The sequence below is a fragment of the Candidatus Njordibacter sp. Uisw_002 genome (assembly GCF_047730155.1).
Classification (GTDB): domain Bacteria; phylum Pseudomonadota; class Gammaproteobacteria; order Pseudomonadales; family Balneatricaceae; genus Njordibacter.
The window spans coordinates 830001-887671 of sequence record NZ_CP159832.1; the positions used below are offsets into that span (position 1 = coordinate 830001).

The window sequence follows — 57671 nt, forward strand, 5'->3', positions numbered from 1 at the left end:
GCCACTGAATCAATCTTCGTCTAAACACATACGTCACCAGCGCGTGTGTTTAGGCAAAAAAAACGTTGCAACGTCTTCTAGCGATCACGTTGTAACAAAGTTTAGGTAAATACACGATCATCTGTTAATCAATTTCCAGGTGATCGAATTTGTGTTTTATCGAGTGACTTATCCGAAGGCCCAAGAGATTGGGTTTATCGTAAGCTTGATTGAAAGTAGTTTGTCAGAACTACTGCGACCCTTTTGGGTTATATGGTCAAGTGAATAAGCGTGCACGGTGGATGCCTAGGCAGTCAGAGGCGATGAAGGACGTGGTAACCTGCGAAAAGTTTTGGGGAGGTGGTAAACAACCTATGATCCAGAGATATCCGAATGGGGAAACCCACCCAGTGTAAGCTGGGTACCCTATACTGAATACATAGGTATAGGGGGCGAACCGGGAGAACTGAAACATCTAAGTACCCCGAGGAAAAGAAATCAATTGAGATTCCCCAAGTAGCGGCGAGCGAACGGGGATTAGCCCTTAAGTTTATTATGTTTTAGCGGAAGCAACTGGAAAGTTGCGCCATAGTGGGTGATAGCCCCGTACGCGAAAAGGCATTTTAGATGAAAACGAGTAGGTCGGGACACGAGAAATCTTGACTGAACATGGGGGGACCATCCTCCAAGGCTAAATACTCCTGACTGACCGATAGTGAACCAGTACCGTGAGGGAAAGGCGAAAAGAACCCCTGTGAGGGGAGTGAAATAGATCCTGAAACCGTGTACGTACAAGCAGTGGGAGCGGATTTATTCCGTGACTGCGTACCTTTTGTATAATGGGTCAGCGACTTAATTTTAGTAGCAAGCTTAACCGAATAGGGGAGGCGTAGGGAAACCGAGTCTTAATAGGGCGTATAGTTGCTAGGATTAGACCCGAAACCGGGCGATCTACCCATGGCCAGGTTGAAGGTTGAGTAACATCAACTGGAGGACCGAACCCACGTATGTTGAAAAATGCGGGGATGAGCTGTGGGTCGGAGTGAAAGGCTAATCAAGCCCGGAGATAGCTGGTTCTCCTCGAAAGCTATTTAGGTAGCGCCTCGTGTCTCACCATTGGGGGTAGAGCACTGTTTCGGCTAGGGGGTCATCCCGACTTACCAACCCGATGCAAACTCCGAATACCAATGAGTGCAATCACGGGAGACACACGGCGGGTGCTAACGTCCGTCGTGGAAAGGGAAACAACCCAGACCGTCAGCTAAGGTCCCAAAGTTATAGTTAAGTGGGAAACGATGTGGGAAGGTTTAGACAGCTAGGAGGTTGGCTTAGAAGCAGCCATCCTTTAAAGAAAGCGTAATAGCTCACTAGTCGAATCGGCCTGCGCGGAAGATATAACGGGGCTCAAACTATACACCGAAGCTACGGACGCATGCTTGCATGCGTGGTAGAGGAGCGTTCTGTAGGCCGTTGAAGGGAAAGCTGAGAGGCATCCTGGAGGTATCAGAAGTGCGAATGCTGACATGAGTAACGATAAGGGGAGTGAAAAGCTCCCCCGCCGGAAGACCAAGGTTTCCTATCCAATGCTAATCAGGGTAGGGTGAGTCGGCTCCTAAGGCGAGGCTGAAGAGCGTAGTCGATGGAAAGCAGGTTAATATTCCTGCACCACTCAATATTGCGAAGGAGGGACGGAGAAGGCTAGTCCAGCACGGCGTTGGTTGTCCGTGTTTAAGCGTGTAGGCTGGGAGTTTAGGTAAATCCGGACTCCCTTAAGGCTGAGGCGTGATGACGAGGTCCATTAGGACTGAAGTGGTTGATGCCATGCTTCCAGGAAAATCTTCTAAGCATCAGATATTGAGTGACCGTACCCCAAACCGACACAGGTGGTCAGGTAGAGAATACCAAGGCGCTTGAGAGAACTCGGGTGAAGGAACTAGGCAAAATGGTACCGTAACTTCGGGAGAAGGTACGCCGCTGATGGTGATGGGACTTGCTCCCTAAGCTGTTGGCGGCCGAAGATACCAGGTGGCTGCGACTGTTTATTAAAAACACAGCACTGTGCAAACACGAAAGTGGACGTATACGGTGTGACGCCTGCCCGGTGCCGGAAGGTTAATTGATGGGGTTAGCTTCGGCGAAGCTCTTGATCGAAGCCCCGGTAAACGGCGGCCGTAACTATAACGGTCCTAAGGTAGCGAAATTCCTTGTCGGGTAAGTTCCGACCTGCACGAATGGCGTAACGACGGCCACACTGTCTCCACCCGAGACTCAGTGAAATTGAAATCGCTGTTAAGATGCAGTGTATCCGCGGCTAGACGGAAAGACCCCGTGAACCTTTACTATAGCTTCACAGTGAACTTTGAACCTATTTGTGTAGGATAGGTGGGAGGCTTTGAAGCGGTGACGCCAGTCATCGTGGAGCCAAACTTGAAATACCACCCTGGTATGTTTGAGGTTCTAACTCAGGTCCGTAATCCGGATCGAGGACACTGTGTGGTGGGTAGTTTGACTGGGGCGGTCTCCTCCCAAAGAGTAACGGAGGAGCACGAAGGTATGCTAATCATGGTCGGAAATCATGAGGTTAGTGCAATGGCATAAGCATGCTTAACTGCGAGACAGACACGTCGAGCAGATACGAAAGTAGGTCATAGTGATCCGGTGGTTCTGAATGGAAGGGCCATCGCTCAACGGATAAAAGGTACTCCGGGGATAACAGGCTGATACCGCCCAAGAGTTCACATCGACGGCGGTGTTTGGCACCTCGATGTCGGCTCATCACATCCTGGGGCTGAAGCCGGTCCCAAGGGTATGGCTGTTCGCCATTTAAAGTGGTACGCGAGCTGGGTTTAGAACGTCGTGAGACAGTTCGGTCCCTATCTGCCGTGGACGTTTGAGATTTGAGAAGAGTTGCTCCTAGTACGAGAGGACCGGAGTGAACGAACCTCTGGTGTTCCGGTTGTCACGCCAGTGGCATTGCCGGGTAGCTACGTTCGGACAGGATAACCGCTGAAAGCATCTAAGCGGGAAGCCCCCTTCAAGATGAGATCTCACAGGACTTTAAGTCCCTAAAGAGCCGTTCAAGACTAGGACGTTGATAGGTTGGGTGTGTAAGCACGGTAACGTGTTGAGCTAACCAATACTAATTGCTCGTGAGGCTTGACCATATAACGCCAAAAGCGTTGTACAAGCTAATGGAATCGTATGCAAATGCGGTGACATGAAGTACAAACAATTAAGTTTACGATAGAAGTACGACGGGTAAGCCCTCGGTAAACACATTGTGTATCACCTAAACGAAGACATATCACAAATTCAAGGATGCTGATCGAAAGATTATCATTCAACTTTTTTTGCTTGGCGACCATAGCGAGATGGAACCACCTGACCCCATTCCGAACTCAGAAGTGAAACGTTTTAGCGCCGATGGTAGTGTGGGGTTTCCCCATGTGAGAGTAGGTCATCGCCAAGCACCTCATTCAGTACTAAAAAACCCCTAGCCCAAAAAGCTAGGGGTTTTTTATTGGGCGTAAGAAAGCCTATGGAAGGCAAAAAGCCACTCGGTTGACTTTGCAGAGCGGCTTACGCAAAAATTTAGAGGTAATAACAGGTATCAGACAGTGCCAATAACTTGTACTACTGCACCTTTACCATGGTGTCCTTTACCTTCATGAATATCACGGACGATTTCGTGATTTAGATCAAGGTGTAAAGGACTGAGTTCGCTAATGAGCTGCTTACTTTGCATGGTTAATGCAGCAGTAGGTGGCCCGCCGGTTTTAAACTCAAGTTGTTTTGGCGTATAGGCTTCCAATAACAATACCCCTCCAACAGTTAGTGCAGGATATATTTTCTTATGTAGATCCAAGCGAATGTTGGGAGGTAGGTGGCAAAATATGGATACTATGCCGTCCCATTGCTGGGTACCTAGATCATAAGTTGCCAAATCTGCGTGCACGGTGTTTATTGTTACACCTTTGATTGCAGCAAGTTTTTGAGCCTTTTCTAAACCCACTAAGGAATTATCTACAGCGGTGACATCATAACCAAGGCTTGCTAAATAAACTGAATTTCTCCCTTCGCCATCAGCAAGACATAACACTTTAGATCTGGGTAATAGTGCTACATTTGCAACCAAAAAGTCATTAGCTTGCGTGCCATATATATAGTCTTTACTTGAGTATCGTTGATCCCACATCAATTATTACCCCTGAGCTAAAGCGCAATAGGCCATTTTTCCACCACTAATAAAGGTGGCATTTCTATAACCCATGTCCAGCAGCGATGAGGCAGATAACGCGCCTCTGTTGTTGGCGTTGCAATAACAAATAATAATGGCATTTAAGTCTGAAATTTGGCCTTCAACGTTCATTTCCAGCTTGCCTCGACTGATATTTATAGACCCTGCAATATGAGATTTATCGTGTTCTTCTTTGTCTCGTATATCAAGTAAAATGGCTCCATTGGCAACCAATGCATCTACCTGATTAGGTGTCACTGCCTCGACGCGAGCCATCGCTTGATCTGACATTGTTTGAAATTTTTCTGTGTACGCCATTGTTCGTTCCATATGTTTTAACTAATGCATAATATTAGTTAAAACTAATGGAAATAACAAGTGCATTAATTTATGCAATTTTACTACTTAACTCAACTGGCTATGCCACGCTGGTATACCTTTTGTGCTGCAGCAACTCCAGATCCTAAGACAATGTCATATCCTAGATCTTTCATAACCATTTCAGCCGTGGCTATGCCTGAAAGAGCCATAACGTCTGTCATGGCCCCCAAATGTCCTATGCGGAACAACTTTCCTGCCATTTCACCCAAACCACCACCAAAAGACACTCCATAAGACTCATAGGCATGCTGTGTGATCAGATTTGAATCCTTGCCTTCAGGTACCATAATGGCGGTCACGGTATCAGAATAGAGCTCTGGGCTCTGTGCGCATAACTCTAGGCCCCACGCTTTAACTGCTGCTCTTACGCCTTGCGCAATGCGATGGTGGCGCGCATTTACATTGTCCATACCTTCATCTAGCAATAACTTAACACTTGCTCTTAAGCCGTTAAATAACTGCACAGGTGGAGTGTAAGGATAGCTACCTATTTTATTGGCATTAGCCATGTCATTAAAATCGAAGAAGCAGCGCGGAAGTGTGGCTGTTTTAGTGGCTGCCATAGCTTTTGGGCTTACTCCTACAATGGCAAGACCAGTATTTAACATGAAGCCCTTTTGAGCCCCTGTTATAGCAATGTCTACTCCCCAGCCATCCATTTGAAAATCCATGCTCGCTAATGAACTTACGGCATCTACCATTAATAAAGCCTTATGATTCGAGTTATCCATCGCTTTGCGCACACCAAAAACATCACTTTTTACTGCAGTTGCTGTTTCGTTATGTGTTACTAATACGGCCTTGATTTCACCTTCTATGTCAGCTTTTAAGCGACGGGCAAACTCGTCAACCGGAGCGCCGGTGCCCCACACACATTCAACCACTTCAACATCTAGGCCAAAGCGTTGGCACAAGTCTATCCAACGCTGACTAAACATGCCGTATCGTGCAATAAGAACCTTATCTCCCGCACATAAAGTGTTGCTGATTGCGCCTTCCCAGCCGCCTGTGCCTGTAGCGCTGAAGAGTAACACTTGACCAGTTTGAGTTTTAAATACTTTTTTAAGGTCATTAAGTAGAGGGATATAATCCTGGGCAAAATCGGGTGCTCGATGATCAAAATTGCTAATGTTCATTGCAGCTTTTAAAACATCTGGCGTGTTGGATGGGCCGGGGATAAAAATAGGGTTTTGATGTTTCATGATGGGGATCCTTTCACTATTAATTAGACTCTATTTTGATGCCCTATGGTTGATTAAACAATTTTATTGAAAAAATAATCCATTATCTGTTATTTAATATAAGCTGATGAAATATAACGAAATTAATTATTTCAATTTATATGTTATATTGATAGTGGAAAATTATTTATTTTTATCTAAGATCATGGGTAATGACTTTTATATTAATTGTATTGTGTGCATATGGAGTGAATATGGTCGAAGTTAAGCGTGGTAGAGGCAGACCCAGGTCCTCAACACTGCAACCCAATGTGTCAACGGTTCAAGCCTTAGATAGGGGGGTATTGCTACTGCAAGCTTTAGCACAGCATAATGCCGCAAGTCTGAGCGATTTGGCGATGCAAGTGGGCATGCCTGCTTCTAGCGCTCATCGTTTACTGATGACACTTCAACAACATGACTTCGTAGATTTTGATGAGAATACCCAGTTGTGGCAAATAGGTATTGAAGCCTTTCGTGTAGGTAGTGCTTATTTGACGCGCACTAATTTTATTGATGCCGCGCGTCAACCCCTGCGCAGTCTAATGGAGCTTACGGGTGAGACAGCCAACCTAGCAGTAATGGACACTACAGAAGTGGTGTTTGTTGCCCAGGTAGAAACCACTAACCCGGTTCGTGCTTTTTTTAGCGCGGGCACACGAGCGCTTATGCACTCTTCTGGTATAGGCAAGGCGCTATTATCCCAAATGCCAAAAAGACAGCTTGAAACCTTATTACACACCGCAGGCCTGCCCCAATATACCTCCCAAACCTTATCAAGCCCTGCAGCACTTTATGAAAATTTAAAGGTGACTGCCCACAGAGGGTGGTCTTTTGACCAAGAAGAACGTTATGAAGGTATGAGTTGTGTGGGCGCAGCCATACGCAATGCACAAGGAAACCTTGTAGGAGGGCTCTCTGTATCTGGCCCAAGTGTAAGGTTTGACCCCTTACAAGTGGCCGATATTGGGCTTAAAGTGAAGGCAGCTGCGGACCAAGTCACGTTAACCTTAGGGGGTAAGGTTTAGCGTGTTTAGGTGCTAGCTACAGTGGTTAGCAGTGGCCAACTCTTGCTGTACTAAGGTGACCCAAAAACCAGTACCAGTCTCTAAAATGTCGTCATTAAAGTCATAATGAGGGTTGTGCAACATGCAGCCACCTACACTATCAATACCATTGCCCAAAAACACATAGCATCCATCTTTAACTCTTAACATACTAGAAAAATCTTCAGAGATGGTTTTAGGGCGACAAGCTATATCTACTTGCCCTTCACCTAACATGGCAATAGCTGCTTGGCCTGCAGCATGAGTTTCTTTTACGCTATTAATAGTGGCCCAAAATACACGCTCATAAGTATATTCATGTTCTGCGCCATGTGCAGCACAGATGCCAGATACAAGCTGACCCATACGGGCTTCAATAATATCTTGTACTTCTTCAGAAAAACTACGGCAATCACCCGTAATAGTGACTGTGCTTGGTATCACATTTACCGCGCCATCGGTGATAAATTCAGTGGCAGAAACCACAGCTTGTTGTTCTGGATTAATACTACGAGACACAATGGTTTGTAATCCTAGTAGTATTTCTGCGCCAATCACTAATGGATCAATGTGGTGATGTGGTTGTGAAGCATGTCCACCACGACCTTTGATGACAATTTTAAAATTGTCTTCACTTGCCATCACGCCACCTGAGTTCATAGACATGTGGCCCGCTTTCATGCCGGGCATGTTATGCAGGCCATATACGGCTTGCATAGGAAAACGCTCAAATAAGCCATCATCTATCATGGCTTGGGCGCCAGCGCCATGTTCTTCATCAGGTTGAAAAATAAAATACACCGTGCCATCAAACTCACCGTGCTCGGCTAGTTCTTGGGCAGCACCTAATAACATGCTGGTATGGCCGTCATGGCCACAGGCATGCATATGGCCTTCATTTAAAGATTTATGGGCAAAATCGTTAAGCTCTTGGATAGCTAAGGCGTCCATATCGGCCCTTAAGCCAATGGCCTTGGTGGATGTGCCTTTAGTTAATTGTCCAACAATGCCTATACGTCCAATCCCTTCATGCACAACAAGACCAAACTCAGTAAGCTTTTGTATCACAAAAGCTGCAGTATCAAACACATCAAACTCAGTTTCTGGGTGTTGATGAAGGTGACGACGCCATCCTTGCATTTGATCTTTTGAAGCTGTAAGTAGTGTCGTCATGAGGATATTTTTGTTGGAAAAAGATGTTGCTATGATGGCATATTTAACCGTTAGCCACTAGACCCACAGACTCGATTCCTGCGACGCCAGCGGCTAAATCATTGATTGACGTATCACCAGTTACACCAAGGGCTCCCAGAGTTTCTCCTAACGCATTTTGAATTAACACGCCACCAGGTACAGGCATTAACTTACCATCTAATGCAGCATTTGCAGTAATGGAAAAATAAGGTTGTGCTTCAGCCCTAGCCATTTGGGCGGTTCCAGAAATGCCTAACATGACAGACCCATAGGCTTTCGCTTGGGCAATAGCAAAGCGGCCTGGTGATGCACCATCTTGGCGTTCAAAAGCCTTTACATGACCTCCTGTGTCCAACACCACTACTGATAACGGATTCAAGCCAAGCGCATTACCTTCAACTATCGTGGCGTCAATAATGCGCTTTGAACAACTTAATGATAACTCAGTCATAACAGACTCCATATAATTGATTTATAAAGCGCATCATAGTTCAGTTTTTTTGTAGCTATTAGTCAGCAATCGACTAACTATGCTGTGAACCGTCGTGTTTTTTCATGCACACATTTTATTGGTCACGAATTTGGTCTAAAGTTTGATTAGGTGTCATGGCTTGTGGGTCTAGCTTTATGTGGATCAATGCTGGTTTTTTGGCTGCAATAGCGTCCGCCAATGCTTCAGAGAATTGATCACTATGAGTGACCTGAGTGGCAAACGCATTGTAGGCTTTGGCTAGGGCGCAAAAGTCTGGATTGACTAGGTCTGTGGTGCTTACACGGCTGGGAAAGTGACGCTCTTGGTGCATGCGAATGGTGCCATACATTCCATTGTCAATGACGAGCACGATCACCGCTGCATTGGCTTGCACTGCAGTGCCAAATTCTTGCATGGTCATTTGGAAGCATCCGTCGCCAGCAAAAGCCACCACAGTTTTTTGTGGAAAGGCTATTTTAGCGGCAACAGCAGCCGGTAAGCCGTAGCCCATAGAGCCACTTGTAGGCGCCAGTTGTGTGCCATATTCAGCAAACTTCCAAAAGCGGTGAATCCAGGTGGCATAATTTCCAGCACCATTGGTAATAATGGCGTCTAGGGGCAAGGTGGCTGCAAGGTGTGTGATGATGACTGGCATTTGCACATGCCCAGGGTGGGCTTTATCTGACACCCTAGACCAATGCTGGTAGTGAGTATGACATTGAGCAATGTGTTCTATACGCTGATGGGATATTTTAGCAGTTGGCGTCAATTCAGACAGGCCTTGTGATAATGCTTTGGGACTAGCGTGAATAGCTAAATCTGCTCGATATACTCGACCTAACTCCTCTGCAGAGGCATGAATATGAATGAGCTTTTGCTTGGCGTCGTGCACGCCTAATAGCTCATAGTTTTGTGAGGGTACTTCTGAAAAGCGACCACCCATTAAAATCACTAGATCGGCGTTGGCTATGGTTGATTTTAATTGAGGATTTATACCCAAACCTACATCTCCAGCATAGTGAGGATGCCCATGATTAAATAACATTTGTCGCCTGAACGAACAGGCCACAGGAAGGTTAAAGCCTTCAGCAAAAGCTTCTATCTGGGATACTGAATCTTTACACCAACGGCTACCACCCAAAATGAGAATGGGCTTTTTTGCACTTTCAATCATCGTGGCCATTTGCTGTAAATCAGCTTGGCTAGGGTAGGTTTCTAAGACGTTAAAAGGCTTGATTTTAGTGCTCACAGCCGTGCCTGATAAAGTGTCTTCTGGTAACACTAATACCACAGGGCCAGGGCGGCCACTGGTAGCGACAGACCATGCTCGACTCACCATTTCAGTGATGCGCTCTGGGGAATCAATCTCTGCAACCCATTTAGCCATGGAGCCTAAATATTGGCCATAATCGACCTCTTGAAACGCTTCTCGATGACGTAGCTTGCTGTTTATTTGACCAATAAACAAAATCATTGGGGTAGAATCTTGCTGCGCCACATGAATACCAGCGCTCGCATTGGTAGCCCCAGGGCCTCGAGTTACAAAACAAATACCAGGGGTGCCATGAAGCTTACCCCAAGCTTCAGCCATCATTGCAGCCCCACCTTCTTGACGCGCACTAGTGGCATTAATGGAACTGTCGTGCAAAGCGTCAAGTACTTCTAAATAGCTTTCTCCTGGCACACAGAATAACTGCGTTACACCAAAGGCCTCTAGAGCATCAACTACCAGCTCACCACCAGATTTAATACATTGTGTCATAAAGATTGCCTTTTAAGGTTACAAACGCTGTAACGTTTTGTAATAAGCTTTTACTGCTACCAATCGACATAGCTGTTCATCTTGAAGTTGAAGAGCTTGTGCAGTTTCATGGGTAATTATAGCCTTGTTATTATCGTCAAATGAGACTGATGCTATAGTGCAGCGAAAATTTTCTAATTGTGTATTACTGATTAAAAATAATTCAGCATTGTCTTTAGTTTGGGCAATTTTAGTGTGAAATACAGCACTATTTTTCACGGAGCTCACATGGTTTAGTTGAGATTCAACCGTGGGGCCTGCATCAAAAATATCCACATAACCCATGTCTTGAAACCCTTCTTTCTCTAATAAGCGAAGTGCTGGGCGGGTTTTTTCATGAACATGACTAATAACAGCCTGAGCCTCTGGACTAAGCAGGTTCACATAAAGTGGGTATTTTGGCATCAACTCTGCAATGAATACTTTGTTGCCTAAGCCCACTAAATAGTCTGCTTGCTTAAACTCCATGGAGAAAAAATGCGTCCCTAACCAATGCCAAAAAGGGGAGTTACCGCTAGCATCATTTACCCCACGCATTTCTGCGATAACCTTGTTACCAAATCGTTGCGCAAACTGCGCCATAAACAAAAACCGACTCTTAGATAAAAGGCGTCCGTTAGTGCCACAACGATGGGCTTCTTGTAAAAATAAGGTACACACCTCAGCAGAGCCAGTGTAATGGTTGCACAAGGTGAGCACTTCCATTTTGTTGTGAACTTCTAAAGTAGGCGAGGCATGAACTACAGTTTGCCGATGGTAGTGATAAAGTGGCGCCCGCGTGCCCACACTCGCTTCAACAGCGGTGGTGCCAATCACTTCGCCAGTGAGCGTGTCTTCAAGCACAAACAAATACCCTTCGTCATAGGGCTGGGTAACCGCTTTTGAAAAAGAGGCAACAGAACGTGCAATTTTGGCATTGAGCACATCGCGATTAATGGGTAAGGAGGTAAAGCCTACACCAGAATCCACTGCTATTTGATACAAAGCGTCTTGGTCTTGCGGACCAATGGGACGAACAACCAACATAACGGTTTAGCCATCTGTAAGGAGTAATAGCCTATTATAAAGCGAGTAACCTATTCAAAGACAAGGTTTAACTTGCACATATGCGCCGTAAATCTTCGCAAACTTGTTTGTGTCCAGCGCAAGGTAAATAATAAAGCGCACCTTGGGCAATAATGTAGCCATTAATAGATTCAATTTCTGTGGCACAACCGGCTTGAACGTCTTGTAGCATGGATGATTTATTGAGTGCTGTTTGCTGCAAAATTCGCACTGCTGTATTTAATAAACCTTGGCCCATGGGCTCTATACCAAGGCGAGACATGACGTCTTGGGTTTCTAAGCATAACTGTTGAAGGCGAGGGCGACCTTGAGGATGATTCACTAATTCACCGTTAGTGCATTGGTAAATAGCTGTTAGGGCGTTAATAACGCTGTTAATGGCGAGTTTGTGCCACATGGGCGTGCGAATGTCTGTGTGCCACACCAAATCAACACTAGGTATGCTAGCTTGTGCTGGGTTGTTCTGGCAGGTTAATAAGCTTTGAATAGGCGAGGGTATTTGTGTGCTCAGTAAGTGTTCGCTAAAGCACCCTATTAATGTGTCGCCAAAACCTGCCCGCACAACATCAAATGGCCCTTTTCGCCAGGCCCCATCGGTACTGATTGCGCAGTAGATATTTGCTTTGGGAAGCCTGCGTTGTAGAGCTTGAGCACTACCCATACCATTTTGCAACAATATAATGATGGCATCATCTGCTATAATTTTGCGCCAAGGCAGTATAGCCGCTAAGGTGTCTTGGGCTTTGCAGCAAACCAACAGATGTTTTATTTTTGTAAGATTAGAGTTGCTTGGGGTAAGGTTACTTGGGATAAAGGCCACAGGTTGAGTGTGCGTATTACATTCTTGATCCCACACATTAATGCCACCTGCGCCAGTATATTGCTCAAGCTGAACTGTGTCTTTTAATAATAAAGTAACGGGCACGCCGCGCTCTATTAAAGCGCTAGCCCAAAGGCTGCCAATGGCACCGACACCACAAATGTGCCAAGGGTAGGATGATAGATGGGTCATGGGTTACAATATTACCATTAAGAGTTATCCCGTATATTAACAAAGGAATTTACTAATGCCATCATTTGATGTGGTTTCTGAGCTTGATAGTCATGAAGTGTCTAATGCCTTAGACCAAGCCAACCGTGAAGTGACTACGCGTTTCGACTTTAAGGGCACTAATGCTCGTTTTGAACAAGGTGAAGACCTTGTCACCATGTTTGCAGATGTAGAGTTTCAGTTGCAGCAAATGTTACCTATTTTGCATGAAAAACTCATTAAACGTGGTGTAGATATCCGATGTTTAGAAGCTAAAGATCCAGAAACCACTAATATGAAAAGTCGCCAGATCATATTAATGCGCACAGGTTTGGACAAAGAATTAGCTAAAAAAGTAGTGAAGTTTTTAAAAGAGAAAAAAATTAAAGTGCAAAGCCAAGTGCAAGGCGACCAAGTGCGAGTGACAGGTAAAAAGCGTGACGACTTGCAAGAAGCCATAGCTTGCCTGCGCGAAGGTGAGTTTGATTTGCCTTTGCAGTTTAATAACTTTAGGGACTAATCCTTCATGAAGGCTGGGGCTATCTTTACCTGGCCTTCACATTTGCCTACCTAGCCAAATAACACCATGAGCTAATGAAATATGTCTAAACCTGTCAAGCTACTTAGTGTAGTAGTTGTTTGTGCTTGTGTATTGCTGGCAATAAATTTTGGTATGCGCGCATCCTTTGGCTTTTTTATGGGGCCTATCTCTAGCCACTTTGGTTATGGGCGTGAAGTTTTTGCTTTTTCCTTAGCTTTGCAAAATCTATGTTGGGGCTTGTTTGCACCTGCTGCTGGCGCTGTTGCTGATCGTTTTGGCACTACTAAAACCATCTATATAGGCTCAGTAGCTTATGCCTTGGGCTTGTATGTTACGGCAACAGCTGAAAACTATTGGGGGCTAAATATAGGTGCTGGAGTGCTAGTAGGCATGGGTATTGCTGGCACTGGTTTTGGTGTGGTTTTACCCGCTTTAGCTAGAATGGTGAGCGAAGAAAACAGAGGCTTGGCGTTAGGTTTAGGCACTGCTGCAGGTTCGGTTGGCCAGTTATTAGTGATCCCCCTTGCTCAAGAATTTATCACAGGCTACGGCTGGCAAATCACCTTAATGATATTGGCCGCAGGGTCTTTGTGTATGGTGTTGCTGTCTAGACCTTTCAAAGGTGATATAAGTCCTCCTGCAGTCAATGCTAATGCAAAAGATCAAACGATGTTGGAAGCGGTTAAAGAAGCCAGCGGACACTTGCATTACTGGTTATTGATCGCAGGGTTTTTTGTGTGTGGTTTTCAGTTAGCTTTTATTACTGTGCATATGCCTGCCTATTTGTCTGACCATGGTTTTGATACTCAAGTGGCCGTAATCAGTTTGTCACTCATAGGTTTGTTTAATATTTTTGGGTGTCTATTATTTGGCTCTTGGTCGGGTAAGTATTCTAAAAAAAATCTGCTAGGTATCATCTACTTATTTCGAGCGATAGCCATTGCTGCTTTTATGCTAGCCCCTATCACCACCACAACGGTATATTTGTTTTCTATAGTGACAGGCTTTTTGTGGCTAGCAACTGTGCCACCTACGTCTGGCCTTGTGGCGCAAATGTTTGGCTTAAAACACATGGGCACCTTGTACGGCATCGTCTTCTTAAATCACCAGCTGGGGTCTTTTTTAGGGGTCTGGATAGGCGGTTACTTGTATGACACCACAGGCAGCTATGACAATGTTTGGTGGTCAGCTGCGGCCATTGCCTTAGTGACTGCAGCTATTCATGTGGTCATAGATGAAAGGCCTGTAAAGCGCTTGAGGAACGTTAATACACCAAGCCCAGTAACGCCTTAATTACTGATCTCGTTGTATTTTCTTTTGTTGGGCCTTAGCTTCGCGACGGGCAGCAATGGTGTCTATGGCATCCGCACCCATATGGGCTTCACCGCGCTGTTTGGCTAGTTGCATCTGGTGTTGACGTTCTTTAAAACGTTCTCTTTGCTGGGGGGTATGTTGGTCAAAACAGTGTGGGCAGCTAATGCCTTCTATATACTTATCGCTGGCTTGCTCTTCTTTAGTGATGGGCAGCCTGCAAGCATGACACTGGTCGTATTGACCTTTTTCTAGCTGGTGGTTTACCGTCACCCGGTCATCAAAGACAAAACATTCACCTTGCCAAAGTGTCTGCTCTTCTGGCACTTCTTCTAAGTATTTTAAAATGCCACCTTGTAAGTGATATACCTCATCAAACCCTTGTTCCTTTAAGTAGGCTGTTGATTTTTCACAACGAATACCGCCGGTGCAAAACATGGCCACTTTTTTGTTAGCTTTAGGGTCTAAGTTGTCACTGACATACTGTGGAAATTCACGAAAATTAGTGGTGTTTGGGTTTAATGCGCCTTTAAAAGTGCCCACTTTTACTTCGTAATCATTGCGTGTGTCTACTAACACGACATCTGGGTCTGATATAAGGGCGTTCCAGTCTTGGGGCTTCACGTAAGTACCCACCACTTGCTTAGGGTCTATGCCTTCCACACCCATGGTGACGATTTCTTTTTTTAGTTTTACTTTAATACGATTAAACGGATTACTTGTTTCAAAGGACTCTTTGGTAACAATATGGCCAAGACGGCTATCTTTTGCTAACCAAGCCATTAATGCATCAATACCTTTGCGGTTAGCGGCTACAGTGCCATTAATGCCTTCTGAGGCCAAAAGTAAAGTGCCACGGATATTGTTGTATTCCATTACTTTTAGTAAGGGTTGGCGCAGGTCTTGAAATTTTTCTAGGGTGACAAATTTATAAAGTGCACAAACAACAATTTGAGAGGGGTCTTGGGTCATGGAAAATCCTTAGCGAGCCGAAACGTAAATCCGGAGCTTTAGAAGCATTTGCATCTGTATTGCAAAAACCTCAGTTTAAGTAAAGGCGCCATTTTACTTGATAAGTAGGGTGTCTTTCAAATGTTAACAACCAAATATTAAAAGCTGGTTAGTGAATGACGGCGTTGTTTTTAGGCTGTACTAGCGCCAAGCCCGTCAACATGAAGCCAAGGGCCAGCCATATCAGAGGACCATGCCTTTCACCAAGAATGATAATACCCAAAAATACACCTGATAAGGTCACAATATAAGCCACTTGGCTAGCAAACACTGCACCTGTTCTGCCTACTAACCAAATGTAGCCGGTATAAGTGATGACGTGTAGCAGGCTATTCACCAAAATAGCCCACTCTACAGAAGTCCATGTTTGAGTTAAATCCACCCATGAGCCGGTGGCCAAAGTGATAGGGGTGCAGATGATTAAACCAATAATAGACGCCCCTTGTAGCGTGGTTAGCGCATCAATTTTTGGTGGGGTATTGTGGGCAAGGTAACTGCCTTCTACGCCATAAAAAAACGGCGCTACCAAAGCTAAGAGCATAAAAAAGCCAACACCTTGATGAGTAAAGTCTGCTTTTGGCCCAAGCACTAACATGATGGCTATGGCACCCAAACCTATACCTATCATGCGAATGCCGTTGAAACGCTCACTTTTAATCACTAAAGCAACTATTAGAGCAAACATAGGCACCGTAGCGATGCCTATGGACAACAACCCTGCGGGCAAATGCGCAGCAGCGATATAGGTGAAAGTGTTAGGCACTAGGGTGCCTATTAAAGCCACTACGGTGTAAAAACGTATATGCAACCAACTCATAGGTAAGGGCGCACGTTTGAAGCGAGCCACAAAACTAAGTAACACTGCACCTAATAACAATTGCCAAAAAATAAGGCCTAACGCCTGATGTCCAGTGGAAACCACATGTTTAGTAATAACAATGGTGCTGCCCCATACAGTGCCTAATAGTAAGAGACAGGTTAAGGAAAGGTAACGGGTCATTAAATTTGCTCAGTTAGAGATTGTTTTAAGTATCCTACTTTCCATGGTTCTTTAGTTCGGGATCAATTAAACAATATTTAATTTAGTTTTAACAGGACATTTAATTATACTACTATCTGTAGTTTTTTATGCATATACAATGCTCACATCAATAAATGTCAATGCCCAGTGAAACGCAATACTCATACTCATAAGCGTTATTTTTTTGAAAACTATTTTACGGCTGCCACTGGTAGTGTTTCATAGTAACTTTATCATTATTTAGCCGCACGCCTTCTTTTTCAAGCGCTTCACGCTGCCTTTGGAAGCCTGCTGTTGCTGGTGGAAAGGGCAGTTTACCATTGGCGGTGATGACTCTATGCCAAGGCAAGCTTGAGTCATTAGGAAGATTGCGCAAACACCAGCCCACCCATCTTGCAGCGCCTGTTTGCCCTGCAAGGGCTGCTAACTGTCCATAACTTGCTACCTTGCCATAGGGTATGGCGGCAATAGTTTGGTATAGTTGCTGGCGTGCCACTAGCTTTTGTTCTTTAGCTTGTGCGCGCGGCGTAGTATAGGTCGATGTATAAGGGGCTTTCATTTTAGTAAGATGACCACATATATATTGCACAGTTAACTTAACAAAGATTACATCATTATGCGTTTTATTTTTGCTCTATTTATTGCAGTGCCTGTGCTTGAAATGTGGGTGCTAATACAAGTGGGTCAGCAAATTGGTGCCTTATGGACCATTGCCTTAGTTTTAAGCACCGCTTTTATAGGCATTAACCTTTTGCGTCACCAAGGTTTGGCTACGCTTACCAGTGCCAATTGGCGCATTCAGGCAGGCCAACTGCCTGCCCAAGAAATATTAGAAGGCATTATGCTTGCAGTAGGTGGTGCTTTATTGCTTACTCCAGGTTTTATAACTGATACCTTTGGTTTTCTTTTACTCTTGCCTTTTAGCCGTAGGCTTTTTGCTGCTCGTTTAATGGGTCGTTTTAAAGCTTTTACTACTGCAAATGTTGCAGGAGGAGGCTTTGGCCCTAAAGGCTTTGGAGCGCGGTTTAACACCGACGAAAGTATTATAGATGGAGAGGTTGAAACCCCCCAAGATACGGTGCAACGGGATAAGATTAATTAAATGTTACTAATGTAATGTTTTTTTTGTATTTGCTATTGAAAAGTACACTTAACCCCATATCTATGAGTTCGATATCAACAATAATTCTGGCTTAGTCAGAGATACAAATAATTTAGGAGTGCAAACGTAATGAGCATCCGCCCTTTACAAGATCGTGTTGTAATTCGTCGTCAAGAAGAAGAAGCAACTAGTGCCGGTGGCATCGTACTACCTGGTAGTGCTGCAGAAAAGCCAAACCAAGGTGTAGTATTGGCAGTAGGCCCTGGTCGCGTTAGTGTTAACGGCGATTTGATCGCTATGAACGTTAAAGTCGGCGACATGGTATTGTTTGGACCATACGCAGGTAACAGTACAGCTAAGATCGACGGTGAAGAAGTGCTTATCGTTAGCGAAAGCGAAATTTTCGGCGTTCTTGAAGCATAACTTAACTCTATTTTGATACAGGATTTTTTCACATGGCAGCTAAAGAAGTAAGATTTGGTGATTCGGCTCGTAGCCGTATGGTAAACGGCGTAAACATTTTAGCCGATGCTGTAAAAGTAACCTTAGGCCCTAAAGGCCGTAACGTAGTTTTAGACAAAGCCTTTGGCTCTCCAACCATCACTAAAGATGGCGTGTCTGTAGCTAAAGAAATCGAATTGGCAGACAAATTCGAAAACATGGGCGCACAAATGGTGAAGGAAGTTGCTTCACAAGCCAACGATGTAGCTGGTGACGGCACCACTACTGCTACTGTTTTGGCTCAAGCGATCCTAAACGAAGGCCTTAAAGCTGTTGCAGCGGGCATGAACCCAATGGATCTTAAGCGCGGCATCGACAAAGCTTCTGCTGCTGTTGTAGCGCAAATCGAAGCCATGGCTACGCCTTGTGCAGACACCAACGCTATCGCTCAAGTAGGCACTATTTCTGCTAACTCTGACGCCACTGTGGGTATGATCATTGCTGAAGCGATGGAAAAAGTAGGCAAAGAAGGCGTGATCACAGTAGAAGAAGGCACTTCTCTACAAGACGAGCTAGATGTTGTAGAAGGCATGCAGTTTGACCGTGGTTACTTGTCTCCTTACTTTGTAAACAACCAAGACAACATGACTGCTGAATTGGAAACACCTTTCCTTTTGTTAGTAGATAAGAAGATTTCAAACATTCGTGACTTGCTACCTATTTTGGAAGCCGTTGCAAAATCTGGTCGTCCACTATTGATCGTGGCTGAAGATGTTGAAGGCGAAGCCTTGGCTACTTTGGTAGTAAACAACATGCGCGGCATTGTTAAAGTATGTGCTGTTAAGGCACCAGGCTTTGGCGATCGTCGTAAAGCGATGCTAGAAGATATCGCTGTATTGACTGGCGGTACTGTAATTTCTGAAGAAATTGGTTTGTCTCTAGAAACTGCTACTCTAGAGCAGCTTGGTCAAGCTAAGCGTGTGACTATGTCTAAAGAAAACACCATCATCATCGACGGTATCGGTGAAGCTGCTGCAATCGAAGGCCGTGTAAACGCTATTCGTGCACAAATTGGTGATACTTCTTCAGATTACGATCGTGAGAAGCTACAAGAGCGTGTTGCTAAGCTTGCAGGCGGCGTTGCCGTAATCAAGGTTGGTGCTGCTACTGAAGTAGAAATGAAAGAGAAGAAAGCTCGCGTAGAAGACGCATTGCACTCTACTCGTGCTGCTGTTGAAGAAGGCGTAGTACCAGGAGGCGGTGTTGCTCTAGTACGTGCTCTTCAAGGTATTCAAGACCTAGAAGGTGCTAACCCAGATCAAACTGTAGGTATTAAAGTTGCCCTTAAGGCAATGGAAGCTCCTATGCGTCAAATTGCAACTAACTCAGGTGATGAAGCCTCTGTAGTGGTAGACAAGGTTAAGTCTGGTTCTGGTAACTATGGCTACAACGCTAGCACTGGTGACTACGGCGACATGATCGAAATGGGTATCCTAGATCCAGCCAAAGTAACTCGTACTGCGCTTCAAGCTGCAGCTTCTGTAGCTGGCATGATGCTAACCACAGAATGCATGATTGCTGATGCACCTTCAGAAGAAGGCGCTGGTGGCGGTATGCCTGATATGGGCGGCATGGGCGGTGGCATGGGCGGCATGATGTAAATCATCCCCTAAGCTATTTATGCTTATTAAAAAACCGGCTCTTGTAGCCGGTTTTTTATTGGCTAAAATTAAGTGAAGCCGTTATATTAATGCCCACTAAAACGAATCTTTATAGGATATTCAAAAATGATTCAAATCACCAACTTGCGTAAACAATATGCCAGCGGTTTTGTTGCCTTAGATGACATCAATTTAACCGTAAAAAAAGGTGAGATTTTAGCCTTACTTGGCCCCAATGGCGCAGGCAAAACGACTTTAATCTCCACCATTTGTGGCATTGTTAATCCTACTTCTGGCACTGTTAGCGTAGATGGTTTTGACATTATTAAAGACTACCGTAAAACCCGCAGTTTGATTGGTTTAGTGCCTCAAGAGCTGACAACGGATGCTTTTGAAACACCGTTTAATAGCCTTACTTTTTCGCGTGGTTTATTTGGCTTGCCTAAAAATCCAGAAAAGGTTGAGCAGGTATTGAAATCTTTATCCCTTTGGGACAAAAAAGATGATCGTATTATGACCCTCTCTGGCGGTATGAAGCGTCGCTTGTTGATTGCCAAAGCATTAGTGCATGAGCCTCAGGTGTTGTTTCTAGATGAACCCACAGCAGGGGTAGATGTGGCACTTCGCCAAGACATGTGGCGTATGGTAGATGGGCTTCGTAGTGAAGGCGTTACCATTGTGTTAACTACACACTATATTGAAGAAGCCGAAGCGATTGCGGATCGCATTGGTGTGATCAATGGCGGCAAATTATTGTTAGTTGAAGATAAAGATTTGTTAATGGCTCGCATGGGTCAAAAGCAGCTTAAAATCGAATTAACACAAGCGCTTGATACCTTGCCGGCACAGCTAGCACAGCAAGGCTTTGTGGTTGCAGATGATAAGCAAAGCATTATTTACCACTATGATAAAGACGCCCCAGAAGTAGACATTGCAGCTCTATTGCAAGTGGTATCTAGTGCTGGACTGGGTTTTAAAGACATACATACTCAACAAAGTAGTTTGGAAGAAATATTTGTTGATTTAGTGGAGCGTGCAGCATGAATTTAAGAGGCATCTGGGCTATTTATACTTTTGAAATGTCGCGTACCAAACGCACTATCACACAAAGTATTGTTTCTCCTGTTCTTTCTACAGTGCTTTATTTTGTAGTGTTTGGTGGTGCGATTGGCTCACGCATAGAGTCTGTGGGCGGCATTAGTTACGGTGCGTTTATTGTGCCCGGTTTGATCATGTTATCTATCATGACACAAAGCCTTTCCAACGCGTCATTTGGTATCTATTTTCCACGTTTTTCTGGCACTATTTACGAGGTGCTTTCATCACCCATGTCCTTTTGGGAAGCGACCATGGGATACGTGGGCGCAGCAGCCACTAAGGCGATGATTATTGGCTTGATAACACTGGCTACAGCAGGGTTTTTTGTGCCTATTGAAATTGCTCACCCAGTTTGGATGCTCACCTTTCTAATACTCACCACGATTACTTTTAGTCTGTTTGGTTTTCTTATCGGTATTTGGGCTGATGGCTTTGAAAAGTTGCAGCTTATCCCGTTGCTGGTAATCACCCCTATGGTTTTTTTAGGCGGTGCTTTCTATTCTATCGATATGCTGCCAAGCGCTTGGCAAACAGTCACTCTATTTAACCCTGTAGTGTATTTGATTAGTGGCTTTCGTTGGAGCTTTTACGGCATTTCTGATGTGAGTGTGGCGGTCAGCGTAGGTATGATCATGCTGTTTATGGGCCTTTGTTTGGCACTGATTGCGTGGATATTTAAAACTGGCTATCGATTAAAGCAGTAGCTGCACCTACAGACGTAATCATCTATTTTAATGTCGTCTAAACAAGCCTAATTATATGCAATGTCATAGTTAGGCTTTTTTTTGCCTAAACTTTGGCCAATCTGTTTAAAAATATTTCTTAAACAATGTGGAATAAATTTTTTGCACTAAGCTTATTGGTACACAATAATTTAGAAACCTAGTTTATGCAAAATTTCAAACGATATAGCTGGCAGTCCTTAGCGTTTTTTTATGCCCATTGGAAAGGTGTGTTGGTACTGGCCTACTTACCTAACCTATTACCAGAGATTTATTACTTAATAGGCAGTGAGCAAAGAGACAACTGGGCATTGTCTTTGATGATATTCCCTTTCTACATTATGTTCAGTGTGGCTTTTATTTTTTATATTGATGGCCAGTCAAGATTTAGGCAAAATAGTGGACCACAGCTTCACAAGCTAGCGCTTAAATTTTTAGCACCTTACTTTTTTGTGATAATCATAGCTACTTTAGCTGTGCTTTTTTCATCATTAGCCCTCATCATTCCAGGAATATATGTGCTTGTGAAATATTCCTTTATTACCTTTAACTTACTATTAGATGAAACCGGTATCAACGGCGCATTTAGGTTGAGCTGGAAACAAACCAAAGGCTATTTTTGGTTGCTATTTAGTGCTTTTTTTATCTATGTTTTAGTGCCTGGTTTACCTGGTTTCATTGCACAAATTGTTCCACAAGAATTCAATTTTTCACAAGCTGCGAATCACTCGCAAGCAATTGAATCATCAAATATAATTTATTTGACTGTGGGCACATTGGGCTATATTTTTTACACACTATTCACATATCAAGTGTATAAAGAAGTATCAAAAAAATGGTTGGATGATACGCCCACTAAAGTGATTGATACGCCCTCTGAAATCATCCAATAAAGTGCTTGACTTGGGTGCGAGTCATTCATGTTCATACAGCCATTTCATGGTACTCTAGGCCGCTTTCACCTTGCTCGTGATTTACTAGAGTGTAATTATATTGAACAACGCTACCAACAACAAAAAAGGCATCTTTTTAATGCTCGCCGCTATGGCGGGTTTTACTATTGAAGATGCTTTTATCAAACAGCTCTCCAGCACCTTATCTATTGGCCAAATACTTATGGTCGTTGGTTTGTGTAGCTCGGTATTTTTTGCATTGCTGGCGCTTAAAAGTGGACGTAATATTTTTTCTCGTCACCTTTGGACTAAAGCAACTTTAGCGCGAATGGGTGCAGAAGCCGTGGCTGCGGTAGCGTTTATAGCCTCTTTGTCTTTGGTACCGCTATCTACCGTTGCAGCGGTGTTTCAGGTGACGCCATTAACCATTACTATGGGTGCAGCTTTATTTTTGGGTGAGCGGGTGGGGTGGCGCCGTTGGGCTGCTGTTTGTGTAGGTTTTATCGGTGTTTTATTGATCATCCGGCCAGGCTTTGGTGGGTTTAATCCATCAGTATTGTGGGTGCTAGTGGCTGTTTTGGGTGTAGCGGTTAGAGATTTGGTTACCCGCGTGATTCCGTCTAGTGTGGGCTCTTCCATTATTTCTTTTCAAGCTTTTGCATCACTTATTGTTGCTGGGGGGCTTTGTATGCTCATTAGCCCTCAAACCATTGCGCCTATTACCAGTGAAGAAATGGTCTATTTTGGTTACACCATTATTTTTAGTATTTCAGGCTATTACGCTATTGTATTAGCAATGCGGGTGGGAAATGCGTCTATTGTGGCCTCTTTTAGATACTCAAGGTTGTTGTTTTCGCTGTTAGTAGGGGTTTTTATATTTAATGAAAGCGTTGATATGCTTACTCTCATTGGCTCTGTGATCATTATCGCTACGGGCTTATATACATTTTTAAGAGAGCACAAGGCAGGCTTAGCTCATAGCAAAAATGCTGGGGTAGTCTTGTAGCAGCTACTTGTTAGCCCTTGTTACTGCTGGCTACTCGGGCATAAGTAGTTCATGCCCAACCACTTCATCCATAATGCCATAGGGCACTCTAAAGGTTTTGCCCTCTAGTTTGATCACAGCATAGTCTTTACACATTTTTATGATGGTGCAATTAATAATGTTGCCCTTGTTACTCACTCTCACAATGTTGTAGTTGTGCAGCGCTATAGCCATTTTAGAGATCCCTATAGTGTATTTAGAGTGGTAAGTTTTGCTGACATAATATCTGGAATAACACAGCTTCTACCCTGCTTAAAATCATAATACACGCCCATCCCGGTGCCTTGTGCCACTATGCAATTTTGTTGCTTGCTCCATATTTTATGTTCAAACTCTACTTTTTTTGGTCCTGTTTGTTTGGCATTACTAAATACTATGAGGGTGTCTGGGTAAGTGACAGGGGCTAGATAATCACACTGTATAGAGGCCAGTACAGGGCCTATGTTAGTGGCTTTCATGTCGTCGCTCATGCCTAGTTTTTCTAGAAGGTCTATGCGGCCATCTTCGATGTAACGTATATAAACGGTATTATTAAGGTGTTGAAAAGCATCCATTTCGCCCCACTTCACTTTAATTTCGGTACTTTGAGTGTATTGCGCTGAAAGTGCTGCTAAATCAGTCATCTTGTTTCCTAGTTAACTTCAAATCCGTGGGCGTATGGGTCCTTGGAATCTACGATAATGGTGTTATAACCTGTAACTTTGGCCCAGCCTTGTATGCTTGTCATAATGCCAGTAATTTTATTTTTGCCTAAGCCAGAACCAATGGTAGTGGTAGATTCCACCTTACCAATAAATTGGCTACCAATAATACTTTCGTGAATAAATGCCTCACCTTGTTGTAGTAAACCTTTGGCATGCAGCTGTGCCATCCGTGCGCTGGTGCCAGTGCCACAAGGGGATCGGTCTATAGCGCCACTGCCATAAAACACTGCGTTAGATGCGCTAGAATCTGGTTTTTTGGGTTTGCCTGTCCACATTACATGCCTGATGCCATTTACACTTGCATCTTCTGGGTGCACGCAAGTCGCTATTTTATTGATGGCCTCTCTTACCAGTGGGCTAAACTTAAGCACTTGGGCGGCAGAAAAATGCTCTAGGCCTGCAAAGTTTTTTTGTGGTTCGATAATAGCGTAATAGTTGCCGCCATAAGCGACATCTATGACTAATTCACCTAATTCAGGGCAGTTGATCACTAAGCCTTCATAGGCCAAATAGCTGGCTACATTAAATAGTCGCACGTCGGTTACTAAGCCATCTTCATCTTGTTGGTATTCAATTTTTATCGCCCCTGCAGGCACTTCTAAAGTCAGCTGACCTTTAACTTTTGGTGTCCATAGGCCTTCTTGTAATGCAATAGTTACGGTGCCTATAGTGCCGTGGCCACACATAGGCAAACAACCACTTGTCTCTATAAATAAGATAGCCCCATCGTGGTTTGGATTAGTAGGTTTATACAATATAGAGCCAGACATCATGGCGTGGCCACGAGGTTCAAACATTAGTGCAGTGCGAACCCAGTCGTGGTGTTGTAAAAAATCTTGGCGTTTATCGCTCATAGTATTACCCACAAGCTTTGGGCCACCTTTAGCAACTAAGCGCACAGGGTTACCGCAGGTGTGTGCGTCAATGCAATTAAATGTATGTATTGTCATAAGTTATAAGCTATGTAACGTGGGAACTGGGTATTACTGCATGGTACAATGATCCAGCTTAATTAACCTAACATTCTATACACTTTGGCTTATAAGTTACCAAGCTTAAGTAGAATAAAGAGTCCTTTGATATATGAAAATGCTCATTGATTTTTTACCCATTGTCATCTTTTTTATAGTCTATAAATTAACTGATGATTTGATTCTAGCTACTGCCGTTCTGATTCCAGCGACCATGTTACAAATGGCTTACACTTGGTTTACCACCAAAAAAGTGGAAAAAATGCAGCTTGTTACCCTAGTATTGGTAGTGGTATTAGGTGGCCTTACAGTGGCTTTGCAAGATGGTCAGTTTATTAAGTGGAAGCCTACCATTGTAAACTGGTTATTTAGTTTGGCTTTTTTGGGCAGTCAGTTTATTGGTCAAAAGCCTATCGTCCAGCGGCTGATGGGTAAAAGTGTGGAGTTGCCTAGTCAAGTGTGGCGCAAACTTAATGTGGCGTGGGTCGTATTTTTTGCCGCTATGGGAGGCATCAATTTATACGTAGCCTTTAATTACAGTGAATCCACTTGGGTTGATTTCAAACTCTTTGGTATGTTGGGCCTTACTTTTGTATTTATTATTGCTCAAGGCCTATATATGTCGCGCTTTATGCCCAAAGATATGGAAAAAGAGGACTAAAAAATGTTATTTGCTATTATTTCCCAAGATGTACAAAACAGTTTAGCGCAGCGTATGGCAGCAAGGCCTGCCCATTTAGAGCGTCTTAAAGCCCTAGATACACAGCAACGTTTAACACTAGCAGGGCCTCATCCACACACCCAAGAAGAAGGTTTTACAGGTAGTTTGGTAGTGGCTGATTTTGCTGATCTTGCCGCTGCTCAAGCATGGGCCGACCAAGATCCATACGTCGCTGCCGGTGTTTATGCTGAAGTAAAAGTTAAACCATTTAAACAAGTCTTTCCAACACAAGAGTAAACCCATGAAAAAGTTTTTTAGCGTGTTAAAGAAATCCACAGTTATAGCAATAGCTGCTCTAAGTTTAAGCTTTTCTGTGTGGGCACAAAACCCACAAATTACATTGGCAACAAGCCTTGGCGACATCGTTGTTGAGTTAGATGCAACGGCTGCACCTGTTAGCACAGACAACTTTTTACACTACGTAAATAGTGGTTATTATAACAGCACTATTTTTCATCGGGTCATTCCAGGATTTATGGTTCAAGGTGGTGGCTTTGGCGCAAATGAAAAAGACAAATCTGGCACTATCGCTCCTATTGTTAATGAAGCTGCTAATGGCTTGTCTAACCTTCGGGGCACTATTGCTATGGCTAGAACCTCTAACCCCAACAGTGCTACCGCGCAGTTTTTTATCAACCTAAAAGACAATCTATTTTTAGATAAAAGTAGCTCTAGTGATGGCTATGCAGTGTTTGGAAAAGTAGTAGAAGGCATGGATGTAATTGATCGTATCGCCAAAGTACCCACCATGAACAAAGGCGGGCATCGTGATTGGCCATCAAAAACGATTTATCTTAATTCAGCTCAAAAGCGTTAGATATCAATTAAAGGTATGAAAGCTAGCCACACCCATAAGGCCTTTTCAGACCCTCAAAGCTTAGCTGTAACCCCCAAGGTTGCAGCGGTTTTAATCGCCAAATTACAAAAAACACCTCTTCAGTTAGACCAGCGACATCAAGAGCTAGCTGCAAATTTTTTTGATTATGAAGCCTTAAAGTCGAAACCTGTCACCTCAACAATGAGCGTGTTGGATGCTAATTTTGGTGTAGGTTTAGATTTTTTAATCATTTGGAAACTTTGGCTGGAGTCTAGAGACACTGGCCACCATACTTCTTTGCTAAATTATGTAGCCGTTTGCGAGCAGCCACTTTGTTTGGCAGATGTTAAGGTGTTGCACCAAAGCTTACCCCAATTAAATGCGTTGAGTGTGCAGTTTCAGGAGCAGTACCCAGAGCTTATAAAAGGCTTCCATCAGCTTGATTTTGGCAAGGTAAAATTAACCTTAGTTTATGCAGAGCCTACCCAAGCATTAGCACAAATTTGTGGTGAGTTTGATGTCTGTCTTGATGCTATAGACCCTATAGCGGCTGCAGATGAAGTTAAAAAGAAAGCTTATATCCCTCCATGGCAGCGGCCACATTCAGGCCTTGCTCACAAGAGCAAGGTAGCCATCATAGGCGCAGGTATCTGTGGCACGGCCACTGCCTTGAGCTTATCTGAGCGTGGTTTTGATGTCACCTTGATTGAAAAGGGCCCGGAGCTTGCTAGCGGAGCTTCAGGCAACCGCCAAGGCATGCTCTACGCCAAACTGCCAGATAGTGCCACCATAGCTGGACAGTTTCACCAGCAAGGTTTGCAGCACACTATGGCGGCACTAAAACGGCATTTAAGTAGCAAGCACTGGCAAGCTTGTGGCTTAATGCAGGTAGCCACTAATGATAAACAAGCCATACAAATGCAAGCCGTGCTCAAACGCGAGTATCCATCATCTTGGTTGCAATGGTTGAGCCAAACCCAAGCTCAGCAGTTAGCCAAACAACCTGTCAGTGCAGGGGGCTTATATTTCCCCAACAGTGGATGGGTATCACCTAAGCATTGGTGTGAAGCTTTGTACACAAGAAGTGGTGCAGATCTATGGCTTAATACCACTGTGCTGAGTATGCAACAAACCGCGAAGCAGGGCTGGAAGTTAAGTTTAAGCGGGGCCTATGATGGCGAATATGAGTTTGATGCGGTAGTTATTGCCAATGCAAATAGTGCCAAAAATCTGTTGGTGCAGCAAAACCTTGCGTTAAAGGCTATTCGTGGTCAAGTAAGCTATGTAGACACACAACAAAGCCCAGCGCTTGTGGTATGTGGGCAAGGCTACGTAACCCCTAGCCAGCAAGGCATTTTATCAGTGGGGGCAAGCTATAACCTGCACACGCTTGATACGCAGTTGTCAGACAAAGACCATATTGATAATTTAGGGCGCCTAAGTGATGTATTGCCTAATCAAAAAACATTGGATGTAGGGGATGTTGTAGGCGGCTGGGTGGGCTTTCGAGCAGTAACTCCTGACTACCTACCTATGGTAGGGCAGCTAGCTGATGAGGCTGCGGTGATTGGGGCCTTTGCCAAATTACGCCAAGATGCTAATTATAAATTTATTCAAGACATGCCTTACCTACCCGGGCTATACATAAATGCAGGCCATGGCTCTAAAGGTTTTGTTAGCGCCCCTTTAAGTGCGCAAATATTAGCTTGTCAGATGGCTAACCAAAGCCTGCCTGTGGCACAATGTGTGGCTTGGGGATTAGATCCCAACCGTTTTATTATTCGCGACTTAATACGCCGCAAACGCTAACCGAGATTTATGCCGTGAACCCTACTAAGATTAAGCTTCATAAAAAAAGCAACACGTTAGAACTTAGCTATTTAGAAGCTGGAGCAACACAAGAGGTAAGCTACACCTTATCTGCTGAATACCTACGTATTTCTTCACCTAGTGCAGAAGTGCGAGGGCATAGCCCAGATCAAGCTGTGCTGCAGGTAGGAAAGAGCCGAGTTAAGCTAACGGGCGTAGAAGGTGTGGGTTATTACGCTTTAAAGCTTGAATTTGATGATGGCCATGATTCTGGCTTATACACCTGGGATTATTTGTATGATCTTAGTGTTAATCATCAAAAACATTGGGCGTATTACTTAGAACAACTAAACCAAGCCAAACAAAGCCGAGACCCACACACAAGCATTGTTCAGTTTGTTTAGTTTAAAACTTAGCTGTTAAGTTTAAGAGCGATAGCACAAGCTTCGTGAACATGGTGAATGCAGGCTTTTCTAGCAGCTTCACTGTCACGTATGGTGATCGCTTGCATGATAGTTTGCATCTCTAAAAGGCTGTGTTTCCAGCGTCCTGCTTGGTTAATAGTGCCAGCGCGTAATACCATAATACGAGCCAAAAGGCGGTTAAGGCTGGCATCAAGTTCAGCATTAGCGCTGCCTTCAAGTAATTGATCATAAAAGGCTTTAGTGCAGGCTAATATTTGCTCTACTTCAGATTGATCAAAGGCCTTTTTTAATGCATTTGTGGTGTCTTGTAGGGCGCTAATTTGTTCATCACTAGCGCGTTCACAAAATAGCTGTCCAGCCAAACCCTCCAGTGCTGCACGCAGTTCGTAAATATTTTTTACATCCTGCGTGTTAAGTACGCTCACACTTGGGCCACGTTGGCCTGCAAATTGCACCAAACCTTCTGATTCTAAATGCCTTAGGGCTTCACGCACAGACGTGCGGCTTACATCTAAAGCTTCGCACAATTCTCTTTCTACCAACCGTTGGCCTGGCTTTAATTGGGTGCTAATAATAGCATCGCGCAGTTTATCCAAAACCATCTGACGCAACGTAATAGTGTTGCGAGTGACTTTAAGGTCTGCAAGTTGGTTGGGCATAGATTAAGATTCCGCAGCCATTTCCGCTAACACTTCTTTAGCACAACGAAAGGCGTCGATAGATGCAGGCACACCGCAATAAATAGCACTTTGTAACAACACTTCTCGTATTTCTTCTTTAGTGCAGCCATTATTAAAGGCGCCACGAATGTGCAGTTTGAGCTCATGAGGGCGGTTTAAAGCAGTGATCATGCCTAAATTTACTAAGCTTCGGGTTTTGTGGGGTAGCCCATCACGGTTCCAAATGCTGTCCCAGCAATACTCTGTAACTAGCTCTTGTAACGGCCATGTGAAGTCGTCTGCTGCTGCAATGGATGCATCTACATAAGCATCGCCAAGCACTGCCTTGCGGGTTTTTAAGCCCGCTTCAAATTTTTCTGATCTATTTTTTTCAGAATGAGGTTTAGAATCTGACATAAGTGTGTCCTTGTGTAAGGTTGGGGTTAATTACAAACCACCCATTAACATATATTTGATTTCAAGGAAGTCTTCAATACCATAATGAGACCCTTCACGACCCATTCCAGACTCTTTTACGCCACCAAAAGGTGCAACTTCTGTGGAGATAATGCCTTCGTTGATACCTACCATGCCATACTCTAAGCCTTCGCCAACACGCCAAACACGGCCAATATCACGGGTGTAAAAATAAGCAGCTAAACCAAATTCGGTATCATTAGCCATAGCAATGGCTTGCGCTTCATCCTTAAATTTAAAGATAGGTGCTACTGGGCCAAAGGTTTCTTCTGTGGCCATTTTCATGTCGGTAGTGGCATTGCCTATAATTGTAGGGGTGAAGAAACTGCCGCCAAGTGTGTGGCTTTGGCCGCCACATATAAGCTTGCCACCTTTACTTAAAGCATCTTCAATGTGATCTTTTACTTTATCAATAGCGCCTTGGTTAATCATTGGCCCTTGAGTGACGCCTTCATCCATGCCGTTACCCACTTGAAGCTGAGCCACCTTCTCTGCAAACTTAGCAACAAAAGCGTCATACACACCTTCTTGCACAATAAATCGGTTCACACACACGCAGGTTTGGCCTGCATTTCGATACTTACCAGCCACAGCGCCTGCTACAGCAGAATCAAGGTCAGCATCATCAAACACGATAAACGGTGCGTTGCCACCTAGCTCCAAAGAGACCTTCTTCAAAGTAGGTGCGCATTGTTGCATCAGTAGCTTGCCTACAGGCGTAGAGCCGGTAAAGGTAAGCTTACGTACAGTAGGGTTGCTAGTAAGCTCTGCGCCAATGGGGCGAGATTGCCCTGTAATCACGTTAAATAATCCAGCTGGAATACCCGCTTCTTCTGCCAATACAGCCAGTGCAAGGGCTGAAAAAGGCGTTTCTGATGCTGGGCGCACTACAAACCCACAGCCAGCTGCTAATGCAGGGCCACACTTGCGGGTAATCATTGCCGTTGGAAAGTTCCAAGGTGTAATAGCAGCCACTACTCCAATGGGCTCTTTAGTCACCACAATGCGAGCATCGGCTTTATGGGTAGGAATAATATCACCATAAATGCGCTTGCCTTCTTCGGCAAACCAATCAATAAAACTTGCAGCGTAACCAATTTCGCCTTTAGCTTCGGCTAAGGGCTTGCCTTGTTCTAAAGTCATTATTTTACCAAGGTCATCTTGGTTGGCCATGATAAGGTCAAACCAAACACGCATGATAGCAGCGCGCTGTTTGGCTGTTTGTTTGCGCCAACTAATCATAGCCACTCTAGCTGCTTCAATGGCGCGAGCAGTTTCTACTCCAGTTAAGTCAGGTATGCTTCCAATCACTTCATCATTGGCAGGATTAGTCACTTCCATAGTGGCTTTTGAGTCGGCATCTAACCAAGTGCCATTAATATAAGCTTGTTGGCGAAAAAGTGCTGGGTTGTTCAGTTGCATGGTATGAATCCTATTATTAGTCATTGCACGGTGTTGGGTGTGCTAGTTGTACTTAATTTTATATCAAAACGTTCATAATATTAAACATTTTTAGAGTATTAGCGCATTACAAAGGGGTCGGCCATAGGCTCGCTTGAGGTATTGATCCAAACGGTTTTTAGTTGGGTGTAATCTTTTACTGCATCAATGCCACTTTCTCTACCATAGCCACTGGCTTTAAAGCCGCCAATGGCGCCCATGGGCGAAACGGCACGGTAGGTGTTCACCCAGATAATGCCAGCTTGCACGGCTTTGCTCATGCGGTGCACGCGACCATTGTCACGGGTCCAAATGCCAGTGGCTAAGCCAAATTGGCTATCGTTGGCTAAAGCTAAAGCATGGGCTTCATCTGTAAAGCGCATGATACTGGCCACAGGGCCAAATACTTCATCTTGCATGATGCTGCACTGGTTATTGTCTACTGCCAAGATAGTAGGATGGTAATACCAGCCATTACTGTGAATGTTATTAGAGGGTGAAACGCGCTTGCCACCATGCACAAGTGTTGCGCCTTGCTCCAGTGCTTGTGCAACCATACGCTCCACCAAAGCCAGTTGAGCTTGAGTAGCCATAGGGCCCATCTCAGACTTGGCATTCATAGGCTCACCAATAATAATGCGTTCAACACGTGATTTTAGGGCTGTTAAAAATTCGTCATACACGCTGTCTTGCACCAATAAACGGCTTCCAGCGACACAGCTTTGGCCACTAGCGGCAAAAATACCTGCCACTACACCATTTACAGCACTGCTAATATTAGCGTCTGCAAAGATAATGTTAGGTGACTTGCCACCAAGCTCTAGACTTATTTGGGCTAGGTTTTGCGCACTATTTTTAACCACAGCTTTAGCACCAGCGCCACCTCCAGTAAAAGCAATACGTCGCACTAGTGGGTGTTTAGTTAACGCCGCCCCAGTGTCGGCGCCAAACCCTGTCACTACGTTGACAACTCCATCTGGAAAGCCTGCTTCTTTAACTAAATGCATTAGTTCCACTATAGTGGCGCTGGCATGTTCAGAAGGTTTAAGCACCACGGTATTGCCAGCAGCTAATGCTGGAGCAAGTTTTACCGCGGTTAAATACATGGGCGAGTTCCAAGGAATAATTGCTGCCACTACGCCCAAAGGCTCGTGAGTGGTATAGGCAAACATGTCCGCTTTGTCTAAAGGTAACGTTTGGCCTTCAAGCTTGTCAGCTTGGCCTGCGTAGTAATAGAAAAATTCTGGCATGTAGCCAATTTGGCCCATTGTTTCACGAATCAGTTTGCCGTTATCGTTGGTTTCTAATTGTGCCAAGTGCTCTTTATTGGCAGCGATTAAGTCGCCTAATTTTCGTAACAATTTGCCCCTAGCTGTGGCATGTAGGTTGCGCCAGCTTGAATCTTCAAATGCATTTTGGGCGGCTTGTACCGCAGCATCTACATCTGCTTCTTGAGCGTGAGAAAAGCTAGCCCATGGCTGTGCATTGGCCGGGTTTAAGCTGTCAAAACGACCACCGTCTTTTGCATCTACCCATTGGCCGTTAATAAATAGCTGATATTGGCTAAGTGCCATAGCGTGCTCCTTTTGTTACAGCACTCACTAATAGATCATGAATGAATGCTAATAAATTGGTGTAATAGCTGATTGACTTCATGTGCATTTTCAACAGGCATCATGTGCCTAGCATTAGGTAAAATAGACACGGTTGCAAAAGGCAGTTTTGCCGCTAAGGCATAGCTCATAGCGGGAGTTGAGCCTGGATCTAGCTCGCCAGTGGTCACTAAAGTAGGGCAGCGAATGCCACTTAAGTGATCTTTCATTACATTATCACCCTCACCAAACAAGCGATAACAAAGGCGATAACTTGCACTATGATTAGCCAATACTTTAGCTTTTAACTGAGCGATGTAATGTGGGTTTTCTTGAGTATAGTTGCGGCTAAACCATCGGGCTAGGGCCTGATCTATATTAGCACTAGGGCCACTCTTATCAACTTCATTTACCCGGTTTAATATGCCTTGGCGTAAGTCTTCGCTACGATCAAATACGCTGTTCATTATGCTTAGGCTATGCAGTTTTTGGGGGTATTTAATGGCGAAAACACGGGCGACCAGACCGCCTAACGAAAAACCAACTAAAGTTATTTTTTCAAGCTGTAAATGTTCAATAAGTCTATGTAGTTGTTGGGCAAGCGTCTCAAGTGTAATGTTTGCCGGAGCATTTAGGCTTAAACCGTGGCCCATCATGTCATAGGTGATCACTTGATGGGTGCTTTTAAAGGCGTTAACTTGGCGCTCCCATAGGCTTAAATCTAAACCCACACCATGAATAAATACCAGTGTGGGGCTATCAGACTGTCTCTCACCAAAGCTTTGATAATGAGTGCCATATGGGCAGAAAAGTTTCATTAAGATTAGGCTTGTGCGTCTGCTTTTTCTGCAGCAATTTCTTCCATATCCATATAACGGTTACCGATACGTGGGTGCGCTCGGCCACCATCAGATCCACCTAACACTACAATGATCTCATCAGCTGCTGGAGCATCTTCAATGTGCATTTCTAAAGTGATGTAATGGGAGCGAAACCCAGCGTCATCTTTATGCATCATAGGCACTTGAATAGAAGTGCCAGCTGGGCCACGTTTATTGGTAAAGCTTAAAAAGCTTTTTGCATTGACTGCATCTCGGTAGTGGTTGCCAAAACGCAAGGTATGGATAATGCCAGAGGCGTGCTCGATTTCCCCATTTAGCCCAATAACAGCAGCTTTACCATAAGCTTCAATAGCATCGCCACTAGGGAAATGAGACAGTACAGCCGCTACCATTTCTTCACCTAGCTGCGAGCAACCTGCAGTGATTTGTGGGCGAAGGTTCTCTACAAACCCTTGGCCTGCCCATGGGTTTTTAATAATATAGGCCACACCCACCATTTTAATGGGAGTAGCAGCAGCTTTGCCGCCTTCAATACGAATCTCTTCTATGGAGGTAACTACTTTACGAACTTCAAAATGCATGCTTTTTCCTACTAATAATGTATTAATATTTCTTGGTTTCAAGTGATAAGGATTAACTACTTAGTTAAAGTTGGGCATCACTTGATCGATAAACAATTGGAGCGACTTTTTCTTTTGTGCATGGGGTAGGCCGTTATCACTCCAAAAACTAAATTGTGTCACACCCAAAGATTCATAGTGTTTAATACGCTTAGTGACTTCTTTTGGCGTGCCTATAAGCAGGTTTTTATGTAAATCATCCAAACCAAAGCCTGGCATTTCATTCATTTGTGCATCGGTGAGTGGTTTTACAAACCCGTTGACAGGCTCTTGATCATTTTTGAACCATGCATAAAAATACCCATACCAATCACGCAGGGCTTGCGCACCTTTGCGCCAATCTTCACCTTCTTCGTGCACCCAAGTGTGGCGCAGGGCAAGTAATTGAGGTGCTGGTTTTTCGGGGTGGTTAACACAGGCTTGTTTGAAACGCTCACAAGCCAGTTCAATGCTTTGATCACCCGCAATAAGTGGTGTGATCATTACATTGCAATCACTCTTTAAAGCATAGTCGTGAGACTCTTGTTCTCTAGCAGCGACCCACATAGGTGGAAAAGGCTTTTGGGTAACACTAGGCACAGCAGTAGAGGTAGGAAAAGAGTAATGTTCCCCATCGTGGGCGTAGTCACCGGCCCACAGTTTTTGTAATACAGGAATCATCTCCCGTAAAGGCCCGCCGCCATCTTTGGCTGCCATGTTGTCAGTCATGCGGTCAAATTCAGATTGATAGGCACCACGGGCAATACCAAAATCAAGTCGGCCATTGCTCATCATATCCACAAGCGCTGTTTCACTAGCAAGGCGAACAGGGTTCCAAAATGGCGCCACAATAGTGCCCAAACCTAAACGAATCGTTTTAGTAAGAGGTGCTAAATAAGCCATAAAATTGAGTGGGTTGGGGCAGATGGTAAATTCCATCATGTGATGCTCACCAATCCATACGGTTTCAAAACCCGCTTTTTCTGCCATAAGTGTAAGCTCTACTAGCTCATCTAATAGCTCTTTGTGGGGTTTGTTTGGATCTGAGCGCTCCATGTGGACAAACAAAGAAAATTTCATAGCAACAACTCCTCACCAATATATTCATGACCAATTGCGGTTGTATTATGGTATACCAAAATAATAGGGGCATCTTTTCACTGAATGAATATCATGTCAATATTTTTTTATAGGTAGATATTTTTAAGATAATTGTCTAAATTGGTAACCTCATTCATATAATAATTCAACTCTGAATAGGCGAATCCTATGTTCCAATCTTTTTTTCCTAGTCCCAAGTGGTTTTTTATTAGCCTCATTGTGTGGGCAAGCGTATGCATTGGTGTTTGGTATGGCTTTGGTGATCAGTTGGGCACTTTTATAGGCTTTGAGTTACCAGCAGAAGATGCCGAACCTGTGCTTGGTTTGGGGCACTTTATTAGCCCAGATTTTCTCTGGTTTTACCTCTACTATTTTGTCACCTTAATGATGTTTGGATTAACATGGGTGAAACTTCATCCGCACCAGTGGCAGTTATGGTCTATCTTTGGTAGTGCGCTCATTTTGTTTAGCACCTATTTTTCTGTGCAAGTGTCTGTAGCCATTAACACCTGGAGGCGTCCATTTTTCGATAGTATTCAAGGGGCGCTGTCAGAGCCAGGCAGTATTACTGCAGTGCAGCTGTATGATTTGATTATTATCTTTGGCCAAATCGCATTTTTGGCAGTGATTGTTTTTGTGATGACACGATTTTTTGTGAGCCATTATATTTTTCGCTGGCGCACGGCTATGAACAATTATTATGCCTCTAAGTGGCCACAGCTAAGAACAGTAGAAGGTGCAGCCCAACGAGTGCAAGAAGACACCATGCGTTTTTCTAGCATAATGGAAGGTTTGGGTGTGTCGTTAGTGGATGCGTTTATGACCTTGGTGGCTTTTTTGCCGGTGCTTTGGTCGCTATCGCAATATGTTACAGAGTTGCCTGTGGTGGGGGTTATTGCTACGCCACTTTTTTATGCGGCCATTTTTTGGTCTATATTTGGCACGATGCTCATGGCGCTTGTGGGTATAAAGTTACCAGGATTAGAGTTTAAAAACCAACGGGTAGAGGCGGCTTATCGTAAAGAGCTGGTTTATGGCGAAGATTATGAAGACCGTGCTGAGCCACAAACACTAAGTGAGCTATTTGGTAATGTACGTAAAAATTATTTTAAGCTTTATTTTCACTACATGTACTTTAACGTAGCACGTAGCTTCTATTTGCAGGCAGACAACCTGTTTGCTTACATCATACTCATCCCTACCATCGTTGCAGGTACTATTACCTTTGGTATTTTGCAGCAGATCTTGACTGCATTTGGGCAAGTGAGTAGTTCCTTCCAATACCTGATCAATGTGTGGCCAACGGTTGTGGAACTGTTATCTGTGCATAAGCGTTTGCAATCGTTTGAACAAGTGCTACATGAAAAGCCACTGGTAAAACTTGATCAACAATACATGGCAGAAGGTGAAGACACCTAGCAGCTTGCATTACTAAAGCGCTAAATGCTCAAGGACGAGCGTTTAGCGTATCCCACAGCCTTTAAGAATTATGTGCTTAATAGAGTCTGAAGCTTCTAGAAAGGCCTGTTCCGATAAATTTTTAGTATCGGTTGCTATAAGGATTTGTGGTTCGAAGTCTGCGTAATACTGGGTGCTTGCCCAGATCATAAAAATCACGTGGGCAGGGTCTACATTATCCATTTTTCCCTGTGCAATCCAACTTTCAAAAATACCCATGCGTTGCTTGAACCATAGCCGGTAATCTTGTTGCAGGTATGCGCTTAGGTGGGGCGCACCACTAATCATTTCCTTGGCAAACAAACGTGAAGCTTTAGGGTGAGTGCGAGAAAAATCCATTTTTGCATCTATATAACGGCTTAGTACATCAAATGGTTCATCATGGTCTGAAATTTCATTAAAGACTGTGTCCCATAGGTTCAGAGTATTTTCTAATACCGCACCATAAAGGCCTAGTTTGTTAGAAAAATAATAATGAATGTTGGCTTTGGGCACTTTTGCAGATTCAGCAATGCGTTGCATGGTGGCGCCACGAAACCCATGGCAGGCAAATTCTGCCTCAGCAGCTTGTAAGATTAAATCTCTACTTTGTGCTCTTATGCGGCCTGGTTTATAGGGGCCTCTAACAATGTTTGTACTCATGGGTTGTGGCCTTTTTTGCTAGCTGCTGCTGTTTTGCGATGCGTAATTTATCGCTAATGTATATTAAGCATTATATTGGGTCAAATGAAAAGTTGACTATATAGACAACTATTGAGAAGATAATACTCTAACTAATTAGAGTACAGCAAATGCGCGTGTTATTGAATCAAACAGCGACTCAAATAATTGAACCAGCTGCAGACATTACCTTATTACAATGGTTAAGAGAGTCTGCGCACTTAAGTGCCACTAAAGAGGGCTGCGCAGTAGGTGACTGTGGGGCTTGCACTGTAATAGTGGGTCGCATTCAACAAGGGGTTATTGCCTATCAAAGTGTCAATGCCTGCATTGCTTTATTAGGTAGCCTTGATGGCGCACATGTGATCACCTTAGACGGTTTACAGGCGCAACAATTACACCCAGTGCAACAAGCCTTGATAGATTGCCACGCTAGCCAATGTGGTTTTTGCACCCCGGGGTTTGTCATGTCTTTGGTCGTATGGTGGCTCAATACGAAGCCAAGTGTATTATCTAGTCCAGAAGCCTTTGCAAAGCACCGCCATGGTGTTGAGTTAGCTTTATCAGGCAACCTATGCCGCTGCACTGGTTACCAGCCTATTCTTTTAGCAGCAGACCAATTAGCACCCATGGATAGAAGTAAAGACCCTCTGTTTGAGTTAATGGGTGGGTATGACCGTTGTTTTAAACAGCTGCAAACCATGCAGGCGAAAACCGCCGACTCTTTAAGCTCCAAAGATTTTCAGACACCAGCATATCAAACACCTAGTAGCTTAGAAGAGCTTGCTTTAGCTTATGAGGCCGCACCCAATATAAGGCTTGTGGCAGGGTCTACAGATTTGGCGTTAGATATTACCCAAGGCCTTAAATCCATGGATAGCTTGATCGATGTGTCTGGTGTAGCCCAGCTCCAGCAAATACAAGTGTGTGATAACCAAATGCATATAGGTGCTGGTGTAAGCCTGAGCGAAGTAGAAGCCTTTTGTGGGCAAAGGTTGCCTGTAATGACTCATTTACTAGCTCGCTTTGCTTCACGACAAGTGCGTAATAGAGCGACCTTGGTGGGGAATATTGCTAACAGCTCACCCATTGCGGACACGCCACCACTATTGCTTGTGTTGGAAGCTAAGTTGTTGCTGCAACAAGGTATGAATCAGCGCACTATTGCATTAAAAGATTTTTATTTAGGTTATAAGCAAAATGCCTTGGCTAGTGGTGAATTTATTCATAGCCTTATTATACCTTTACCGTCAAAGGCGATGCAGGTATCTGTAGAAAAAGTAAGTAAGCGCGCCGAAGATGACATATCAGCTACTTGTGTAGCGATGAGTGTCACTTTACAGCAAGACATTATTACCCAGATTAGTATTGCCTGTGGTGGTATGGCAGCTATCCCTAAAATGGCTACCAATACCCAAGGTCAGCTTTTGGGCAAACAATTAACCCCCAAACTTTTGAGCCAAGTGCCATCGATGCTAGCCCAAGATTACCAGCCAATAGATGACATGAGAGCCAGTGCAGCCTATCGCCAACAGGTGACAGCTAATCTCATACAAGGTTTCTTACAGGAGGCTTTTGCATGAGAAAATTACCAGAACTTAACCCTAAAACAGTAACCCTTGCGCCCACTGAAAAATCACATATGTTGGGTAAAGCTACGCCCCATGAAAGTGCCAAGCTGCATCTCACTGGCAAAGCCCTTTATATCGATGACATTGCAGCGCCTCAGGGCTGCTTACACGCTTATGTGGGTATGGCTAATGTAGCGTCTGGCCTACTAAAGAGCCAAGACTTAACAAATGTCGCTAATGCTTTGGGCGTGGTGGATGTGATCACTGTAAAAGATATACCGGGCCAAACGGACATAGGCCCAGTGTTCAGTGGTGATGCGTTATTGGTGGATGAGCGTATAGACTACTTTGGCCAGCCTTTGTTTGCCGTAGCGGCAACTACACGTGATGCAGCTCGTAAAGCAGCGCGATTAGGCCAAGCAGAAATTGAATCTACAAACCCCATCTTAACCTTAGCAGATGCAAAGTTAAGCAATAAACAGGTTCGGCCCAGTCACAGCCTTATAAAAGGCGACAGTAAAGAGGCCTTAAAGCAATCTATTAACACCCTTAACATCGACCAAAAGGTAGGCGGGCAAGAGCACTTTTACCTTGAAGGACAAGTGTCTTTGGCAATTCCACAAGACAATGGCGGTGTATTGGTGCACTGCTCTAGCCAGCACCCTAGTGAAGTGCAAAAGCTGGTTGCGCAGGTGTTAAACCTGCCTATGCACAAAGTAGTGGTAGATATGCGTCGCATGGGTGGTGGGTTTGGTGGTAAAGAAACCCAAGCTGCACAATGGGCCTGCCTTGCTGCGTTGCTTGCAGTGCGCAATCAAAAGGCGGTTAAATTACGTTTAGCTCGTAGTGATGATATGGCTCTTACAGGGAAACGCCACCCTTTTGTAAACCAAGCCCAAGTGGGTTTTGATAATGCTGGACGTATTACGGCACTAGATGCACAGCTAAATGGTTTATGTGGCTGTAGCCCAGACTTATCTGATGCCATCGTCGATAGAGCGATGTTTCACACAGATAATGCCTATTACATTCCAGCAGCTACTATTACGGGCCATCGTTGGTTTCAAAATACCGTTTCAAATACAGCATTTAGAGGCTTTGGTGGGCCACAAGGCATGATGCTAGCAGAACAAATGTTGGATGATATTGCACGCAGCCTTGGCAAAGACCCTTTGTTAATACGACAGATCAATTTATATGGTGAAGATGAGCGTAATACCACCCCCTATCACCAGACGGTAACGGATGTGGATTTGCCTCGAATTATTGACGAATTAGTGGAATCTAGTGATTATTGGGGCCGCAGAGAAGCTATACGCAGCCACAATCAAGCCGCAGTTAAAACCGGTGGTCGTTATATTAAAGGCTTAGCCTTAACACCAGTAAAGTTTGGTATTTCTTTCACCGCTATGTTCCTTAATCAAGCAGGAGCATTAGTGCACATTTACACCGATGGCACAGTGCAAGTAAGCCATGGTGGCACAGAAATGGGCCAAGGTTTATATACTAAAATTGCTCAAATAGTGGCTGCGCAGCTAGGCTTGCCCTTGGCCCATATAGAAGTGACGTCCACCCGCACCGATAAAGTGCCAAACACCTCACCTACAGCGGCTTCAAGTGGTACAGACCTTAATGGCCAAGCCGCGCGCAACGCAGCATTGACCATTAAACAACGCTTAGTAGATTACCTAGTAGAAACCTACCAAGTGGATGCGCAAGATATAGAATTTAGCCAAGGTAATGTGTCTTGGCCCAAGCATCAAATATCGTTTGCACAGCTCACACAAGAAGCCTATTTAGCGCGCATTTCCATGTCTGCCACAGGCTACTATCGCACACCAAAAATTCATTATGATCGTGAACAAGCAAAAGGCAGGCCATTTTTCTATTATTCTTGTGGCGCCTCTGTAAGTGAAGTAGAAGTAGATACGTACACAGGCACTTACACTGTGTCCCAAGTGGATATATTGCATGATGTGGGTGAAAGCATTAACCCCGCCATTGATTTGGGACAAGTAGAAGGGGGCTTTATTCAGGGCATGGGTTGGCTTACTACTGAAGAGCTTGTGTGGGGCCAAGATGGCCGCCTGCAAACTAACGCGGGTGCTAGCTATAAAATCCCTGCAGTAGGTGATACACCTAAGCAGTTTAATGTGGCCTTGCTACAAAATAGCAAAAACCATGAAGCTACTATTTACCATTCTAAAGCCGTGGGAGAACCGCCATTTATGCATGGTATTTCGGTGTGGAGCGCACTGCGCGATGCTATATGGGCTTTTGGAGGCGAAAAAGCCAACCCTCAGCTTGATGCGCCAGCCACACCAGAGCGTGTGCTGTGGGCACTGCAAGAGGCCAAAGAACAGGCTGAAAAAACTACAAGAGGCGCATCATGAAAGCTTGGCTTAAAGCCCAATGGCAATGCGAGCAGCAAAACCAAAGCTATGCGCTGGTGAGCATTGTGGCTTTGCAAGGCTCATCTCCAAGAGGTGTAGGCAGTAAAATATTAGTCACTAAAAAGCAGCAGTTTGATACGATTGGTGGTGGGCACTTAGAGTATAAAGCTGTGGCCCACGCCCGTGAAATGTTAGCTGATGTGCTAATCAATAGACCAGCCAATAAAGCTGCCGCAAAAGGCTCAACCCAACTAGTTGATTACCCCCTTGGAGCTAGCTTGGGCCAATGCTGCGGTGGCAAGGTGAGCTTAATGTATGAAGTGTTTAGTGCCAACAAAATGCCAGTAGTGGTGTTTGGTGCAGGCCATGTAGGTAGGGCCTTGGTACCATTGTTAGCTCAATTACCCGTGCAAGTAACATGGGTAGATAGCCGCTATGACATGCTGCCTAAACAATTGCCAGAAGGGGTGAAGGGCGTGCATGAAGAGCACCCCCAAGACCATGTGGCAGATTGTATGCCAAACAGCTGTTATTTAATAATGACCCATCACCATGGGGTCGACTTAGCGCTCACTCAAGCGGTACTTGATAGAGATGATAGCAGCTACTTAGGCGTGATTGGCTCGGTGACTAAAGGGCGTAAGTTTGCCCAAAGGCTTGCAGTAAAAGGCTATGCGCAAACTACTATTGAACATTTGCATTGTCCCATGGGCAAAGCTGGAATAAGTGGCAAGCACCCTATGGAAGTCGCCATTGCTATAGCAGCCCAAGTGATGGAGTTATATCAAAACGCGCAAGGCGTTACCCAGCAAGCTACCAAAGTAAATATTAATATAGCAAATACATCGACAAAAGAGGCGTTACATCATGTCTGAGCGTTTGCTAAGAGGACCACTATTACACTGCCTAGGTGAACCAGACAAAGATGCTAACGCAGTGGAGTATCACGCAGATGCGTTGCTATGGGTAAAACATGGTTTAGTGCATAAAATGGGCCCTTATGAGTCTTTAGAGCATGAACTAACCCCTGAGCAATCCACTAAAATAGAAGACTGTAGCCAGTATCTTTTAGTGCCAGGGTTTGTGGATTGCCATATTCATTATCCGCAAACACAAATGATAGCAGCTCATGGCACACAGCTTTTAGATTGGTTAACCACCTATACCTTTCCAGTGGAAGCAAGTTTTAAAGACCCAGAAAAAGCGGCCGCGGTGTCTAAGGTCTTTATTAACCAACTATTACAAAATGGCACCACTACAGCCTTGGTATTTTGTTCTGTGCATAGCGACTCTGTAGATGCACTATTTAGCGAAGCACAAGCACACAACATGCGCATTATTGCGGGTAAAGTGATGATGGATCGCAACGCGCCAGATAATGTGCTGGACACTGCCCAATCTAGTTACGACCAAAGCAAGCAGCTTATCCAACGATGGCACGGGGTAGATCGTTTACAATATGCTATTACACCAAGGTTTGCGCCTACCTCAACAGATGAGCAGCTAAAAGCTGCAGGTCGCTTATTAGCCGAACATGAAGGGGTGTATATGCACACCCATTTATCTGAAAATGTAGATGAAATAGAGTGGGTGAAAGAGCTCTTTCCTAAGGCAAAAAACTATCTAGACGTCTATGACCAAGCAGGATTGCTGGGCAAGCGCAGCGTATTTGCTCACGGCATTCACTTATGTGATGAAGAGTGTGACAGGCTGGTAAAAACAGACAGCGCCATTGCCCATTGCCCTACCTCTAACTTGTTTATTGGCTCAGGGCTATTCCCTATGAAAAAGCTGCAAGATTATGGCATCAAAATAGGCATGGGTACTGATGTGGGAGGTGGCACTAGCTTTAGCATGCTGCATACCCTAGCAGATGGTTATAAAATGCAGCAATTAAAAGGCCATAACATTAGCCCAGAACAAAGCCTCTATCTTGCTACTTTAGGCGGCGCTAAAGCCCTTGATCTAGATGATAAAATTGGTAGTTTTTGTGTCGGCAAAGAAGCCGATTTTTTGTTGTTAGATCCAAACGCTACAGATTTGTTGAAATTTAGAACTAGCCACTGTAAGGGCTGGCGAGACCTATGGTTTGTATTACAAACTATAGGTGATGACAGAGTCATCGCTGAGACTAATGTGATGGGTGTGGTGAGTTAACTTGGCGCTTGTTGCACACTGGCTTAAAACGCGCTTTACAAAGCACTGCTAAGCCTAGAAACTAGGCCTGGTATTTTATGTTAGTGCTTTTTAAAGGAGCTACACCATGGCCAACCACACACGACTACTTGCCAACCAAAGCGTATCTGCAGTGAGTTTGGGCTGTATGAGCCTATCTCACGGCTACGGTGAAAAAAGTAGCGATACTCATTGCAAAACCTTTCTTCACAAAGCATTAGATCTAGGCTACACCATGCTAGATACAGCAGCAGTGTATGGTCATGGACACAACGAGACCATGCTAGGCCAATTTCTTAACGCGCGGCGTAGTGAGTTTTTTTTGGCAAGTAAATGTGGCTTTGGTCAAACACCTGACAGTAAACCCCATGTGAATGGCAGGCCTGAGTATATAAGACAAACTTGTGAAGCCAGCCTAAAACGCTTACAAACTGATCATATAGACCTGTATTATTTACACAGGCGTGACTTCACAGTGCCTATTGAAGACAGCATAGGCACCTTGGGCGACTTAGCGCGCGAAGGTAAAATAGGCGCAGTGGGGGTGTCTGAAATCAGCGCAAACGATCTGTATAAAGCCCATGCAGAGCACCCCATTAGTGCTATTCAGTCAGAATATTCTTTGTGGACACGTAATGCAGAAATAGAAGTGCTTAAAGCCAGCCAACAAATTGGTGCCGCTTATGTGGCTTTCAGCCCTTTAGGCAGGGGTTTTTTAACTAATAAATTACATGACACCACGTTGTTTAGTGAGCAAGATTTGCGCCAAAGCATGCCGCGCTTCGATGCCCACCACTACCCCAAAAACTTGTCTTTATTACCTGCTTATTTTAATTTGGCTAAACGCCAAGGTTGCACTCCTGCGCAGCTTGCATTGGCATGGGTGATTGCCCAAGGTAAAAACGTCATCGCTATTCCAGGCACCCAAAATTTAGAGCACCTAGAAGAAAATATAGGCGCCAATAACCTATTGCTAGATGATGAAGTGATGGGCCAACTAAACAAGCTGATCAATCAACACACAGTAAGTGGTGCTAGATATAGCGATAGGGCCCAAGCTAGCGTGACTACAGAACAGTTTGACTGTGAGCTACAATCTTTATGAAGCATCTGGTTTTAGTAGGCGGTGGGCACGCCCATGTGATCATGCTTGAGCAGCTCATCAATAAACCTTGTCCAAGTTTAAAAATCAGCTTGATATCACCCACTAAAAAACAGGCTTATTCTGGCATGTTGCCTGGCTGGATCAACAATACCTATGCGCTGGAAACCTGCCAGATAGATTTGCAAAATTTGTGTTCAAGGGCAGGGGTGACTTTTATTCTTGGAAAACTTGCCCATTTCAATGCGCAACAGCAGCAGCTGGTTTTGCATGATGAAAGTGCCCTTGATTACGATCTTTTGTCTCTTGCCATAGGTAGCCAGCCCAACTTGGTTGGCAATATTGCAGCGCTTAATGAGTGGGTTGCAGTAAAGCCTTTTGATGCCTTTACACAAACGTGGCAAACGTGGCAGCAGCAACTAAACCTCAAACTTCCTGCCACGCTTACCATAGCTGGTGGCGGCGCTGGTGCTGTAGAAATTGCGCTTGCTGCGCGTCACATGATGCCTTATAGAGCTAAGCTGGAACATAAGATTATTATTTATGCAGGCCCAAATGGTGTGATGAGCAGTTTTAACAGCAAGGTGCGCCATTTGATAATGCGCCAGCTAAAAAAAGCCCACATTACCTTGGTGTATGAATACATAGATTTTTCACAAGCCATGTCTGCTAACGTAGCCAAACCCAGTATGCAAAACTTCCACCTGCGTGTAAGCACTGCAAAACCAGCTCTATCTTTTGGGGACTCTGGGTTAGCTTTGGATGCTGAGGGCTTTGTACTGGTGGATGAGTTTCAGCGCAGTGTTTCTCATCCTAATGTATTTGCCGCTGGAGATATTTGCAGCAGGCCCACCACACACTTACAGCGCTCTGGAGTGCACGCTATTCGAGCAGGTAAGCAACTGGCCTATAATCTTCTAGCCACTAATAACTCAGCCACTTTGCGAGCCTATTGGCCGCGGCACAACAATTTATATTTAATATCCTGTGCAGACCAAAGTGCTATCGCCAGCTATGGCTTTAATTTGGGGCCTTTTAAGATGAATGTTGCGCTGCATGGGCGTTGGGTTTGGCGGTTGAAAAACCACATTGATATTAGCTTTATGAATCGCTTTAAAGCCAAATAGGCTTGGTATGCAGTGGTCAAAAAAAGTTGGCCACTGCATAGGAAATACTGCTATTGAAAACCTATTGGTTAGCATCCGCTATAACCATAGCCGCGGCCTTCTCCCCTATCATTACACAGGCGGCATTGGTGTTGCCGCTTATAAGGTTAGGCATGATGGATGCGTCGGCAATACGTAGATTTTTAATGCCATACACACGCAATGCTGCATCCACCACAGCCATTTCGCTTTGGCCCATGGCGCAGGTGCCTACGGGGTGATATTCCGTTTCTGCTGTGGCTTTTATGTAGTTGCATATTTGTGCATCTGACAGCACTTCATTACCTGGGGCATATTCATTGCGTATAAGCTGCGCAAAGGGGCCGCTGTTAAGTATGTCTCTGCACATATACACACTTTCACGCATGCGATCTATGTTGCCTCGAGTTTGTAAAAAACGCTGGTCAATAATGGGTGCGTCTTTAGGTTTGTCGCTAGCTAGGGTGACTTGTCCGGCATCTGTGGGGCGCAAATTGCAGGCATGAATAGTGACACCATGCTGTTTAATTTCAGGTACAGGTTTGGGGAATATCATTAAAGGGATAAAATGTAGCTGAATATCTGGTCGATTAGGGCTAAACGAAGAGCTGGCAAAAGCGCCGCTTTCAGCCGCATTGCTGCCTCCTGGGCCTGATTTGTTCCAAAAATAGCGCAAGCCTGTGGTGATAGCGCCCATACCTTTGTTGATGCCATAAAGGCTATCTGCACCTTTGGTGCGAGCCAACACTGACACGTTCAGGTGGTCTTGCAGATTTTTACCCACCCCTGGCAAATGTGCATGCATTTTAATGTTGTGCTTGGCCAGCTCGTCTGCAGGGCCTATGCCTGAAAGCATCAATAATTGAGGTGAGCCGATGGCACCTGCACTGAGGATAACTTCTTGGCTGGCAAAGGCATGGTTTACTCTATTATCTACTTGATAACTTACGCCTAGAGCTTTGCCTTCTTTTATAATAATACGCCTAACATGGGCGCCTGTGATGATTTTTAGATTAGGTCGGTCTGCAATAGGATGTAAAAAGGCAGTTGCGGCACTGCACCGTTTAGATTTTTTTTGCGCCACTTGGTAGCGACCCACCCCCGCTTGATTTTGCCCATTAAAATCATGGTTATGTGTCATGCCTGTAGCCACGGCAGAGGCTACAAATTGATCGCTTAAAGGATGAGTGTAAGATCGATCACTGATGATCAAAGGGCCATTGCTACCATGAAATCCTGGGTCTATATTGGCGCCTAGGTTTGTTTCAGATTGACGAAAAAAAGGCAACACATCATCATAGCTCCAGCCTGCATTGCCTAAAGCATGCCATGCGTCGTAATCTTCTTTTTGGCCACGTATGTGCACCATGGCATTGATCGCGCTAGAGCCGCCTAAAGTTTTGCCTCTTGGTATAGGGATTTGGCGCTGATTCATAGCCTCTTGGGGGGCCGATTGGTAGCGCCAACTGAGCTTTTTATGATCAAGCAAAAAAGCGATGCCTGCAGGCATATGGATCAATGGGTTTGTATCTTTTGGGCCTGCTTCTAGTAATAACACTTCACAATTTAGGTTTGCACTTAAACGGTTTGCTAATACGCATCCAGAGGAGCCTGCGCCGATAATAATGTAGTCGTAATAATGATCTGCCATGGTGTGCCTTATTGTTATTATTTAGAGACTAGGTGGTTACTATTTCCACACAGGGCTGGCTTGCATCGACTCAGGTATAGGGATGCCCATGCGCTGCAATATGCTTGGGGCAAGGGCAGTTTGAGCAATCACATGGTTGGTTGATGGCCCTTGAATAGGGTTGTGGGGGTTGGCAAAGTAGTAAATGGGGATGTCACGCATGATCGCTTCGGTGCCACCGTGGTGCCCGCGTGCACTTTGGCCATGGTCTGCGGTTACTATCACGTCATAGCCTTGCTCTTGCCAGCGCGGTATAAAGTCGCCTAAGGCAGCATCAATGGTATAGCAGTTTTTGTCTATTTCTATAGAGTCAAACCCATAGTGATGGCCTAAGCTGTCTAGGGTGCTGGAGTGGAATAAAAAGTAATCTGGCTGGTGGCGCTGAATAAGCAAACTCATTTGCCAAAAAAGATCGATGTCTGATGGCGTGGCTGGTTGTGCTTTGTTTTCTCCAGCCATGGTATAAAAGCGCGCATGCTGAATGGGGCGGTTTATATCGTCTACTTCCATGTCTCGTAAATGGTTGAAGGGGCTGGCCTGAAAATAGTCTGAAAAAAACGAATGTGCCACGGCTGCTGTGGTGCCACCTGCTGACTTCACGGCGCTAAAAATGTCGGCATCTTCTAGCTTGCCCTGGTGGTAGTTGCTGGTAACACCATGGTCTTGTGGGGTAAGCCCTGTATGGATGCTGGCATAACATGGGCCAGACACGGAAGGCAACACAGATTGGCCTTTCCATAGTTGTGCTTCACCAGAATCTACCCAGCCTTCTAAGTTACCCATGAGTTTGCGTGCATAGGAATAACCTAAACCGTCAAGAATGAGTAAAATTACTTTATTTTTCATAACTATATAGGTCCCATTATTAGTATTTTTAAGTTCTTGTGTTACTCTATATCATAGCTTGCAGTGTGGCATTTAGGCCCTGCGCAATGCAAGTCAATCCAACACAATAGTTACCTTTATCAGAGGCGCATATCGACCCCGTATCAGACACCAGTATTACCCAGCTGCTCATTGGTTTAGCAGGCGGGGTAGCCTTGCTTATTTGGGGCTTAAAACGGGTGCAGCAGGGTATGAAACGAGCCTTTGGTGGGCGCTTAGCCTACCTTATTCGTGACCGTTTTGCCGGCGTATGGTCGGCATTAGGTTTGGGCATGGTGCTCACGCTAATTCTTCAAAGTAGCACCGCATCTGCCTTGCTTGCTGCATCTTTAGGTATTCAAGGTGAAGCTGGATTAGCCCTTTTATTAGGCGCTGATGTAGGCACTACCATAGTAGCTCTTGTGCTTTCTTTTGACCTAAGTGCGCTAAGCCCATTACTGATAGCTATTGGCGTGTTTATGGAGTTGCGTGCCAAGGATAAGCGCCAGCACGGTATTGGCGAAGCACTTATGGGCTTGGGCCTTATGCTACTTGCCTTAGGGCTATTGCGCCAACAAGCGGTGCCGTTGCAAGGCTCACAGTTGTTTAGTGATATGTTACGCAGCCTTATAGAAGAGCCTTGGTTGGCTATGCTGTTTGCCGCTTTACTCACTTTTTTATTACATTCAAGCCTAGTTATGGTGCTGCTATTGGCAGGCCTTGTGGGGGCGGGTGTTATAGGTGTGGAGCCAGGCTTGTTGCTGATATTAGGTGTGAATATTGGTAGTGCTTTTATTCCTGTGTATTTATCTCGCAAATCTAGCAACGCTAAGCGAGTAGCGCCTTTAGGTAACTTAATATTACGTACTATCGGCGCTATGGCGTTTGCGCCATGGGTGAGTGAAGTGCATTTAGTGCTTAACTTTGTAAGTGTAGACCCTGCTTGGCAGCTGGTATTGATGCATTGTTTGTTTAATGTCACCGTTGCTGCCTTTGGTATGTTGATAGTAAGTAAGCTTGCAGGCTGGATAGACACACGCTTGCCAAGAGAAACCTTAGCGCCTTTACCTAGCCCCAAATACCTTAAAGACGTGCAAGATACTGCGCCCTCTGCTGCGCTTGCTAACGTGGTGCGAGACACTCTCACCATGGGTGAGTTGTTAGAAGACATGTTGCGTGAAGTGCACTTGGGTATGACTCAAAGATACGATGCTCTAGAGAAAAAAATACATCAAAGCGATGACATTATTGACGATTTTCACCAACAAATTAATGCGTATTTGCTAGAGTTAGGTGGCCAAGACCTCACTGAAGAAGAGCGCTATCGTTGCCAAGATTTATTATTATTTATTACCAATATAGAGCACGCTGGTGACACCTTAGAGCGCAGCATGACTTCGCTTTTGAAAAAGAAAAATAACCTGCATATAGATTTTACTGAATACGAAAATGAGGCCTTGGATGCCAGCATGAAGGCTATCTTTAAAGTGATGCCCATGTCATTTCAGGTGATGATGAGTGAAGACGTGGGCAGTGCCCGTGGCCTTATTCAAGCCAAGCATGAATTTAATACCAGCCATCAAACCTTTTTAGATGGTCAGCAACAGCGCACCATGCAAGCAGACAAAACTAATCCAATATCACACTCGTTATTTACTGACCTAATGCGTGATGTTAAGCGCCTTCATTCGCATTTCACAGCCATTGCTTATCCAGTGCTTAACCGTGAAGGTGAACTAAGATCTAGCCGCTGGCGCGGTTATAACGAAACAAGCCCAGCAGCAAGCGTGGCGCAAGATGATCATGCAGAAACTAACGTCGAGGTTAAGCCTTAATGAGCATCACCAAGCGACCCGTAGATTTTAGCCAAATAAAAGGCATCGTGTTTGATAAAGACGGCACACTATTAAATTTTCATGACACTTGGGTGCCAAGAGCTAGCGCTGCAGTGCTAAAAGTGGCTGATGGTAACCAGGCTTTAGCTCAAACCATGCTGCAAGCCACAGGCTTTGACTTAAAAACCCAGCGTGTATTGGGCGGCTCTATTTTAGCTGCAGGCAATAACCGAGATATCAGTTTGGTGTGGGCGCGGTTAGCTAATAAACCCATAGATGAAGTAGAAGCTTTGTTGAACAATATGTTTGCAGCCTCTACTCATGGCAGCAGTGTGGCTGTTGAAGGCCTTGTGCCGTGCTTAACTGCTTTATTTGATAAGGGTTTAGCATTGGGTGTGGCTACCATGGACAGTGAGGCAGGCATTCAAGCCACTCTTGGGCATTTTGGATGTTTGCATCTGTTTGACTATCTTGTAGGTTATGATTCTGGTTTTGGTAGTAAGCCGGGGCCAGGTATGGTGTTGGGCTTTTGCCAGCACACAGGTTTAAGGCCTGAACAAGTAATGGTGGTGGGTGACAATACCCATGACCTACACATGGGCCAAAGTGCTGAAGCGGGCTGCAATGTTGGCGTGCTCACAGGCACTAGTGTGCGGGCTGAGCTAGAATTTGACGCAGACCTAGTGTTAGATTCTATTGCTGATCTGCCGTGTTTATTTGTTTAAGTCCTGCTATTATCCAGCATGTTTTTTAATTCATTTTTAAGGTGTCTTTTCCATGGCTAAAACTATTATTTCAACCAACAAAGCCCCAGCGGCTATCGGTACTTATTCTCAAGCGGTTAAGGTAGGTAATACGGTTTATATTTCTGGTCAAATCCCATTAGACCCAGAGACTATGGAAGTGTGTAGCCAAGATTTTTCTGCCCAAGCGATACAAGTGTTTGAAAATCTAAAAGCGGTAGCACAAGCCAGTGGCGGTAGTTTGGCAGACGCGGTAAAGCTTAATATATCCATGACAGACTTATCTAATTTCCCCACCATCAATGAAATTATGGCCACTTATATTGCACAGCCTTACCCAGCTCGTGCTGCTGTAGGTGTTGCTGCTTTGCCTAAAGGTGTGCAGGTGGAAATTGAAGCTATTTTGCACATAGACTCTTGAAAACTAGCGCTAAACAAGGCTACGGCCAGCATCAAGTAAAGGAATTAAAAGAGCTTGAATTAATGGTTCTGTTAAAATCCTTGTGGCCCTATCTTATGATTCATAAGGCCAGAGTGATTATCGCTATGGCTTTATTGGTGAGCGCCAAAGGAGTGGCGTTGGTCATCCCTTGGGTCTTCAAACATATCGTTGATGCCCTAGATAGTGACACTCCAGAGCAATTGCTGGTTATCCCCTTAGGTTTTGTCCTGTTGTACGGTGGCATGCGCTTTGGTGCCGTATTTTTAGGAGAGCTACGTGACGCGGTGTTTAGCCGAGTCACTGAAAGTGCCATGAGTAAAGTGGGCTTAGAAGTGTTTGCGCACTTACATCAGTTGGAGCTTGATTTTCACCTAGGCCGCCAAACCGGTGGTATATCCCGGGACATAGATCGGGGCACCAACGGCATTAACTTTATGATGCGCTTTATGGTGTTTAACATTTTACCCACCATTATCGAACTCATCGTAGTGATGCTGATTTTGCTATTTGCTTTTGATGTGTGGTTTTCGGCTGTAACTTTGGTGTGTGTGGTGGTTTATGTGGTGTTTAGTATTAAGACTACAGAATGGCGCACACGCTTTGTAAAAGAAGCGAATCGTTTAGACAGCAAATCTAGCACTCGCGCTGTAGATAGCTTACTCAACTTTGAAACCGTAAAGTATTTTAATAATGAGAGCTTTGAGACCAAACAATACAGTGCCAATTTAAGCGCTTGGGAACAAGCAAGAGTAGATAATCGTTTATCTTTAGCGCTACTTAACTCGGGGCAAGCGTTAATTATTGGCTTAGGAGTTACAGCTTTAATGTATCTTGCAGCTAAAGGCGTGGCCGAAGGTACCATGACCATTGGTGATTTGGTGATGGTTAACTTGTATCTACTACAGTTGTTTGTGCCACTTAATGCCTTGGGCTTTATTTACCGTGAAATTCGCAGAGCTTTGTCTGATATAGAAAACATGTTTGGTTTATTAAAGCGCCAGTCTACTGTGCAGGATAAGGCGCAAGCCACGGTATTAAAAGTTGATCATGCAGCCATCGAATTTGAAGCGGTAGATTTTGGGTATCAAAAGCAGCGTCAAATTTTAAAAAATCTTAGCTTTAGTGTGGCTCCTGGTGAAAAAGTGGCTATTGTAGGCCCTAGCGGCTCTGGCAAGTCTACCATTGGGCGTTTGTTGTTTAGATTTTACGATGTGAATGCTGGCACTATCAGGATTGATGGCCAAGATGTGAAAGACGTGCAACAACTAAGCCTAAGGCAAGCCATCGGTGTGGTACCTCAAGACACGGTGCTGTTTAACGACACTATCTGGAATAATGTGGCTTATGGCTGCACGGATGCTAGTGACGAGGATATTTGGAATGCCATAGATATGGCGTCGCTGCGCACCTTTGTAGAGTCTATACCAGAGGGTGTGCAAACCATTGTAGGTGAGCGTGGCCTTAAGGTGTCTGGTGGTGAAAAGCAGCGTATTGCTATTGCTAGGGTGTTGCTTAAAAACCCCTCTATTTTACTTTTTGATGAGGCGACCTCAGCGCTAGATTCAGAGTCTGAAAACAGTATTCTTAAAGCGTTGGCAAAAATATCATCTAATAAAACGACAATAGCTATAGCACATCGACTATCTACCATTGTTGATTCTGATCGTATTTTGGTGGTTGCTGATGGTCAGGTGGTAGAGCAAGGCAGCCACCAAGAGCTGCTTGCTCTTGATGGTCAGTATGCGTTGTTGTGGAAGATGCAGCAGTCACCTAATGATTAAAGAACACCGCTAACCTTTCACAGGCTTGCTGCAATAGGCTCAAGTGTGTGGCGTAAGATAAGCGAAAGTGCTCTGGCAGGCCAAACGCACTGCCAGGCACCAGTGCCACACCAGTGCGCTTTAATATGTTCTCAACAAGATCGATGTCATCTTCATAACCCAGTGCAGCCATGGCTGCGCTAGCGTTTATAAAGCTGTAAAAGGTGCCTTGGTTGGGTAGGGCTGCAAGCCCAGACATAGCATTAAGTTGTGCTACTACAAAATCATGCCGCAGCTTATAGGCATGCAGCATTGTGCTTAATGAGTCTTGTGGGCCATTGAGTGCTGCTTGTGCACCGGCTTGGCTGATACTGCTAGCGCATGAGCTAGATTCTGTCTGCACTTTTTTCATGGCCTCTATAATAAGCTGTGGCCCTACTGCATAACCTATACGCCATCCGGTCATGGCGTAAGCTTTAGACACCCCATTCACCAACACGCATCGATCCATTAAGTGAGGGCATACATTAAGCAGATTATATAATGGCGCCTCACCCCAATAGATGTGTTCGTAGATGTCATCACTGACCACCATCACCTTTGGATGCAAACGCAGCACTTCACCCATAGCAAACAATTCATCATAGCTATAAGCTTGGCCGCTGGGGTTGCTTGGGCTATTTAGCATGAGTAATTTGGTAGTAGGGGTAATGGCATCTGCAAGCTGTGTAGCGGTCATTTTGAAGGCTTGGGATGCGTTACAGGTAATGATGACAGGCTCGGCCCCTGCCATAGTCACCATGGCAGCATAAGACACCCAAAAAGGTGCAGGTATAATCACCTGATCACCTGCTTCTAATAAGGCGACGCTTAGGTTGTAGATGCTTTGTTTAGCCCCATTACTCACCAACACTTGGTTAGCTTGATAGTGCAGATTGTTTTCTCGCAGGTATTTGTCACAGATCGCTTGGCGCAACAATATGGTGCCAGAGACGTTAGTGTAGCGGGTTTGGCCTGCTGCCATAGCTTTGCTTGCAGCGTCGATAATGTGCCTAGGGGTGTCAAAATCTGGCTCACCCATAGCTAGGTTTATCACGTCTTTACCTTCAGCTTGCATTTGGGCAGCTAGGTTACTTATATTCACTGTAGCCGATGGCTTAAATGAGTGTATTCGTTGCGAAAGAGGCCACGTCACGAGCATAACTCCGTTATACTATTGGGTTTGCACAATAGGGTATCACGCAGACCCTAGATAATGAATCCAAATGAAGTAAATCATGAATCCTCTATTTGAATTGAAGTCAAAATTTGAGCCTGCCGGTGATCAGCCTACAGCGATTAAAAAGCTGGTAGAAGGCATTGATGCTGGCTTAGCTGCGCAAACGCTTTTGGGTGTTACTGGCTCTGGTAAAACCTATACCATCGCTCAAGTGATTAACAAAGTGCAACGGCCTACGCTGGTGATGGTGCATAACAAAACTTTGGCTGCTCAGTTATATGGCGAATTTAAGGAATTTTTTCCTAATAACTCAGTAGAATACTTTGTGTCCTACTATGACTATTATCAGCCAGAAGCCTATGTGCCAGCCTCAGATACCTTTATCGATAAAGACTCATCTGTTAATGAACACATTGAGCAAATGCGCCTGTCAGCTACTAAGGCTCTGTTAGAGCGCTCTGACACTATTATCGTGGCCACTGTGTCTGCCATTTATGGTTTGGGAGACCCTGAGCTGTACCATAAAATGGTGTTGCACCTAAACCGTGGTGACAAATGGGACCAACGTGACCTTGTTAGACGCCTAGCAGAGCTGCAGTACAAGCGTAATGATGTGGATTTCCACCGTGCTACTTATCGGGTGCGCGGTGACGTGATTGATGTATATCCAGCAGAGTCTGATGAAGAAGCCGTGCGTATAGAGCTGTTTGATGACGAAATAGAACGCCTAAGCTACTTTGACCCGCTTACTGGTAGAGTATTACGTGAAGCGCCGCGGCTTACCATCTACCCTAAAACCCACTATGTGACGCCCAGAGAAACTTTGCTTAGCGCCATTGATGAAATTGAGCTTGAGTTAAAAGATCGGTTGGAATATTTTCGGGAAAACGACAAGTTAGTAGAGGCACAGCGATTAGAACAACGCACCCGCTATGACATAGAGATGATTCGAGAGCTAGGCTTTTGTTCAGGCATAGAAAACTATTCTCATTATTTATCAGGCCGCAAACCTGGCGAGCCACCACCAACACTATTTGATTACTTGCCAGCAGATGCTTTGCTGGTGATGGATGAGTCGCATGTGAGCGTGCCGCAATTGGGAGCCATGTACAAAGGTGACCGGTCGCGTAAAGAAACGCTAGTTCAGTATGGCTTTAGACTGCCCACAGCGCTGGATAACCGGCCCATGAAGTTTGAAGAATGGGAAGACATTGCGCCGCAAAAGATTTTTGTATCTGCCACACCTAGTGTGTATGAAAATGACCATGCCGATTGCATAGTAGAGCAGGTGGTAAGGCCTACAGGCTTGATAGACCCACCTATTGAAATACGTCCAGCCACCTCGCAAGTGGACGATTTGATGTCTGAAATCAATATTCGTGCCGCTAAAGATGAGCGTGTGTTAGCCATCGTATTAACCAAGCGTATGGCGGAAGACTTAACGGATTATTTGCATGAACATGGCATTAGAGTGCGTTATTTACACTCAGACATAGACACGGTAGAGCGGGTAGAAATTGTGCGCGACCTGCGCCTTGGTGAGTTTGACGTTTTAGTAGGTATCAACCTTTTGCGAGAAGGTTTGGACATGCCAGAAGTATCTCTTGTGGCTATTTTAGATGCTGACAAGGAAGGCTTTTTACGTTCAGAGCGTTCGCTTATTCAAACCATAGGCCGCGCCGCGCGTAACTTGAACGGCAGGGCTATTTTGTACGCTGAAAAAATAACCGGCTCCATGCAGCGGGCCATGGATGAAACAGACAGGCGCCGTGAAAAGCAAATAGAGCACAACAGGGTTAATAACATCACCCCAACGGGTGTTGTTAAGTCGGTGCAAGACATTATGGAAGGTGCCTACACACCTGGTTCTGGCAAAAACAAAGGCAGTAAGTCGGGTAAAAAAGCATCTGAAGAAAACATGGACTTCACCGTGGATAGTGAGCTGCTCAACAGCAAGCAACTGTCTAAGCTGATAGGCAAAACAGAAGATGCCATGTATGAAGCGTCTAAGAACTTAAAGTTTGAACAGGCGGGTCGTTATCGCGATCAGCTGCATTTACTTAAAGTGCAGTTAATGAGCCGTTAAGCTCATTAACTGCCACTAGTAGGGTGCAGATAAAGTGAGCTGTGCTTAATGGTGTAGCGCAGAACCTGCATGTGCTTGCAGATTAACTGATCTTTATTGTAACTAGGCAAGCAATTTGCCAAGAAAGTGCTATATTTTATTAATCTTGTAAGGTAATATTTTTACAAGACACAATAGTGGCGCGGTTCTTTGATAATTATTATGGGTGCCGATAAGCCTTATAAGTGTGTTGTTAGCAATGCATCAATCAGAGCACCAAGAGCCTGTTCAAACAGCAGTGAAGGCTTTTTGTGCTCTAGCGTTGCACCTGCACACTGCTCTGGTATCGATTGTAAAAAGGGTAGGTAGGCGTTAATAGATTTCGGTAACTGGTTTTATATACAACATAGCTCTATTTTCAAAATAGAGAGCCTAAACCGCTCTTTTTTTATAACAAGGCAAGTAAGGTTTAGATAAAATTCAATGCCTTCAGATACTTAAAAATTAATGTTTGAGCAAGAAAAAAATAAGAGGGCGGCTTTCTAATAATTATTATGAGGCCAGTTGGCCTCATAAATGTACTGTTATACAGTCACAATGGCGCGTGAAAAATCATAGCCAATCACCGTAAGGGAATACTTATATGAATGAAATTATTTGCCCAAACTGCAAGAAAGCTTTCAAAATAGACGAGGCTGGCTTTGCTGATATTCTCAAGCAAGTTCGCGATCATCAATTTAAAGAAGAGCTTACAAATCGACTAACACTTGCAGATAACGAAAAAGAGAATGCGGTTAAACTCGCAGAAGCGAATATTAGAAACTCTTTACGTGAAGAAATAGCAAAAAAGGACAATCAGCTATTGGAATTTAAATCTAAAAGCGCTATCGAGCATGCTGAAATTCTTGCAAATAAAGAGAAAAAAATCGCTGAAATGGAGTCCGAAATTAGTAATGCGGAGACACAGAAAAAACTAGACTTTTCTGACGCCACAAAAAAATTAGAAAAAGAGCGAGATGATCTTGCTAATGATCTAAAAATTAAAGAGACAGAAAAAGAACTGCTTGAAAAATCAATTAATGAGCGGTTTACCAATAAGCTCATCGCAAAAGATGATGTTA

At 44.5% G+C, this 57671-nt stretch carries 53 protein-coding genes and 2 rRNA genes (1 of these 55 only partly in view); 30 read left to right on the top strand and 25 right to left on the bottom strand.

The window, feature by feature from the left end; genetic code table 11:
* Positions 1-254 precede the first annotated feature (254 nt).
* Together ABXT42_RS03945 and rrf are read left to right on the top strand one after the other, a co-directional pair.
* Positions 255-3143: ribosomal RNA gene (locus ABXT42_RS03945) — 23S ribosomal RNA — on the top strand.
* A 189-nt stretch (positions 3144-3332) separates the two neighbouring features.
* Positions 3333-3448: ribosomal RNA gene (gene rrf / locus ABXT42_RS03950) — 5S ribosomal RNA — on the top strand.
* A gap of 141 nt (positions 3449-3589) precedes the next feature.
* Here rrf and ABXT42_RS03955 read toward each other — a convergent pair.
* From ABXT42_RS03955 to bhcA, 3 genes are all read right to left on the bottom strand, one after another.
* Positions 3590-4174, bottom strand: coding sequence for an SAM-dependent methyltransferase (locus ABXT42_RS03955; RefSeq protein WP_443629066.1), 585 nt, complete (start codon positions 4172-4174; stop codon positions 3590-3592).
* A gap of 6 nt (positions 4175-4180) precedes the next feature.
* Complete coding sequence (locus ABXT42_RS03960; protein ID WP_443629067.1) at positions 4181-4534, bottom strand: rhodanese-like domain-containing protein; 354 nt, start codon at positions 4532-4534, stop codon at positions 4181-4183.
* 92 nt (positions 4535-4626) lie between these two features.
* Positions 4627-5799, bottom strand: a complete 1173-nt coding sequence (bhcA, locus tag ABXT42_RS03965) for an L-aspartate--glyoxylate aminotransferase BhcA (RefSeq protein ID WP_443629068.1) — start codon at positions 5797-5799, stop codon at positions 4627-4629.
* A 233-nt stretch (positions 5800-6032) separates the two neighbouring features.
* Here bhcA and ABXT42_RS03970 point away from each other — a divergent pair, with 233 nt between their 5' ends.
* On the top strand, positions 6033-6845 hold the full coding sequence (locus ABXT42_RS03970) for an IclR family transcriptional regulator (protein WP_443629069.1): 813 nt from the start codon (positions 6033-6035) through the stop codon (positions 6843-6845).
* Between the two features lie 12 nt (positions 6846-6857).
* Here ABXT42_RS03970 and ABXT42_RS03975 read toward each other — a convergent pair whose 3' ends face one another.
* The 5 genes from ABXT42_RS03975 to ABXT42_RS03995 all read right to left on the bottom strand — a co-directional run bounded on the left by ABXT42_RS03975 (position 6858) and on the right by ABXT42_RS03995 (position 12407).
* Positions 6858-8036 (bottom strand): M20 aminoacylase family protein, encoded by a 1179-nt coding sequence (locus ABXT42_RS03975; protein WP_443629070.1) that lies wholly within the window; start codon positions 8034-8036, stop codon positions 6858-6860.
* A 43-nt stretch (positions 8037-8079) separates the two neighbouring features.
* Positions 8080-8508 carry a GlcG/HbpS family heme-binding protein gene (locus ABXT42_RS03980; RefSeq protein ID WP_443629071.1) on the bottom strand — a complete coding sequence of 143 codons (429 nt, stop codon included), beginning with the start codon at positions 8506-8508 and terminating at the stop codon, positions 8080-8082.
* Between the two features lie 115 nt (positions 8509-8623).
* Positions 8624-10291, bottom strand: a complete 1668-nt coding sequence (locus ABXT42_RS03985; protein ID WP_443629072.1) for a thiamine pyrophosphate-binding protein — start codon at positions 10289-10291, stop codon at positions 8624-8626.
* An 18-nt stretch (positions 10292-10309) separates the two neighbouring features.
* Positions 10310-11356, bottom strand: coding sequence for an arginine N-succinyltransferase (gene astA, locus ABXT42_RS03990; protein WP_443629073.1), 1047 nt, complete (start codon positions 11354-11356; stop codon positions 10310-10312).
* A gap of 67 nt (positions 11357-11423) precedes the next feature.
* Entirely contained in the window at positions 11424-12407 is a 984-nt protein-coding gene (locus ABXT42_RS03995) for a ketopantoate reductase family protein (RefSeq protein WP_443629074.1), read from the bottom strand.
* Positions 12408-12462: 55 nt separating this feature from the next.
* Here ABXT42_RS03995 and ABXT42_RS04000 point away from each other — a divergent pair, with 55 nt between their 5' ends.
* Together ABXT42_RS04000 and ABXT42_RS04005 are read left to right on the top strand one after the other, a co-directional pair.
* The gene (locus tag ABXT42_RS04000; protein WP_443629075.1) at positions 12463-12945 is read left to right on the top strand and encodes a YajQ family cyclic di-GMP-binding protein; all 483 of its coding nucleotides are present in this window, start codon (positions 12463-12465) and stop codon (positions 12943-12945) included.
* Between the two features lie 81 nt (positions 12946-13026).
* The gene (locus ABXT42_RS04005; protein WP_443629076.1) at positions 13027-14259 is read left to right on the top strand and encodes an MFS transporter; all 1233 of its coding nucleotides are present in this window, start codon (positions 13027-13029) and stop codon (positions 14257-14259) included.
* Here the strand turns inward: ABXT42_RS04005 and trhO are convergent, their stop codons facing one another.
* From trhO to ABXT42_RS04020, 3 genes are all read right to left on the bottom strand, one after another.
* Positions 14260-15249: an oxygen-dependent tRNA uridine(34) hydroxylase TrhO gene (trhO, locus tag ABXT42_RS04010; RefSeq protein ID WP_443629077.1), complete on the bottom strand. Its 990-nt coding sequence runs from the start codon at positions 15247-15249 to the stop codon at positions 14260-14262.
* Positions 15250-15397: 148 nt separating this feature from the next.
* Complete coding sequence (locus ABXT42_RS04015; RefSeq protein WP_443629078.1) at positions 15398-16288, bottom strand: DMT family transporter; 891 nt, start codon at positions 16286-16288, stop codon at positions 15398-15400.
* 217 nt (positions 16289-16505) lie between these two features.
* Entirely contained in the window at positions 16506-16868 is a 363-nt protein-coding gene (locus tag ABXT42_RS04020; RefSeq protein WP_443629079.1) for an MGMT family protein, read from the bottom strand.
* Between the two features lie 57 nt (positions 16869-16925).
* Here ABXT42_RS04020 and ABXT42_RS04025 point away from each other — a divergent pair, with 57 nt between their 5' ends.
* The 7 genes from ABXT42_RS04025 to ABXT42_RS04055 all read left to right on the top strand — a co-directional run bounded on the left by ABXT42_RS04025 (position 16926) and on the right by ABXT42_RS04055 (position 23232).
* A complete protein-coding gene (locus ABXT42_RS04025) occupies positions 16926-17411 on the top strand; it encodes an FxsA family protein (RefSeq protein WP_443629080.1) in 486 nt (161 codons plus the stop codon).
* A gap of 129 nt (positions 17412-17540) precedes the next feature.
* Complete coding sequence (locus ABXT42_RS04030; protein ID WP_443629081.1) at positions 17541-17834, top strand: co-chaperone GroES; 294 nt, start codon at positions 17541-17543, stop codon at positions 17832-17834.
* A 32-nt stretch (positions 17835-17866) separates the two neighbouring features.
* On the top strand, positions 17867-19513 hold the full coding sequence (gene groL, locus ABXT42_RS04035; RefSeq protein ID WP_443629082.1) for a chaperonin GroEL: 1647 nt from the start codon (positions 17867-17869) through the stop codon (positions 19511-19513).
* A gap of 126 nt (positions 19514-19639) precedes the next feature.
* Positions 19640-20557: an ABC transporter ATP-binding protein gene (locus ABXT42_RS04040; protein ID WP_443629083.1), complete on the top strand. Its 918-nt coding sequence runs from the start codon at positions 19640-19642 to the stop codon at positions 20555-20557.
* Positions 20554-21315, top strand: a complete 762-nt coding sequence (locus tag ABXT42_RS04045; protein ID WP_443629084.1) for an ABC transporter permease — start codon at positions 20554-20556, stop codon at positions 21313-21315. Before ABXT42_RS04040 ends, ABXT42_RS04045 begins: the two co-directional genes overlap by 4 nt.
* Positions 21316-21500: 185 nt before the next feature.
* Positions 21501-22226: a hypothetical protein gene (locus tag ABXT42_RS04050; RefSeq protein ID WP_443629085.1), complete on the top strand. Its 726-nt coding sequence runs from the start codon at positions 21501-21503 to the stop codon at positions 22224-22226.
* Positions 22227-22326: 100 nt separating this feature from the next.
* On the top strand, positions 22327-23232 hold the full coding sequence (locus ABXT42_RS04055) for a DMT family transporter (RefSeq protein WP_443629086.1): 906 nt from the start codon (positions 22327-22329) through the stop codon (positions 23230-23232).
* A gap of 30 nt (positions 23233-23262) precedes the next feature.
* Here ABXT42_RS04055 and ABXT42_RS04060 read toward each other — a convergent pair whose 3' ends face one another.
* From ABXT42_RS04060 to ABXT42_RS04070, 3 genes are read right to left on the bottom strand one after another with little or no spacing between them, the layout of a single operon-like run.
* Positions 23263-23445: a hypothetical protein gene (locus ABXT42_RS04060; RefSeq protein ID WP_443629087.1), complete on the bottom strand. Its 183-nt coding sequence runs from the start codon at positions 23443-23445 to the stop codon at positions 23263-23265.
* Between the two features lie 11 nt (positions 23446-23456).
* Positions 23457-23894 carry an acyl-CoA thioesterase gene (locus tag ABXT42_RS04065; RefSeq protein ID WP_443629088.1) on the bottom strand — a complete coding sequence of 146 codons (438 nt, stop codon included), beginning with the start codon at positions 23892-23894 and terminating at the stop codon, positions 23457-23459.
* A gap of 8 nt (positions 23895-23902) precedes the next feature.
* Positions 23903-24925 carry a 4-hydroxyproline epimerase gene (locus ABXT42_RS04070; RefSeq protein WP_443629089.1) on the bottom strand — a complete coding sequence of 341 codons (1023 nt, stop codon included), beginning with the start codon at positions 24923-24925 and terminating at the stop codon, positions 23903-23905.
* A 133-nt stretch (positions 24926-25058) separates the two neighbouring features.
* Here ABXT42_RS04070 and ABXT42_RS04075 point away from each other — a divergent pair, with 133 nt between their 5' ends.
* From ABXT42_RS04075 to ABXT42_RS04095, 5 genes are read left to right on the top strand one after another with little or no spacing between them, the layout of a single operon-like run.
* Positions 25059-25607: a septation protein A gene (locus tag ABXT42_RS04075; protein WP_443629090.1), complete on the top strand. Its 549-nt coding sequence runs from the start codon at positions 25059-25061 to the stop codon at positions 25605-25607.
* A 3-nt stretch (positions 25608-25610) separates the two neighbouring features.
* Positions 25611-25904: a YciI family protein gene (locus ABXT42_RS04080; protein ID WP_443629091.1), complete on the top strand. Its 294-nt coding sequence runs from the start codon at positions 25611-25613 to the stop codon at positions 25902-25904.
* A 4-nt stretch (positions 25905-25908) separates the two neighbouring features.
* Entirely contained in the window at positions 25909-26484 is a 576-nt protein-coding gene (locus ABXT42_RS04085; protein WP_443629092.1) for a peptidylprolyl isomerase, read from the top strand.
* A 15-nt stretch (positions 26485-26499) separates the two neighbouring features.
* Entirely contained in the window at positions 26500-28293 is a 1794-nt protein-coding gene (gene mnmC / locus ABXT42_RS04090) for an FAD-dependent 5-carboxymethylaminomethyl-2-thiouridine(34) oxidoreductase MnmC (RefSeq protein WP_443629093.1), read from the top strand.
* Positions 28294-28307: 14 nt separating this feature from the next.
* Positions 28308-28697, top strand: a complete 390-nt coding sequence (locus tag ABXT42_RS04095) for a gamma-butyrobetaine hydroxylase-like domain-containing protein (RefSeq protein WP_443629094.1) — start codon at positions 28308-28310, stop codon at positions 28695-28697.
* Between the two features lie 8 nt (positions 28698-28705).
* On the opposite strand, the gene ABXT42_RS04100 is transcribed toward ABXT42_RS04095, so the two are convergent.
* The 7 genes from ABXT42_RS04100 to ABXT42_RS04130 form a co-directional block, all read right to left on the bottom strand.
* Positions 28706-29377, bottom strand: coding sequence for a GntR family transcriptional regulator (locus ABXT42_RS04100; RefSeq protein WP_443629095.1), 672 nt, complete (start codon positions 29375-29377; stop codon positions 28706-28708).
* A gap of 3 nt (positions 29378-29380) precedes the next feature.
* Complete coding sequence (gene pcaC, locus ABXT42_RS04105) at positions 29381-29794, bottom strand: 4-carboxymuconolactone decarboxylase (protein WP_443629096.1); 414 nt, start codon at positions 29792-29794, stop codon at positions 29381-29383.
* A gap of 30 nt (positions 29795-29824) precedes the next feature.
* Complete coding sequence (locus tag ABXT42_RS04110) at positions 29825-31276, bottom strand: NAD-dependent succinate-semialdehyde dehydrogenase (protein ID WP_443629097.1); 1452 nt, start codon at positions 31274-31276, stop codon at positions 29825-29827.
* Positions 31277-31374: 98 nt separating this feature from the next.
* Positions 31375-32868: an aldehyde dehydrogenase gene (locus ABXT42_RS04115; RefSeq protein WP_443629098.1), complete on the bottom strand. Its 1494-nt coding sequence runs from the start codon at positions 32866-32868 to the stop codon at positions 31375-31377.
* Between the two features lie 35 nt (positions 32869-32903).
* On the bottom strand, positions 32904-33704 hold the full coding sequence (locus tag ABXT42_RS04120) for an alpha/beta fold hydrolase (protein ID WP_443629099.1): 801 nt from the start codon (positions 33702-33704) through the stop codon (positions 32904-32906).
* A 5-nt stretch (positions 33705-33709) separates the two neighbouring features.
* Complete coding sequence (locus tag ABXT42_RS04125) at positions 33710-34309, bottom strand: amino acid synthesis family protein (protein ID WP_443629100.1); 600 nt, start codon at positions 34307-34309, stop codon at positions 33710-33712.
* Between the two features lie 60 nt (positions 34310-34369).
* Complete coding sequence (locus tag ABXT42_RS04130) at positions 34370-35407, bottom strand: LLM class flavin-dependent oxidoreductase (RefSeq protein ID WP_443629101.1); 1038 nt, start codon at positions 35405-35407, stop codon at positions 34370-34372.
* Positions 35408-35596: 189 nt separating this feature from the next.
* On the opposite strand from ABXT42_RS04130, the gene sbmA reads away from it, so the two are divergent.
* Complete coding sequence (gene sbmA, locus ABXT42_RS04135; protein ID WP_443629102.1) at positions 35597-36847, top strand: peptide antibiotic transporter SbmA; 1251 nt, start codon at positions 35597-35599, stop codon at positions 36845-36847.
* Positions 36848-36889: 42 nt separating this feature from the next.
* Here sbmA and ABXT42_RS04140 read toward each other — a convergent pair whose 3' ends face one another.
* A complete protein-coding gene (locus ABXT42_RS04140) occupies positions 36890-37528 on the bottom strand; it encodes a TetR/AcrR family transcriptional regulator (RefSeq protein WP_443629103.1) in 639 nt (212 codons plus the stop codon).
* Between the two features lie 149 nt (positions 37529-37677).
* Here ABXT42_RS04140 and xdhA point away from each other — a divergent pair, with 149 nt between their 5' ends.
* The 6 genes from xdhA to ABXT42_RS04170 all read left to right on the top strand — a co-directional run bounded on the left by xdhA (position 37678) and on the right by ABXT42_RS04170 (position 45914).
* Entirely contained in the window at positions 37678-39129 is a 1452-nt protein-coding gene (gene xdhA / locus ABXT42_RS04145; RefSeq protein WP_443629104.1) for a xanthine dehydrogenase small subunit, read from the top strand.
* Positions 39126-41510, top strand: a complete 2385-nt coding sequence (gene xdhB, locus ABXT42_RS04150) for a xanthine dehydrogenase molybdopterin binding subunit (protein ID WP_443629105.1) — start codon at positions 39126-39128, stop codon at positions 41508-41510. Before xdhA ends, xdhB begins: the two co-directional genes overlap by 4 nt.
* A complete protein-coding gene (xdhC, locus tag ABXT42_RS04155; protein WP_443629107.1) occupies positions 41507-42385 on the top strand; it encodes a xanthine dehydrogenase accessory protein XdhC in 879 nt (292 codons plus the stop codon). The genes xdhB and xdhC overlap by 4 nt, the downstream gene beginning before the upstream one ends.
* On the top strand, positions 42378-43667 hold the full coding sequence (gene guaD, locus ABXT42_RS04160; RefSeq protein ID WP_443629108.1) for a guanine deaminase: 1290 nt from the start codon (positions 42378-42380) through the stop codon (positions 43665-43667). The genes xdhC and guaD overlap by 8 nt, the downstream gene beginning before the upstream one ends.
* 106 nt (positions 43668-43773) lie before the next feature.
* Positions 43774-44790: an aldo/keto reductase gene (locus ABXT42_RS04165; RefSeq protein ID WP_443629109.1), complete on the top strand. Its 1017-nt coding sequence runs from the start codon at positions 43774-43776 to the stop codon at positions 44788-44790.
* A complete protein-coding gene (locus ABXT42_RS04170; RefSeq protein WP_443629110.1) occupies positions 44787-45914 on the top strand; it encodes an FAD-dependent oxidoreductase in 1128 nt (375 codons plus the stop codon). The genes ABXT42_RS04165 and ABXT42_RS04170 overlap by 4 nt, the downstream gene beginning before the upstream one ends.
* A 61-nt stretch (positions 45915-45975) precedes the next feature.
* On the opposite strand, the gene ABXT42_RS04175 is transcribed toward ABXT42_RS04170, so the two are convergent.
* Positions 45976-47583 (bottom strand): GMC family oxidoreductase, encoded by a 1608-nt coding sequence (locus tag ABXT42_RS04175; protein ID WP_443629111.1) that lies wholly within the window; start codon positions 47581-47583, stop codon positions 45976-45978.
* A 39-nt stretch (positions 47584-47622) separates the two neighbouring features.
* On the bottom strand, positions 47623-48468 hold the full coding sequence (locus tag ABXT42_RS04180; protein ID WP_443629112.1) for an alkaline phosphatase family protein: 846 nt from the start codon (positions 48466-48468) through the stop codon (positions 47623-47625).
* A 194-nt stretch (positions 48469-48662) separates the two neighbouring features.
* Between ABXT42_RS04180 and ABXT42_RS04185 the strand changes: the two genes are divergently transcribed.
* The 4 genes from ABXT42_RS04185 to ABXT42_RS04200 all read left to right on the top strand — a co-directional run bounded on the left by ABXT42_RS04185 (position 48663) and on the right by ABXT42_RS04200 (position 53287).
* Positions 48663-50321: a Na/Pi cotransporter family protein gene (locus ABXT42_RS04185; protein ID WP_443629113.1), complete on the top strand. Its 1659-nt coding sequence runs from the start codon at positions 48663-48665 to the stop codon at positions 50319-50321.
* Positions 50321-51046, top strand: a complete 726-nt coding sequence (locus ABXT42_RS04190; RefSeq protein WP_443629114.1) for an HAD family hydrolase — start codon at positions 50321-50323, stop codon at positions 51044-51046. Before ABXT42_RS04185 ends, ABXT42_RS04190 begins: the two co-directional genes overlap by 1 nt.
* A gap of 52 nt (positions 51047-51098) precedes the next feature.
* On the top strand, positions 51099-51485 hold the full coding sequence (locus ABXT42_RS04195; protein WP_443629115.1) for a RidA family protein: 387 nt from the start codon (positions 51099-51101) through the stop codon (positions 51483-51485).
* A gap of 62 nt (positions 51486-51547) precedes the next feature.
* Positions 51548-53287: an ABCB family ABC transporter ATP-binding protein/permease gene (locus ABXT42_RS04200; RefSeq protein WP_443629116.1), complete on the top strand. Its 1740-nt coding sequence runs from the start codon at positions 51548-51550 to the stop codon at positions 53285-53287.
* On the opposite strand, the gene ABXT42_RS04205 is transcribed toward ABXT42_RS04200, so the two are convergent.
* On the bottom strand, positions 53277-54461 hold the full coding sequence (locus ABXT42_RS04205; RefSeq protein WP_443629117.1) for a pyridoxal phosphate-dependent aminotransferase: 1185 nt from the start codon (positions 54459-54461) through the stop codon (positions 53277-53279). The two genes, ABXT42_RS04200 and ABXT42_RS04205, sit on opposite strands and share 11 nt — an antisense overlap.
* A gap of 82 nt (positions 54462-54543) precedes the next feature.
* Between ABXT42_RS04205 and uvrB the strand changes: the two genes are divergently transcribed.
* Both uvrB and ABXT42_RS04215 read left to right on the top strand, forming a co-directional pair.
* Positions 54544-56571 carry an excinuclease ABC subunit UvrB gene (gene uvrB / locus ABXT42_RS04210; protein WP_443629118.1) on the top strand — a complete coding sequence of 676 codons (2028 nt, stop codon included), beginning with the start codon at positions 54544-54546 and terminating at the stop codon, positions 56569-56571.
* Positions 56572-57193: 622 nt separating this feature from the next.
* Positions 57194-57671: the beginning of a DUF2130 domain-containing protein gene (locus ABXT42_RS04215; protein ID WP_443629119.1), read on the top strand. 788 nt of this gene lie beyond the right edge of the window; only the first 478 of its 1266 coding nucleotides appear in the window; its start codon is at positions 57194-57196; the stop codon falls past the right edge of the window.

Bases quoted from the DNA above. Each gene is read 5' to 3' on its own strand.
- ABXT42_RS04075 (WP_443629090.1), top strand. From the start codon at position 25,059: ATGAAAATGCTCATTGATTTTTTACCCATTGTCATCTTTTTTATAGTC.
- guaD (WP_443629108.1), top strand. From the start codon at position 42,378: ATGTCTGAGCGTTTGCTAAGAGGACCACTATTACACTGCCTAGGTGAA.
- ABXT42_RS04045 (WP_443629084.1), top strand. From the start codon at position 20,554: ATGAATTTAAGAGGCATCTGGGCTATTTATACTTTTGAAATGTCGCGT.
- ABXT42_RS04190 (WP_443629114.1), top strand. From the start codon at position 50,321: ATGAGCATCACCAAGCGACCCGTAGATTTTAGCCAAATAAAAGGCATC.
- ABXT42_RS04050 (WP_443629085.1), top strand. From the start codon at position 21,501: ATGCAAAATTTCAAACGATATAGCTGGCAGTCCTTAGCGTTTTTTTAT.
- ABXT42_RS04100 (WP_443629095.1), bottom strand. From the start codon at position 29,377: ATGCCCAACCAACTTGCAGACCTTAAAGTCACTCGCAACACTATTACG.
- ABXT42_RS04180 (WP_443629112.1), bottom strand. From the start codon at position 48,468: ATGAAAAATAAAGTAATTTTACTCATTCTTGACGGTTTAGGTTATTCC.
- ABXT42_RS04125 (WP_443629100.1), bottom strand. From the start codon at position 34,309: ATGCATTTTGAAGTTCGTAAAGTAGTTACCTCCATAGAAGAGATTCGT.
- trhO (WP_443629077.1), bottom strand. From the start codon at position 15,249: ATGACCCAAGACCCCTCTCAAATTGTTGTTTGTGCACTTTATAAATTT.
- ABXT42_RS03975 (WP_443629070.1), bottom strand. From the start codon at position 8,036: ATGACGACACTACTTACAGCTTCAAAAGATCAAATGCAAGGATGGCGT.
- ABXT42_RS04025 (WP_443629080.1), top strand. From the start codon at position 16,926: ATGCGTTTTATTTTTGCTCTATTTATTGCAGTGCCTGTGCTTGAAATG.
- ABXT42_RS03980 (WP_443629071.1), bottom strand. From the start codon at position 8,508: ATGACTGAGTTATCATTAAGTTGTTCAAAGCGCATTATTGACGCCACG.
- xdhB (WP_443629105.1), top strand. From the start codon at position 39,126: ATGAGAAAATTACCAGAACTTAACCCTAAAACAGTAACCCTTGCGCCC.
- xdhC (WP_443629107.1), top strand. From the start codon at position 41,507: ATGAAAGCTTGGCTTAAAGCCCAATGGCAATGCGAGCAGCAAAACCAA.
- ABXT42_RS03985 (WP_443629072.1), bottom strand. From the start codon at position 10,291: ATGACACAATGTATTAAATCTGGTGGTGAGCTGGTAGTTGATGCTCTA.
- ABXT42_RS04140 (WP_443629103.1), bottom strand. From the start codon at position 37,528: ATGAGTACAAACATTGTTAGAGGCCCCTATAAACCAGGCCGCATAAGA.
- ABXT42_RS03955 (WP_443629066.1), bottom strand. From the start codon at position 4,174: ATGTGGGATCAACGATACTCAAGTAAAGACTATATATATGGCACGCAA.
- ABXT42_RS04130 (WP_443629101.1), bottom strand. From the start codon at position 35,407: ATGAAATTTTCTTTGTTTGTCCACATGGAGCGCTCAGATCCAAACAAA.
- mnmC (WP_443629093.1), top strand. From the start codon at position 26,500: ATGAAAGCTAGCCACACCCATAAGGCCTTTTCAGACCCTCAAAGCTTA.
- astA (WP_443629073.1), bottom strand. From the start codon at position 11,356: ATGTTGGTTGTTCGTCCCATTGGTCCGCAAGACCAAGACGCTTTGTAT.
- ABXT42_RS04085 (WP_443629092.1), top strand. From the start codon at position 25,909: ATGAAAAAGTTTTTTAGCGTGTTAAAGAAATCCACAGTTATAGCAATA.
- ABXT42_RS03970 (WP_443629069.1), top strand. From the start codon at position 6,033: ATGGTCGAAGTTAAGCGTGGTAGAGGCAGACCCAGGTCCTCAACACTG.
- ABXT42_RS04040 (WP_443629083.1), top strand. From the start codon at position 19,640: ATGATTCAAATCACCAACTTGCGTAAACAATATGCCAGCGGTTTTGTT.
- ABXT42_RS04020 (WP_443629079.1), bottom strand. From the start codon at position 16,868: ATGAAAGCCCCTTATACATCGACCTATACTACGCCGCGCGCACAAGCT.
- ABXT42_RS04080 (WP_443629091.1), top strand. From the start codon at position 25,611: ATGTTATTTGCTATTATTTCCCAAGATGTACAAAACAGTTTAGCGCAG.
- sbmA (WP_443629102.1), top strand. From the start codon at position 35,597: ATGTTCCAATCTTTTTTTCCTAGTCCCAAGTGGTTTTTTATTAGCCTC.
- ABXT42_RS04065 (WP_443629088.1), bottom strand. From the start codon at position 23,894: ATGACTGATTTAGCAGCACTTTCAGCGCAATACACTCAAAGTACCGAA.
- ABXT42_RS04170 (WP_443629110.1), top strand. From the start codon at position 44,787: ATGAAGCATCTGGTTTTAGTAGGCGGTGGGCACGCCCATGTGATCATG.
- ABXT42_RS04175 (WP_443629111.1), bottom strand. From the start codon at position 47,583: ATGGCAGATCATTATTACGACTACATTATTATCGGCGCAGGCTCCTCT.
- ABXT42_RS04060 (WP_443629087.1), bottom strand. From the start codon at position 23,445: ATGGCTATAGCGCTGCACAACTACAACATTGTGAGAGTGAGTAACAAG.
- ABXT42_RS04200 (WP_443629116.1), top strand. From the start codon at position 51,548: ATGGTTCTGTTAAAATCCTTGTGGCCCTATCTTATGATTCATAAGGCC.
- bhcA (WP_443629068.1), bottom strand. From the start codon at position 5,799: ATGAAACATCAAAACCCTATTTTTATCCCCGGCCCATCCAACACGCCA.
- pcaC (WP_443629096.1), bottom strand. From the start codon at position 29,794: ATGTCAGATTCTAAACCTCATTCTGAAAAAAATAGATCAGAAAAATTT.
- xdhA (WP_443629104.1), top strand. From the start codon at position 37,678: ATGCGCGTGTTATTGAATCAAACAGCGACTCAAATAATTGAACCAGCT.
- uvrB (WP_443629118.1), top strand. From the start codon at position 54,544: ATGAATCCTCTATTTGAATTGAAGTCAAAATTTGAGCCTGCCGGTGAT.
- ABXT42_RS04110 (WP_443629097.1), bottom strand. From the start codon at position 31,276: ATGCAACTGAACAACCCAGCACTTTTTCGCCAACAAGCTTATATTAAT.
- ABXT42_RS04115 (WP_443629098.1), bottom strand. From the start codon at position 32,868: ATGGCACTTAGCCAATATCAGCTATTTATTAACGGCCAATGGGTAGAT.
- ABXT42_RS04000 (WP_443629075.1), top strand. From the start codon at position 12,463: ATGCCATCATTTGATGTGGTTTCTGAGCTTGATAGTCATGAAGTGTCT.
- ABXT42_RS04070 (WP_443629089.1), bottom strand. From the start codon at position 24,925: ATGACAATACATACATTTAATTGCATTGACGCACACACCTGCGGTAAC.
- ABXT42_RS03995 (WP_443629074.1), bottom strand. From the start codon at position 12,407: ATGACCCATCTATCATCCTACCCTTGGCACATTTGTGGTGTCGGTGCC.
- groL (WP_443629082.1), top strand. From the start codon at position 17,867: ATGGCAGCTAAAGAAGTAAGATTTGGTGATTCGGCTCGTAGCCGTATG.
- ABXT42_RS04030 (WP_443629081.1), top strand. From the start codon at position 17,541: ATGAGCATCCGCCCTTTACAAGATCGTGTTGTAATTCGTCGTCAAGAA.
- ABXT42_RS04120 (WP_443629099.1), bottom strand. From the start codon at position 33,704: ATGAAACTTTTCTGCCCATATGGCACTCATTATCAAAGCTTTGGTGAG.
- ABXT42_RS04005 (WP_443629076.1), top strand. From the start codon at position 13,027: ATGTCTAAACCTGTCAAGCTACTTAGTGTAGTAGTTGTTTGTGCTTGT.
- ABXT42_RS03960 (WP_443629067.1), bottom strand. From the start codon at position 4,534: ATGGCGTACACAGAAAAATTTCAAACAATGTCAGATCAAGCGATGGCT.
- ABXT42_RS04015 (WP_443629078.1), bottom strand. From the start codon at position 16,288: ATGACCCGTTACCTTTCCTTAACCTGTCTCTTACTATTAGGCACTGTA.
- ABXT42_RS04165 (WP_443629109.1), top strand. From the start codon at position 43,774: ATGGCCAACCACACACGACTACTTGCCAACCAAAGCGTATCTGCAGTG.
- ABXT42_RS04195 (WP_443629115.1), top strand. From the start codon at position 51,099: ATGGCTAAAACTATTATTTCAACCAACAAAGCCCCAGCGGCTATCGGT.